This is a genomic window from Candidatus Villigracilis proximus (assembly GCF_016717045.1).
In the GTDB taxonomy this organism is placed as follows: domain Bacteria; phylum Chloroflexota; class Anaerolineae; order Anaerolineales; family Villigracilaceae; genus Villigracilis; species Villigracilis proximus.
On sequence record NZ_JADJUO010000018.1, the window covers coordinates 1 to 56,831 of the forward strand.

Below are 56,831 nucleotides of genomic sequence, written 5' to 3' on the forward strand. Positions count from 1 at the left end.
TACTATTATTCCACTTATTCACTGCATCTTGAAAAGCCCGCTTTAATCCTTCATCAGGCAGTTCGTCAACGCTTGCATATTTCTTTCCATTTACCCAAATATCCAGTGAACCATCCTTCGCAGTTCCCAGATCAATATTAAACTTATTGAACGGATCGCTTTCCAGTTTCGCGCGCAGAATATCTTCGATCTGCTCAGCGAATGGCGCGGCAAGTTTCTCGCCCGCGTCGTGATCGAAAGAAGTGATCCCTTCATTGTCAGCGAGCGTGGCGTCGATCGTTTCCTGCGGCGGAAGAGAGTGCATCCATACCGGTTTTTCGTTCGTCTTGCCGGTTAGGTTCACTTCATTTGCTCGCATGAACATAAAAGCCAGCAATCCCACCAAAACCAAAATCACGACCCCGCCTAAAATCATTATTGTCATCGCCATATCAGCCTCCGTTTTTTATCCTGTAAAACATTATAATCGCACAATGTTTGTCCGTGTCGCTGTTAACGTTTCTGCAATTTCAAACCTCTACGATTATTCCGTCCCCGCTGAACTCGCTCCTCAGATCCAAGCCGGCTGTCTGGTAACAGTGCCATTTGGGAATCAAATGGTGCAGGGATTATCGTAAGCCTGCCTGATTCTCCTGCCGTAGAGAATCCCAAACCGATCATTGACCTGCTCGACCCTGCACCGGTTCTGACTCAACCCCAGCTTGCTCTGGCGATCCTATTGGCTGACTCTACCCTCAGCCCGCTCGCATCCATCGTCAGCCTTATGCTGCCCGTGGGACTGAGTCAACAGGCGGATGTACTCTACCAGACCGTAGACGGTAGACCGCAGACCACGCAAGATGGCCAACCGTCAATTGTCCATCGTCGTTTGCTTGATTTACTGCAACAGCGCGGCGCATTGCGCGGACGTCAAATTGACTCACACTTCTCAAAAGTGGACTGGCGCAAGACGGCCTCTGTTCTTGTTAAAAAAGGAATTCTTTTATCGAAGCATGTTTTGCCTGCTCCACGGGTCAGACCAAAATTCCTACGTGTTGCCCAGCTATCAGTTCCGCCAGAAGAAGCGGAAGCAGAAATGCCAAGCCTCGGCACAAAGCAAACACTGGCACGTCGTCAGGCCGCGCTTCGATTCTTAATCCAACAGCCTGAAGCCATTAATCTTTCATGGGTCTATGCTGAAACCGGCTGCAATCTCGCCGATCTACAGGAACTCGAAGAACGCGGACTGATCCGCTTGTTTGAAAGCGAAATTTTCCGCGACCCGCTCGAAAACATAGGAAGACAGGTAAATAGGGAAACAGGTACACAAGGCCTAGAACTCACATCAGAACAATCTTTTGCACTAAATCAAATTTTAGAATCTTTTTCATCCTTCATCCTTCATCCTTCATCCTTCCTCCTCCATGGCGTCACCGGCTCTGGCAAAACCGAAATATACCTGTGCGCTGCAGAAGAGGCCATCAAACGTGGCAAGCAAGCCATTATCCTCGTGCCCGAGATCGCGTTGACCCCGCAAGCGGTGCGCCGTTTCCTTTCACGCTTCCCCGGCCAGGTGGGACTCGTCCACTCGAAGCTGTCAGAAGGAGAGCGCTACGATACATGGCGGCGCGCGCGTTCTGGAAAATTAAAAGTCATTATTGGCGCACGTTCGGCGCTGTTTAGTCCATTGCCGAATGTTGGCTTGATCGTTGTGGATGAGTGTCACGATGGCTCTTATTATCAATCTGAGCCGCCGTACTATAACGCTGTCACTGCTGCTCAGGAATATGCACGTTTGTGCGGAGCGGTGTGCGTCCTGGGTTCGGCCACGCCCACTGTTGAACAAAGATTCAAAGCCGAAAATAAACAACTTATAAAATTAGATCTGCCGCGCCGTATTGTTGAAACCGGTTTACCGCCCGTTCAAATTATAGACATGCGTGAAGAACTCAAAACCGGTAACCGTGGAATTTTCTCTCGCGCACTGGCTGAATCTTTAGCCGAGACAATTTCACGCGGCGAACAGGCCATCCTCTTTCTTAATCGGCGCGGCACAGCTTCGTATGTCTTTTGCCGTGACTGTGGCTACGTGGTGAAATGTCCCAACTGCGAAACCCCGCTGACGTTGCACGTTGAACGTTTAACGTTGAACGTGCAACCTTCGACGTTATTCTGCCATCACTGCAATTACACGCGCCAAATGCCGAAGACCTGTCCGAGTTGTAACGGGAAGAATATCCGCGCTTTCGGATTGGGCAGTGAAAAAGTGGAAGAAGAAGTGCAGGCCATGTTTCCCAATGTCCGCACCTTACGTTGGGACTGGGACACTACGCGCCAAAAAGACGCGCACGAAATGATCCTGACGCACTTCGCCAATCATCAGGCCGATGTGTTGGTCGGTACGCAAATGCTCGCCAAGGGACTTGACCTTCCGCTGGTTACGTTGGTGGGCATTGTACTTGCAGATGTGGGGCTTGGTCTGCCTGATCCCTTTGCCAGTGAAAAAGTATTTCAAACCCTCACACAGGTTGCAGGCCGCGCGGGGCGCTCGTCTTTGGGCGGCAAAGTGATTATGCAAACTTTCATGCCTGAGCATTACGCAATTCAAGCGGCGTCACAACATGATGTCAATGGATTTTATGCACAGGAATTAAATTATCGCAAGCAGTTGAATTATCCGCCTTACACGAGACTCGCGCGGCTGGAGTATCGCCACGCTGACATGCTCAAAGCGGAGGAAGAGTCACAGAAAACAGCGAACAGGCTCAAGGTTAAGATCGAAGCGGAGGCTCGTCATCAAACGGAGATCATTGGCCCCGTCCCATCTTTTTTCGCAAAAGTGGATGGCCTGTATCGCTGGCAAATTATCGTCCGCAGTCCCGATCCGGCTGCGTTGTTGCGCGATATAAAACTAACCGATTGGCGAATTGAAATAGACCCGATCAGTTTGTTGTAAATGTAAGTGGATTGTTATGCGGGCAAAATACATTCGGGGCGGTCATTGCTCGGACTGTTGACGAATGTTGAAACGGGGTGCGCGGACATTCTGTCGGCTGGAAAAGGTTGAATGAGCGGCATCAGGCGTTCGGGCGTTTGAGGCGCGGCGTCTAACCAGGCCCCGTAATCTTGTTTGTCCAGAATGACAGGCATGCGATTGTGCAGAGTCGACATTAATTCATTTGGTTCGGTAGTGATGATGGTGCAGGTGCGGAGCGTATTGCCGTCGGGCGAATGCCATTCATCCCACAGCCCTGCGAAGGCAAATGGCTGATGGTCTTTCATGTGGATGAAGTATGGCGTTTTTGTTTTTATTCCTTCGCCGGCTTTCCATTCGTAAAAACCGTCGGTTAGGATCAGACAGCGTTTGTATTTGAAACTGCCGCGAAAGGACGGTTTTTCGGCGACGGTTTCACCGCGCGCGTTGATGAGTTTATTGGCAATGCCGGGGTCTTTTGCCCAGGAGGGAATCAGTCCCCATAGAAAAAAATCCGCCTTGTTTTTTCCGTCATTGGGGATGGCGAGGACAGGCTGCGATGGGGCGATATTAAAGCGCGGTGCGAATTGAGTTGGGAATATAAAATCGCCAAATGCGTCTTTTAATTCTGCGGGGTCAACAGTAAGGGTAAATCTTCCGCACATGAGTATTCTCCTTTTAAATGAGCGAGCTAAATTTACTGCAATATGAAATAAAAAATTGTGCCTTTATTAATTTGTGATTCTATCCAGATGTGCCCGCCGTGGATTTCGATGATTCTTTTTACCAGTGCGAGACCAATGCCTGTGCCGCTGCTGTTGGTATCAAGCTTGTTAAACAGGCCAAATATATTTTCGTGAAATTGAGGCGCAACGCCAATGCCGTTGTCTTTTACATAAAATATGGTCTGGTTCTGTTCGTTTCTGCTCGTTCCAATTTCTATGCGTGGACGGGGCTGGTCGCCCATAAATTTTATGGCGTTATCGATCAGGTTTTGAAATACCTCCACCATGCGAACCCGGTCACATTTTAGGGTGAGGGTATTACTTTCATATTCGATCTGTACATTTTTCGCCTGGATCTGTCCATATACGGCCTCAAGCGCATCTTTAACGATCTCATTGAACGAGACTTCAACCGGCGGGTTTATCAATCGTCCGATGCGTGAAAGGTCGAGCAGGTCTTGCAGTAAATTCTGCATTTTTTCGACCGCGGTTTCAATGCGGGAAACATCCCGTCTGAATTTTTGAAAATCTCCCTCCTGTGCGTCCCGTTCAAGGTAGCCGAGAAAACCTCTGATGGTGACCAGTGGTGATTTGAGATCGTGCGAGACGGTATATGTGAAACGCTCGAGTTCGGCATTCTTTGCTTCGAGTTCCACGATGAAATTTTTGCGTTGGGATAGCTCGCCTTGCAGCGCGGAATTAAGGCGCGCGTTTTCGATGGCAAGACCTGCGTAGCCGCCGAATAAGCGCAGGGCTTCCAACTGGTCTGCTGTGATAAGGCGTTTTGTGATGTTGTTATCGGCACAAATGACGGCTACAGGTTTATCTCCTGCCCAGGCGGCGACGGCCACAAAATCTTTAACGCCATACATTTCATCTCCGGTTGCGACATTGTTTTCCACGTCATAGTTATTTGTGAAATATACGCCATCGGGGTTTTGTAGTAAGGTGGCGAATGTGGCTCCGATCGGGAATGAAATATCCCAATGCTCCACGATCTGTCCTTTGTTGTTTGTGCCGATCGTATCATCCATCGTGTTTCGTTCAGCGTTATACAGGAAGATCGCCAGCCGGTCAAATTCCAGATCGTCATGCACGCCATGCCAGATTTTTTTGATCGTTGAGCGCAGATCGTTGGACTCGGTCACGCGTTTGCCGAGTTGGACTACCTTTTCAAGCATGATGCGCCGGCGTTGTTCAATTTCCTGGGCATTTTTGCGTTCGGTAATTTCACGCGCAATACCTGTTGTGCCGATCACTTCTCCATTCTCATTGAGGATGGGAGTCTTTGTAGTTTCCACCCAGTATGTTCTGCCGTTGCTGTCAACCTGGAATTCTTCATCAGTTTTGCGTTGACGGGTTTGCATGACGAGCAGATCATCTCCGCGATACTTTTTGGCAAAACTTTCCTGCCAGATATCGAAATCAGTTTTACCGGGAATTTCATCCATTTGCATTCCAACGGTTTTAACAAATTGTTCGTTGACCGCAATATAGCGGCTGTCTTTATCTTTTAACCACGCCATATCCGGAATATTGTTCAGAATTGCCGCTTGTTGCAGAAAAATTTTCTGTAATTTTTCCTGTGATTCTTTCTGCTCGGTAACATCGCGTGAAATGCCAATGGTTCCGATGACAAGCCCCGAGGAATCTTTCACGGGTACTTTGGTGGCGGAGAGCCAGCGCGGTTTTCCATCATCGGTCGGATTAAATTCAATCCGATTCAAAATCGCCTGACCGGTTTCTATGATCTGTTTTTCCTCCGCCATGAATTCCTGCGCCAGTTTGGAGTTTTGAAAATCGAGATCGGTTTTGCCGATGACATCCCGTGGATTGTCGACTTTTAAGAATCTGGCTTGTGCCTGATTAATGCGTACAAAGCGCGACTCGACATCTTTGAAATATACAGTATCGGGAATATTATCCAGAAAGATTTGCAGGAGATCGCGTTCGTGCGCCAGCGTTGCTTCCATTTTTTTTTGCTCGGTAATATCCCGCACCGCGCCGTAGATCCCGATCAACCTGTTTTCTTTTTCATCCCAAATTGGATGAGCAAAGATTTGCTCCCAGCGTATCTCTCCATTCTTTGTAAACGTGCGGATTTCTGATTTGATATCCTGATTCTTATGAAGGCTTTCCATATCCTGCGCATCTTTTTCGCGATCATCAGGATGAACATGCGCCAGCCAACTGCCGCTGGCGAGATACTCCTCATAGGTGTAGCCGGTCATCTTTTCAAACGCACCTGCCACCCAGCTTAATCCCGCCTCACCGTTTTTTTGTACTTCAGTGGTAAAGGTGTAATCCGAACTGACCTGCGATATTAAACGATATTTTTCCTCGCTTGCGTGCGCGCGACGCAATATTTTTTCCACCGTGTTCCTGGATAAATATTGCAGGATCATCCCCATCGGAAAAATGGCAAGGCTTATCACCCAAATCGACATGGAACTTCCCGGAGCGGCAAATACTAATTTTTCCTGTGCTTCCGCGTAGACCATTGCCCCGCCCGCGATCAGTGACAGGGCGGTGATCGCAAAATGTGACTCTTCCGCTGGCTAATATGCCGGCGATCACAATCACAAGCGGATACCCTAATAAATAAGCCTCCCCATGCACGCCTCCACCTGTCACAGCAGAAATCGTAAAGAAGAACCAAAATGAACTGATCTGAATCATCGAAGCCGCGTAGACATATCCGCGGTGTAAAAGGAATAAAAGAAAAAAATTGATCGCTTCACCAATAATACCTTGCGTCAAAGCGCGCAGTAAACTCAGGCGTTTTGAGCAGGGTATAAGAAACATAAGGAATGGGCACAAAGATCAGTCCCCACAGGATCGTGTGAAGCAAATATGCGTGGTGTGTTTTTTCATCATCGTTGAAAACAGGCGGTGCCAGCATTTTCTTTAAAAAAATAAACATAAATAATTTACCCTCTTAATTTTCTGGCATCCCCTTCGCGCTGGGTGACACCGATCGAATCCAAATGTTCCAATAATGCCTGAACATATTTTCTTGTGGTGTTGAGCATATCACGCGTTTCGCCCAGCGTGATCAGTCCATTTTTCTTTAACTCAGCGCGGATCCTTCCCGTCATTTCATCGTAATCTTTTGCGGAAGATGACATCCTGTGAAACGGTGATCAATTCGCCCAGCTCGATCAAGGCATTCAGGACTTCCTCCCCCGCCTCAGATTGACATTCCTTGACGCTCCGCGTGGCATACGGATTCTTTTCAAACTTTCGCATCAATTCTTTAACTTTGAGCTGGTCTGCCCCATTGAACTTTATCTCATGGTTGGTTTTTGCCAGCCAGATCGAATACTCAGTGATCGCGTGATCGACCGCCAGTTTGTGAATGACACTATTGAACACACGCGCCGCGAGTTTTAATTTGCTCTTCAACTCTTCACGCGGAATGCCGCGCCTCAATGGAAACTGCCTGTGGTAAGCCTCAAGGGTCGCCGAAATTTTTTCACTTAATGTATTCCAGTGGGGCAGTGCAACGATCAACATGTCACTGGTTGTTTTTGCCTCGCCCGCTTCGAGCGCAACCAATTGACCATTTTGCAGTAACGCATTAAGCGCATCTTGCGCGTTGGATGCTTCCAGACGGGATTTCGCCGTCACATCTTTTATGCCCGCGATATTAAGCGCAAGCGCGGCTTCGAATAAAACTTCTTCGGGAGTGCCTTGCATGAGTGATTCAAGTGACTTGAGCACACTTTCATCGAATCGTTTGTGTCTGCCTTTGGGTTGGTGGTCAATGATGCTCCCGCCGCCAAGTGTTTCACTGGGGGAGGGGCGGCGCAATATATAGCGGTCTCCGCGCACTGTGACCACGGGATCGCGCAGTTCAAGTTGGATCCAGGCTTCTTCGCCCGCGTTGAGTTCTTCCACGCCCAGCAGGCGCAATGTGGCGATGGTTTCACTCGCGCCCACAAAAAACTTTACTTCGTCGCCATGTTTGATGGCAGCGGATGCATCTTTGAGCAAACGAAAACTTGCATCGACTCTGCGGGTGGCTTGATATTGATTCGGATGGACGATCACTTCGCCACGTTTGATCGATTCTGTGTCTACACCTGAAATATTTACAGCGGTGCGTGAACCAAGCACAGCGGTTTCTTCTTTCTTCGTGTGAGTTTGCAGCCCTCTGATTCTGCCTTTTAAACCGGCGGGCAAAATTTCCACTTCATCGCCGACAGAGAGATGACCGTCGCTGAGAGTGCCGGTTACCACGGTGCCGAATCCGCTCATGCTGAAGACGCGGTCAATCGGCAGTCGCGGACGGTTCAGGTCGAGTCGTGCCGGTTTCTCTTCAAGGATTTTGCTGAGGGTGGTGATGAGGGTTTCGAGTCCTGTTTTGGTTTTGGCAGAGACTCTCACGATGGGTGCGTCGCGCAGGACGGTGTCACTCACAGCACCACGAATGTCTGCTTCCAAAAGATCAAGCCAGGTTGAATCTGATGCGATGTCTGTTTTTGTCAGAACGATTAATCCAGCGGGAATCTGTAATAAGTCTAATATCGCAAGATGTTCTTTGGTTTGGGGCATGACGCCTTCGTCGGCGGCGATGACCAATAATGCGGCGTCGATGCCCCCAATGCCTGATAGCATATTTTCAATAAAATCACGATGGCCGGGGACATCGACGATGCCCACTTCTTCGCCGTTGGGCAGGGTGAGCCAGCCGAAGCCAAGTTCAATGGTCATCTCACGCGCTTGTTCTTCTTTGAGGCGGTCAGGGTGTGTGCCCGTGAGCGCTGCAATTAATGTGGATTTCCCGTGATCTACGTGACCTGCTGTGCCGATAACTCTCATGTCCCTATTTAACCACAAAGTTATTGTAAACAGGCATTAAGAAAAAAAATCCGCAGAAAATTTTCTGCGGATTTTTTTCTCTACTTTTTGGCCGTCTTTTTGCCATGCCCCATGATGCGCTGATAGGAGGTCATCCATTCATGTACAACGTTCATCAGTTCCTGTAATTCTTTTTCGGTTGCATCTGTGGTCTGGTGCATTTGATCTTGCAGGACTTGCAGTGCGTCGTCGAGCGGGGTGATGCGGCCTTCAGTTTTTTGCACATCCTTGCGGATCTCGCGGAATGATTCTTCAGAGGAAAGGCTGTAACCTGTCCAGCGTTTTTGGTCGTCGGCTTTGAAACTGACCCATTCCTGTCTGAGCCGGTCTTCTGTCAGGCGCTGCATTTCGGTCACTTCGTTGATGCGGCGTTCAAGTTTTGTGTTGAGTTCGAGGTAGGTTTCCTGGGCTTTCTTGGCGCCGCGCAGGGCTTCATCCAGGCTTTGTACGTGTCCATCCAAATTTGCGGCTTCTTTTTGAAAGGCTTCGTATTTTTCCTTCCATTGTTTCCAGGCGTGGTCGCGGTCTATTTGCGCGATGGCTTGCTGTTCAAGGAAGGCGGTCTGTGCTTGTTTGCGCTCCAATTCAGATGCGATCAGGTCTGTAAAACGATTTTCGATATTTCGCAAACTGTCAGCATGGACAATATATTTGTCGCGGTTTTCGTCCACGCGTTTGCGGATGGAGGTCATTTCGCCTTGAATATCGGTAACACGTTTGAGGTCATTCTTGCGTGTTTCTTCTGTGGCTTTTAATGCATGAAGTACATCTTCGTTTGAGCGGGTGGCTTCGTCGACGTGTGTTTTAAAATCGCTCACATTATCTTTCATGCGTTGTATTTCGTCGCCGCGTTCTTTTAGTTGTTTTTTAAATTCTGTCAGGCTGGTGGTGGTGGTGGTTTTTAATTGCGACAGGGTTTTGTTGATCTCAAGCAGTTCAGGTTGATGCTGTTTGGCGATTTCGCGTTCGCTGCGTGTGTGTGCCTTGTCGTTATCTTCAATGATCTTGATGATGTCGTTGCGTTGACGGGTGATCATCGCTTCAAATTGTTCCACACGTTTTGTGGCGGGCGTGATATCTGTGATTTGCTTGCTGATGGTTTTGATCTGTTTTGAAACCACGTTGACCGAGGTCTCGAAGGAATTCAAACGCTCACTTAACGCGGCAAGAGAATCCTTGTTTTCGCGTTGCTGTTTATCCAGCCATTCGAGTCGCTTGATGATTTGTTCAAATTCCATGTTGTTCTCCGATATTTGTGGGGAAATAGATGCGTTAAATTATAGCACGCCGGCTTACTGTCCCAGATGATCGAACAGGGTGGGCAGGTTGGAAATGAAAAGTTGTAAGATCTGCGGAAACGTACCGAGGATGAATAACCCGATCACACCCAGCCCGAGCATGGCGCTTTGTACCCAGGATTCGTTTAACTCCCAGGGTTTGTTTTCCTCTGCCATCACAAAAACTGCGAGTGTGCGAATTGCTGCGATCAGCAGACCGAATAAACCTGCAAAGGCCCAGAAGGAAATTGTAAGCGATTGACCTGCCAGTTCCTGCCATAAGGCGATACGCGCCGGAAAGCCAGCCAGTAATGGAAACCCTGCCACTGAAAGATGCGCGAAGATGAGGGCGGCAACTGCGATGGGGTAACTGCGTGCCAGCCCTTGTACTTCGCTGAAGCGTAATGAATAGGCTTTGCGTTTAATGATCGAGAGCGCCAGAGCCCACACGGCTAATTCCAATCCGCGCGGAACGAGCAGCAGAAACGTGACGTTGACCACTTCAGTGGATTTCAGACTCATGGCGAGTATCAGCAGGCCTGTTTCTGCGATGGCGGCATAGCCCATGATGCGCCCAAGATGCCGCTGTAAAGATGCGAAAATTCCGCCGCTTGCCACCATAAATACCCCGGCAAATATAATGGCATTTGAGAGCTGGGGTGAAGTACGCAGCCATGTGTAGCGGTCTAAAAAGCCAAGTGCAAATATGACCGTGAAAGTAGGTAATGCCCAAAGCAGGAAGCCGGTTACATAAGGCGAGGCTTCTTCCATCAACATCGGAATCCAGTTGTAGAGCGGAAAGACTCCGAGCAAAAAGGCAAATCCCAGTCCGAGCATGGTTCCGGCTTGTGTCGTTGTGCCCAGGTCACCGGGGCTGGCTTCAACACCTGCAAGCATCCACCCTGAAAATAAAATGAACGGCATGGCAAGGGTTTGGTAGATCAGAAAACGCACCACGCCCCGCCCGGGTTTTTGATACGGAAGAACAAGCAGCGGGATGACCAGCATGGCTGCCATTTCGAGCAGAAGCGCGGCGAAGAGGAAAGGTTCCACAGCGATCGAGGCGGTTAATAATGCCACGATCATTAATCCGATTGAAACGAATCTGTTTTTTGTTCCAGAAGCCTGTGTACCAAAGAACCATAACGCGGCCAATCCGTAGATGATCGCCAGCAAAGGCCCGTCTGCGGTATGCAAGGCAAAACTACGCCCAAAGAATTGAATGGTTGATGAAATCTTAAAGGAGACCGGCCCCAATAATTGTGCAATGTCAATCGGGATGATCAGAGCGGTGAGTGAAAGAATTGCAGCAACCACTCCGCCTGTCACCGGTGCGCGCTCTTCACGTAAAAACAATAAGATCAAAACGCCTGTCGCAAAGGGGACAAGGATCCATAGGATGGGCGCGCTCATGCGGTTTCCTCATCTTCTGAATCAGGTGGGTAGACCCCGGCGATCAATAAATAGGAGCCGACAATGCCCAATCCTAAATTGGTTACGGCCAGTAAGCCCGCAACCAGAATGGAACTTTCGATGGCAGCGTATAAGATTTCAAAACCGGTCAGCATGGTGAGTAGACCGAGGATCACACGTAACAAGTTGGATGTCACCCCCAGGTGGACGACTCCCGCGCCGATCAGAATCAAACTGCCTGCGATCACCTGCAAACCGAGGCCGGGAATTGCCGCTTCGATGCGTGGTGTCGACCCTGCGGCAACCAGTGTAACAATGGCGATTAAGATCATTCGGAACCATCTTCCACGCGGCCAGAAGGTTTCTTCGTTTTCCTCTTCAATATGCGACAAGCCTAAGCGCGTCATACCGAGCGCGGCGACGACCATCCAGCCGGTAACCAGTTTTGCGGAGCCCATCACAAAAGGCAGGTGACGTGTCACCAGCCAGAATGCAGCGATATATTGCACCGCAAGCGCGCCCAGGCTTACACGCCAGTCACGATTGATCAGCATGGCTGTGGATGTTGCTACGATCAGTGCTACGGCGATCCAGGAGACGATTTCAATGAACATCCTATCGTACTCCCTGAGTTATTAGTGAAACAAATAAAATGATAAAGAGTAACGTCCACATGATTCCGCTTTCGCCTTCAAGAGTTGTAATAATGGCTGTGCTGATTCTGGCAAGTAGACGATAGATGGCCCACAAACCTTGATAGGCATTGTCCATGCGTGAGATCGTGGAACTGACCCAGTGAGCGCGGATCGGGTTGAGGATGCGAAAACGCGGTGTCGCCCAAACCAGGCCAAAGGTCAGGAGCGAAGCGATGATGGCTTGCAGCCAGGCGCCGACTTGCAGCGCTCCGTCCCAGCCGATCCATCCCAATACAAGTTGAAGTGCTACCAGCAAAATAATTCCGGCTGGATATACTGAGCGCGTCCAACTTTCCTGTGTATCCAGCGAGTCACGTCCGCCGGGACGCAGCGCATGACGGACAAATCCCGCGATCAATAGTGCTTGCGCCACGATCACAAATGGAATAAAGAAACCTAAATTGCCAAGCCATGCGCTGGCTGTTAGTGAGAAAGGCAAGGATGAAAGACTCCACACGCCAACCAGCAGGGCGCGGTTTAGCCAGATATTTTGCACTGAAGATAAAAAGAGCGCGCCGCCAACGAGTACAAGCGCACATCCCCAGGCTACCACGCCTAATGGATTTCCACTAAGGGCCGAGATGATGGAGAGTGCCGCCAAACTAATGATCCAATATGGGCGGCCTGTTAATTCGTCGGGTGCGCGCAGCCACATCCAGCCGCCATAAATCGCGGCCATGATGCCAAGTGTGGTTAGGAACGGGGTGAACGCTGAGCTTAGACTTCCAGCCGGAACGTGCGAAAGTAACACCAGACTCGATGCCGCCGAAATTAATCGCAGTGCCGTGCCAAAGCCGCGCCGTACTGTGGATTCAGATGAGTAAGGCAGATGCAAGGGCAGCACGCCCAACCGTAACCCTGCCGCAATCACCAGATATAGACCCGAACCCGAAGCAATGGATTGAAAATTAAATGTGCTTCCCGCCGCAATGCTGACAATGTTGGCCCATAGTAATAAAAAGCTTCCAAAGGCGCGGGTTGAAAAAGAAGTTACAACTTTTTCGTTATTTGCCGCCCCATTCACAGATCGTAATTGGGTGATGAGTTCGGTAATATCCAGCGCGCTCCAGATCAATAACAATGTCAGCGGATTATTGGCAGTTACTGCCAGAATACCAAGCCCGCCCAGTGCGAGTGTGCTAGCCCAGGTATAGGAATTTGTAAACGCAGGTTGAGAAACAACCGTGAGTAATATTGTCAGGGTCAGCGCGGAAATACTCACCGCAAAAGGCCATGAAAGCCCGTCTGCGCGAAATGAAATTGGATTTAAAAATAATGTGAGCGGCTTCCAGGCAGGCAGCGCAAGGTCAAACGGCATTTGCGCCAGCCAAATGAAAACACTAACCAGCGCCAGCGTTCCGCCGCCCACCGCCACCAGCCACGCATAGCGTGCATTCGGCTGGGTTATGAGCAGCACCATCAATGCCAGCGCGGTCACAAAAAAGAGCAAACAAGAGACTATGATTAACATGGGAGATAACAATTGTATCAGTTTTATTGCCGCGTCACTTTGGGCCTTTTGCTTTTGGTACAATCAAATTTATGACTTTTAGACATGGCCGGTTAACGCGGCTAAAAAACATCTTTTGGATTTTAACGGTTTTACTGACAGTCGCCTGCGCTTCTCCCGCAACCTCCACGCCTGTCTCAGCGATTCTTTCAGCGTTCCCTACGCCCACGCCTTTTCAACCTCAATCTGAAGCATCTGCCAATCCCTATGATCTGCTCACCACCCCGCAGCCCGAGCCGACATTCACGCCTTACCCAACCCATTATGTGATCGCGGATGAATTGCCCACACCCATTGAAGTTGCGCCTTCATCAGGCCTCGCAGGAGACGGGTTCAACTCGCTCAACATCAACAATCCTTTAACCGGTTTGCCTGTCAGCGACCCGACCTTACTTGACCGAAGGCCAATGGTGATCAAGATCGCCAATTCACCTGATTACGTCCGCCCACAATCTGGGTTGTCATTGGCCGATGTTGTATATGAATATTATATTGAATGGGGCGACACCCGTTTTATCGCCGTATTCTATGGGAATGAATCCACGCTGGTGGGTCCTGTCCGTTCGGGGCGATATTTTGATGAGCACGTGGCGCGCATGTATGATGCCTTCCTTGTCTTTAAATTTGCCGACCCGCGTGAATATTCCTACCTGAAAGAAAGTACATTGAATGAATTTCTGGTTGTGCCGGGCGCGGGAACCTGTCCGCCGTTTGTGACCGGCCCTTATGACCGTGAGATCTATAATAATATTTTTTTCAACACAACGAAATGGGCGGCCTGTGCAATAAAAAAAAGTTTGGATAATTCACCACAATCCCTGCGCGGCGGTTTTTTTACAGAGAAAGTTCCTGAAAGCGTTCTGGAAGCAAAACAGATATTCTCTTTATACTCAATATATAACTACAGTTATTGGGATTATGACCCCGCCACTCATAAATACTTCCGCTATCAGGAAGCGAATGACATGGTCAATAAAAAGCCCGAAGCGTATGCCGCACTGACCGATGCGCAAACCGGTCTGCCCGTCACAGCCGATAATGTGGTTATGTTATTTGTGCCGCACACATTTGCCAATCAATTCAATGCCGAAGATCAGGTCTATAACATTGATCTGCTTGATTTTGGAAACGCTTATGTCTTTCGGGATGGGAAAGCGATCCCTGCCTACTGGAATCGTACAGATGTGAATGAACCCCTTTTATTAACTTCTCTCACAGGCAATCCGATTTACCTGCGCCCCGGGCGGACCTTCTATCAGGTGATGGGCACCACGTCCACATATACCCAGGATGGCGAAGACTGGCATTTTGTTTTCAAAACTCCATAACCTGTCAGGCCTTAACCTGGATAATGGATTAAAATAACTTCATCCCAATACGCGCGGAGTCCTTATGACCTTTGACCCTGTTTTTCTAAGCAGTTTAACTCTTGTGCTGACCGCATTCGGCGGCGCATTTCTTGCCGCGTTGTGGATCAGCCTTGTGGTGTGGACGTATCGTGATATTCGCGCCCGCGCCCGCGATCCATTGGTGCAGACACTCGCAGCTCTGCTCGTGGCTGTTTTGAATTTGCCCGGTGTATTGGTTTATCTTATTTTGCGTCCGCCGCGCACGTTGGAGGAGGAATACCAACGCACATTGGAAGAGGAAGCCCTGCTTCAGGCGTTGGAAGACCTTCCGCTTTGCCCCGGTTGTGAACGGCGCGTAAAAGAGGATTGGCAGGTCTGCCCGAACTGTCATACCAAATTAAAAAAGTCCTGTCATAACTGCGCCAAATTTATGGATCTATCCTGGAATATCTGTCCATTTTGCGGAACGCCCGCGCTGGGGATGAGACTCGAATCCACAGGAATGGATGATGCTCTACGCGGTCTCAAGATGGGTGACGATCAATCTGATGTAAAGGTCGATTCTGCATCCTGAGAAGGTGTTTCTTAAAGGCTTTTTACCACAGCGATCACAGACGAAACATCTTTTTTTATCTCTGTTCATCTCTGGTTAAATTTTTTTGTACTCTAATATTCAATCACATGAAGGAGATCAAATAAAAATGATTTCCTTTGTGTTTAAAGAGGAATATAAAAAATGAAACTTGAATCGATCACACTGCACCATATCTCCATGCCGCTCGTTGCCCCGTTTGAGACTTCCTTCGGGCGCGAGACAGACCGCGAATGTATTTTGGTAATCATTAAATCCGAGGGACTCATTGGCTATGGCGAATGTGTACCGTCACGCGACCCCGGTTATAACTACGAGACCACCGGCACTGCCATGCATATTCTTAAGGATTTCATTGTGCCTCTGATTCTCGGGACAGATGTAAAAGACGCGGCAGATTTTCAGGAACGCGTTTCCAGAATCCGTGGACACCACCTTGCAAAGGCCGGCGTGGAAATGGCTTTGTGGGATTTGCTTGGCAAGCGTGCAGGTAAATCATTGCACGAGTTGTTTGGCGGCGTGCGTGAAAAAGTTGAAGTGGGAGTCTCGCTCGGGATTCAAGAATCAGCTCAAAGTTTGGTACGAACCGCGGCGCATTTTGTTAAGCAGGGATATGCGCGGGTGAAGATCAAGATCAAACCGGGCAGAGATGTTGAAGATGCGTCTGCCGTTCGTCAGGCTTTCCCGAATCTGCGTCTGCAAGTGGATGCGAACTCTGCGTATTCATTGAATGATATGCAAACCCTCAAGCCGCTCGATAAACTTAATCTGCTTTTGATCGAACAGCCTTTGTTTGAAGATGATATTTGGGATCATCATAAAATGCAGGAACAATTTGAAACTCCCATTTGTCTGGATGAAAGTATTGTCTCGCCGCGTCATGCGCGTTATGCGATCGAAATGAAAGCCTGCCGCGTGATCAATATCAAAGCGGCCAGAGTTGGCGGGTTGAGCCAGGCGGTGATGGTGCATGATCTTTGCCTTGAAAATAAATTACCGGTCTGGTGCGGCGGCATGTTGGAAACGGGTGTGGGACGTGCATCGAATCTTGCACTGGCTTCACTGCCGAATTTTGTGCTGCCGGGGGATGTCTCGGCTTCTGATCGTTATTATGCGCGCGATATCACCAATGAGCGTTTTGTGTTGAATGCAGATTCCACGATTGATGTGCCGGGCGGCGCAGGGCTGGGTGTGACGATCAATGAAAAAGCGTTGAAGGATTTTACGCTTCTTGAACTTTCATTCGTTGCAAAATCATAATAAATAAAATTGTATTGAAGTTATACTGAATCAAAAGACACTTGCTCCATATAATACGAGGCATGAAGACGCCTCGTATTTTTTATTTTTTACCCGATCCCAAAAATATTTTTCATTCCATTCTTTCCCAAATGGAATCGTTTTTTTCGCGCACGTTGAAAAAGAACAGTCGTAAAGCAAAACGGTTGAGTGTTATTTCGATCAGCATTCTTTCACTGGTTGCCTGTCAGCCTTCGTTATGGGGCGCGCCTCCGCCACCGCCGACAGTGGTGGTCGCCACCGCCTCCGCTACATTTCAAGCGCCCATCATTCCCACACTTGCACCCACCATCACGCCAATGCCGCCCACCACAGTGCCAACGCCGGTGGTATTGAACGCCGCACAGATTTGGGCCAGCCCCGCCACGCCCGCGCTTTTGCGTGAAATGATCCAACGTTGGGGGTTTCAAGTTCTGGCTGCTGATCAGTCTTCTGCAAATTTATATATTGACATCGCCCAGCCCGCCCAGGGTGCGATGCATGTTTCCACGTGGACGTATGCGCTCGTGGCGCCTTTCCCTACTTTGACCGATAATATTTCAACTCAGGAATTGCTCTCCTCATGGGGCGGTTCAAACTTCGGACCGTTTGCCGGTGTGCCGCTTATGATGGAAGAATCCACACTGATGACTTTTACTGCTTTATGGGGCCTCCCGCATCAGGCGCGGTGCAGGTTGTTCCCGCCGATCAATTGCTGGATACTGCATGGAGTCAAATGCCGGCCTGGGCCATCATCCCATTTGACCAGATCCAGCCAAAATGGAAAGTATTGATGGTAGACGGCCAATCGCCAATTCAAAAGAAATTCGATCCGTTGATCTACCCGTTGATGGCGACTTATCGTTTGATGTGCGTTAATCCATGTCAGGTGCCCGGTGATATTGAACTCTCTTTCCAAAATCGTGACTCAGCCAAACTGACCACCGTCATTTTGACCGGCGTCACTGCTCTGGTTCGCGCCACAGCACGCACGATGGATGTAAAAGGCATCCTGTATCCCGGCGAAGTATTACGCGATATTTTGCTCGAAGCAGATATTACCCATGTTAATAATGAAGTACCTTTTTATCAGGGCTGCCCCAACCCTGACCCAAACCAGGTCAAGCAGGTTTTTTGCAGTGCGCCGCGTTACATGCAGCTTCTGACCGATATCGGCACCGATGTGGTGGAGTTATCAGGCGATCACTTTGCCGACTACGGCGTGGAAGCCATGTATCAAACTCTTGATATTTATAAAGAATACAACATGCCTTATTATGGCGGCGGCTACAATGTGGAAGATGGACGCAAGCCATTGTTGATGGAAGTGAACGGCAACAAGATCATGTTCATTGGCTGTAACTACAAGGATATTTACGCCAGCGCCAGAGAGAATATTCCCGGCTCTGTAAAATGTGACTTTGACTACATGACCGAACAAATCGCCTATTACCGCACACAGGGATATTTGCCCATCTCCACCTTCCAATATCATGAGTTTGATACCCCTGAAGCACGTCCGCAGCAGGAGATCGATTTCCGTGTCATGGCAGATGCAGGCGCAGTGGTCGTGAGCGGCAGTCAGGCGCATGTGCCGCAGACGATGGAATTCCGCGCGGATGCGTTTATTCATTATGGCTTGGGAAATTTATTTTTTGACCAGATGGCAAAAAAAGGTCCCGACTTTACGCAAAAGGAATTTCTTGACCGCCATGTTTTTTATGACGGCAAATACCTTGGCGTGGAATTGGTGACAGCTTATCTTGAAGATTACGCGCGTCCACGGTTTATGACCGACGCCGAGCGAGCAAAATTCCTGAGTTTGTATTTCGCTGAAAGCGGCTGGGACTTTCTGCAAGCCGGACAATAGCAGACCGCTCAAACTACATTGGCCGCGCAGATTAATGCGAGACATTCCGCTGCGTTATAATTAGTTTTACTTCGTGCAAAATGGACGCTCTTGAGCGTCCATTTTATTTTTGGTAGAATGCACAGTCTGCCCATTCAACTCATTGAGACTTGTCTATGAAAAAAATTACACTTACTTTAATTTGCATTGTCATTCTTGCCGCCTGCGCCCCCGCAACGGTGCAGCCGGTCAGCACCGCTGCTCCGTCGCCATCGCCGCTGCCGAGTGCAACGGTCACCAGCACACCCATGCCTGACGCGCTGTGGGTCAGCCCTGCCGTCCCTGCACATCTGGTTGAACTTGCAAACGCATCAAATATTCCGCTGACGAATGATCCCGCGCTCGCCACACAAAAACTGGATATTTCTGACTCCGGCACTATCTGGATTTATGCCCTCGTCGCGCCATTCGCTACCGTAACAGATGACGTGACCCTTCAAGATTTATCCGCCGCCTGGAAAAGCGGTTCAAGCGGACCGTTTAGCGGGCACAGCGTTCTATTGGCAGAATCCACGCTGAGGGCGTTCACTGCCCTGTGGGGCGAGCCAGCTTCCGGCGTGGTGCGAGTCGTTTCGTCTGAGCAGATGCTGGATACAGCGTGGGCAGAGTCTGCGTGGGCGATCATCCCCTTTGAAGACATCCAGCCCAAATGGAAAGTATTAAGCGTAGATGGTCAATCTCCGATGCGCAAGGATTTCAACGCAGATACATATCCATTGAAAATAAATTTTGCTTTATCGAATTCTGAATCATTTGTGTTGCCTGAATCAAATCGTGATGCATCAAAACTTGCGACGGTGGTGTTAACCGGTGTGACCGCCATTGTGCGCGCCACTGCGGTGACCATGGAATTAAAGGGAATTACCTATCCCGGTTCTTTGGTGGGGGATTGGCTGCGTGAAGCGGACGTGGCGCATATCAGCAATGAGGTGACATTCGATAAGACCTGCCCGTATCCGCGCTCGGGATATACCAGCCTGATCTTGTGCAGTGACCCAAAGTACATGGAACTGCTGTTGGACGTAGGCACGGATGTGGTGGAGATGTCTGGTGATCATCTTTTGGATCGCGGCGGTACGGCCTTGCTCGATACGCTTGCGATGTATGATGAAAATAATTTACCTTATTATGGCGGCGGAGTAAATGCCGAAGATGCGCGCAAGCCGGTATTGATGGAAGTGAACGGCAACAAGATCGCTTTCATGGGTTGTAATGGAAAGCCCGTTATTTTTCAAAAAGCAACTGACACCACACCCGGGCCTGCCGAATGTGATTATCAATTTTTTGGAGATCAGATTCGTGAATTGAGCGCGCAGGGTTATATGGTTATTTTTACGTTTCAACATAATGAATGTTATTCGCCCATGCCGTGTTATCTGCATGAAGATGGATTTCATAGCGTGGCTGATGCGGGGGCGGTAGTGGTCAGCGGCAGTCAGGCGCATTTTCCGCATATCATGGAATTTCGCGGCGATGCATTTATTCATTACGGGCTGGAAATTTTTTCTTCGACCAGATGACTTATATTCTCCCCGATGGAAAAGTAATTGATGGCACACGCCGTGAATTCATTGACCGCCATGTTTTTTATGACGGCCATTATCTTGGCGTGGAATTGCTGACCGCTATGATGGAGGATTATTCCACGCCGCGCCCGATGACCGAGGCTGAACGCGTACCCTTCCTGACTGAATATTTCAACCTGAGCGGATGGATGCCTGTGCCGCCGACTGTCATTCCACAGCCAACGGTGACTTTAACTCCGATTGTGCTGCCGTAGGTTTTGGCGGTATGCTCGGAATTTAAATTTTTAAAGATTTCTTCACGCCATTTATTTTGTGGCTTTTAGAAAACCGATAAATTTTGGAGTTGCCAGAATTATTTTTTCATGTATAATGTGTATGTCGTCGTTAGGATGCCCCCCTCATCCTAGCGGCGGCACTTTTTTAATTCATAATTATTTTGAGATCGGCAGCGTGTATCCACCATCTACAATAATTGTCTGCCCCTACGATCATGGCCGCCGCAGGAGAACATAAAAAGGCGACCACTTCCGCCACTTCTTCAGGAGTGATTAATCTTCCAGCGGGGACTTGTGCAATAAAATTTTGCAGGATGTTATCCTGATTTCCCATCGAAGCGAAATGATTCAGCGCATCGGTCTCCACCACGCCAGGCGACACCGCGTTGACATTGATGCCCTTTGAGATCAGTTCCACGCCCAGATAGCGGGTGAGTGATTCCAGTGCCGCTTTGCTTGCACCGACCACCACATAATCAGGCAGTACACGCGTGGAGCCTGCGCTCGAAATGCTGACGATCTTTCCATTGCCGTGTTTTTCCATGAGCGCCGCCGCGCGTTGTGCAGAAAATAATAAAGCGCGCGCATTGATATTCATGGTCCAATCCCAGCCTTTGGGTTTCTGTTCCATCGCCGGACGGTTATAGCCCGAAGCCGCATTGTGGATGAAAATATCCAGCTTATGAAATTCCCTGTCCACTTCATCGAACATGCGGTTTAGATCATCGAGATCGCCCACGTCTGCTTTGATTAGCAAGGCGCGGCGGCCGAGTTTCTCCACCTCACGTGCAGTCTCTTCGGCTGGAGCGCGATTGCGGAAGAAGTTAATCACCACATCCGCGCCATGCTGTGCGAAATGCAGGGCAATGGCGCGTCCAATCCCACGGCCGGAGCCGGTTACAAGTGCGATTTTGTTTTCAAATAACATTGTTAATTCCTTTTCTAAACACAAAAAACTTTGTGGCTTCGTGTCTCACCTACCCTGCACCAGCAGCGCGGTGCAAGTGTAGAGACTTCGTGGTTAATTTTATACAGACTCATTGTACTCAATCAAAATAAATATTCAAATCAGAGCAATCAAACCTGTTTCCACAATTCGGACAACTTACCTTGCAGCTTTTTTCGTGCATTTCACTGCCGCATTTATCACAGATCCAAATTTTCTTTTCATTCCATTGAACGGGCTGGAACAACATGGGATTAAATCTGCCGATATTTTCCGCGCCTAATCGTTTCACTTCCACTATTACCTTGTTTGCATCTTTTTTCAATTGTCCCACATCCACGCCCCGGCAAAGATCAGGCCACGGCGTTAGCCATTTCATGCCCCGCTCATACACCTTGAGTGCGCCTGGATAATTTCCACGGGTGATGTGCAGATAGGCCACCGCAATTTGCAAAATTCCCTGATACAACTTACGAATCTCCCCCGTCTCATCACGCCACGCATCTTCCAATTCTTCATGTGTCTCAAAAAACTTTTTCTGATTAAATAACTTCAACCCCTCAATCGCCTTCGGATGTAACACACCATCACAATCTAAAATATTCATCCTTCATCCTTCTGCCTTCATCCTTTGCTCTACTTCCCTAGTTCTTCCCGCAGATCAATGACTTCCCGTACCCGTGCGCGCAAATTTCCTGTCAACATTTGGATCGTGCCCATCGCCACTTCCACCCGATCAGACATCAACTCGTAGAACGGCTCCTGATCGAGTCTAAACACCAGCGTATCTTCCAGCGCGCGGATCGTCGCAGTGCGCGGCTCGGTATCGAGCAATGCCAGTTCGCCAAAGACAGCGCGTTCGCCAAGCGTATTCAACACACGTTCACCATCCATCACCGCCACTTTTCCGCTGACGATAATAAACATACTATTGCCCTGCTCGCCTTTTTCAACGATATTTTTACCCGCCGGCATTTCCATCTCCGTCAGCAATTCGCTTAACTCGGCCAATGCATCATCCGGTGTAGACTTGAATAAATTAACCGATCTCAGGATCAAAACTTTTTCAACAGTTGAATGCATTTTTATATCTCCATTCTTTATCAGCGCATGCACGCAAATTGCAAGCCAGCCCTGTGACTGCTCCGCCAATTCCTGCATCGAAACTTTTCAGAAATTCCCAAACGCTTGCATGCTTCCACTGCCGAAAGTTCTTCAGCCAGCGGAAGCATAATTAACTTATATCACGCGGCAAAATTGTATCCAACGTCTCAATTGCATACGGAACCTTAGCCGCGTCTTTGCGCAGAATTACACGCCGTGCATTGGTCACCGCTTTGCGGTCATACATAAAACTCAGCAAATGAAAAAGTCTTTCACGCGCATGATAAATCTCAATGCGGATTGCCTGCGCCAGTAGATTCATCTCGTCTTTTGATTCGATCTCCCGCAGCGCAGAATACAACATCCGTACATGTTCCGTTTCATACTTAACCTGAGCCTGACTCTGCCCGTTGACAGGATCAGCCCTGTAGCCGCATTCCGCCAAAGCCGCGAGCACAGCTTCGCGCAAGTCCGAATCTGTGTGACCGATATGCGGCTCAAGCATCGCGATCACAGACGCGCCGCGAATATTTCCGCAGACATGGATCAGTTTTCTTAACGCTGCTTTGGAAAAATCGGTTTGCGTGAGTATTATCGCAATAAACGGCAGCGACGCTTCGCCGCCCATCTCCAACGCCTGCCCCGCCTGCGCCCGTGTAGACGGATTTTTCATCGCGTTGATCACTTTAAACCAGTTCGTATTTTGTTTGCCTGTTCCCGCCGCCAACAAAGCCTCACGCCGAACTTTGATTTCAGGATCATCCAGTAGTTTTTCAAGCAGGCTTTCAAATCCCTGCGAGCCAAATCTTCTCAGCGTTTGCGCCGCAAGCAGACGTTTGGCAGGCAAGGGGTGACCAGCCAGTTTCTCCAGTTTTTCTTTTGAGATGGAAAGACCGTCTTCACCGCCGTATTTCAACAATCCCACCAACGCGCCGAAGGTATTCGCTTCATTGTTTGAATTCAAATACGGCAGAATGAGATTAATGTCATCGGCAGATAAGGCCGAGAAAGCCTGCACAGCCGCGCGGCGGTTATTGGGGATATTTTCCTGCGGAATATGCTCCACAAGGCTTTTACGCGCCTGCTGTGGTTTGATGCGTTCGATCTTTTCCAACACTGAAACACGCACACTGGAAGAGGCATGTCCCAATAAATTGATCAACTCACTCTTTAAATTTGGGTGATTAAGTTCTTCAAGCAGGTCAAGCGAATAGATCACAGTCCCATCGTGCTGGCTCGATAGCCCTTTGAATAAGATCTCGCTGTTGATCTCTTCGATATTGATCAGTTCTTCACGTTTGAAACGCCGCTTGTTGATGGCTTCTACAAGTTGTTTGGGATATGCGTTCGCCAGAATAATACTTAATACAAGCCATGCAATCGCAAGCACGATATAAACAAATGAAAGTTGAATGGTGTCGAGTTTTAATCCATTTGAGAGCAAGGCCAGTAATAGCCCCGCGATGCCGATTGCCGCAGGCTGGATGATTCCTTCGCCAATGGCGCGCGCCTTCGGGCGCAGTGCATCTGTTATCGGTTGATAAAGGATGGAGGACGCTGACTGGTCTAAGGTGAAGCCGAGTCCCTCATTGTTAAATTTTCCTGCTATTGCAAACCAGAACAGGCCCAAAGTCCAGGAAGATGCGAAGATGCCCACGCTGGCAAATCCGCTCATGGATGCGATCAAGACGATGGGCGTGGTTAAGAGTCCAGCCCATAATCCAAATTTGCTGATGATGCGGCCTGTCAGAAAAGTGTCTGTTAGAAATCCGAGCAACCCCACCATGCTGAAAAAATTACCGATGAAGCCCGCGTTATCTGCCGCGTTGGGAAATTGAATGGAGGTCATGCCATAAAAGATGGCGTCCATGACGAAGTAGGCCACGCGCCATAATGCTGCCAGAGCGAAGACCAATAGAATATAGCGATTGCGAAACAGTGCGCTTGTGGGAGGTTGTTCCGGTGTGCGCGCATCAGTATTTTGTATTGATGGTTTTTTCATGCCGCGCAGAATCGCGCTTTGAAATAAAAGCGCAATAAAAAGACAGGCAGCGATGATGATGTAAAGATTCTCTGTGCCAAGTGATTTTGCAATGGTTCCCGAGAAAGGTCCTGCTACCACATACGAAAACCATGAACCCGCATTGAGCAAGCCAAATAATCTTTTGCCCTGCCGCACATCAAAAATATCTGATGCGAGAGTCCAGAAGGCGAGCACGGCTAAATTAATGAGAGTTTGAGTCCAGATGGGGAGGAAGAGTGCGAGCGCTTTTGAGGGGGCGGCGGCAAGACCGAAACGAAAACCGAGGGTAACGAGTACCAGAAAAACCATCGTCAGCCACAACCAGCGCGCGAGTGAAACACGTTCTGAAATTTTTAGAAAAATTGCGGTGATGGTCGAAACGATCACGGCAATGCCGATGTAGGTAAATGGGATTGCAGATACATCCCAATAGGTTAGAAACAATGGCATGGATGCAGTTTGCGCGAAGAGCATGGCTGCGCCCATGAAAAAATATTGCGCCAGCATGAGATAGACCGTGCGGCGTTCTTCAGGGCGGATGTTGAGTATGGCGTCTATTCGTGTCTGCATATTCGGAGAGGTTCGGTAGTATAACATGCAGCTTTCATTCAAATGGTAAAATTCCTGCACGCATGAAACATTTTTTAAAAGATAAACGAGTAGTCTTATTTTGGGCTTTGCTGGCGCTGGTCTCTTTGGTGGCGCTTGGCAGCGCATTGAAAGATGTTTCCTTTCTCCCCTCACAGCCCATCGGCTTTTCAAATCAAAATTCCAGATTGACAGATTTGTCGCATATTGCCGTGTTATTGGTCAGCGCAGCGGAAGTCCCATTCTGGCGGCAGATCACATTTTGGGCGGGGGTCTTTATAATTGTTTTGCTGATCTCTTCCCTGCTCTCCCCTGAACTGCGCAAACAATTGATACAGACTTTTTTAAAAGTTGCCACCTTTTCCATTCTCCTGCTTTATGTCATCAAAAATAATTCTGATGTGCTGGCAGGGTTTGTCCTCCAGATTCCATATATGGGAGACACGCAGAACACATTGCCGTCACCGCAGATCGCGCCGCCCGTATTCCAACCACCTCACATCCCAACCTTTCTATCCTTTCTCATTGCTTTTGGTCTGATCTTGCTGGGAAGCGTGTTCCTGTGGACTTTAAACCGCTGGTGGGAAAAACAAAAAGAATTGCGTTCGGCGCGCCAGCCATTAAAAGAAATTGCTGATATTGCCCGTTTGTCTTTAAAGGATATTGAGGCGGGTCAGGATTCACGCGATGCGATTATTCAATGCTACGAACGGATGAGCAACGCTGTGGGCACAAAGCGCGGATTACAGCGCGAATATTTTGTGACACCCGCCGAGTTTGCTTCACGTCTTGAGCGCGCTGGGCTGCCGCGCGAACCCGTAACACGACTCACACGTCTGTTTGAATCTGTCCGTTATGGGGGGCGGGTTTCAGGTGCGACCGAAATAAACGAAGCAGTGTCCTGCCTGACCTCCATCTTAAAGTATTGCGGAGAAACAAAATGACCTTGCGCCGTTGGTGGATCATCCCGGGTGTGGTTGCAGTTTTTGTCATTTCATTTTTACTGCGAGATACGATTCAGCGCACGATCATCCTGCCACTGGCATATTTTTGGTGGCTTATCCAATTATCCTATCGGGCTGTGCCGCAGGTGATCTTATGGATGCTATTGCTCCTGACCGTATTTGTTTCAATGTTTAGGCTGATCCCGATCAATAAACCCGTCCTAAGTATGCGGAAAAATCAACAGGAGCCGCTATCTGGCCCGATTGGAAGTTTTTCCCAGTGGATCGAAAAGTCGCCGCGCGGGATATATTACAAGTGGCTGGTTGCCAATCGGTTGGGCAAGGCCGCGCGTGAGTTGCTCGACCAGCGTGAAGGCCGTATCCGAAAAGGATATATGCGCCTTAGCGGTAAAGGTTGGAATCCGCCGCACGAAGTGGATGCGTATCTTGAAGTTGGTTTGAATGGATCGTTCGCAGAGTTCCCGCGTTCGCGGTGGATGGGCTGGAAATCAAAGCCAACACCATTGGATGTGAATCCGCAGCAGGTGATCGAATATCTTGAAAGTGAGATGGAGACGAGTCATGACAGAAATCGCAAAGGTATCTGAGTTAAGCAGGCAGGTTATTAATGAAGTGGAGCGCGCTGTCGTTGGCAAGCGTGATGTACTTGAAACGATCATGGCTGCCGTATTGGCCGGCGGACATGTGTTGCTGGAAGATTATCCCGGCCTCGGCAAAACCTTGATCGCGCGCAGTTTTGCATCTGCACTCGGGTTGGATTTCAAACGCATCCAATTCACTCCCGATCTTTTGCCCGGCGATATCACAGGCGGATATATTTTCAATCGCACAAAGAACAAGTTTGAGTTGCGTCAGGGACCCGTATTTACAAATATCCTGCTGGCAGATGAGATCAACCGCGCTTCGCCCAAAACACAATCCGCCTTATTGGAAGCCATGCAGGAAGGACAGGTCACGATGGAAGGGGAGAGTCTTAAATTGCCCGATCCTTTTCTGGTGCTTGCCACGCAGAACCCGATTGAATATGAAGGTACCTTCCCATTGCCAGAAGCGCAGCTTGATCGTTTCATGTTGAAACTTACTGTGGGTTATCCCAGCCTTGAAGAGGAAAAAGAAATCTTGAAGCGCCGCCGCGAGCGCAAGCAGGATGAACTTACGCTCAGGCAGATCACCAAACCAGCTCAACTACTTGATATGCGTGCCGCGCTTGAAACTGTGCATGTAGACTCTGATCTCGAAGGATATATTTCCGCGCTCGTTCATGCCACACGTGTTGATCGTCGAGTTGCTGTGGGAGCAAGTCCGCGCGGATCATTGGCTTTTCTTAAAATGGCACGCGCTCATGCTGTGCTTGCCGGCCGTGATTATATTTTGCCTGATGATGTCAAACACTTCGCCGTGCCCGTTTTGACTCACCGGCTTTTGCTTCAGCCCGAGTATTGGATGTCACAGCAGATCAATGGCGATGTTATTCGCGATGTGTTGCGCACCACTCCCGTGCCCGTTATAAAATAAAGTGTATCGTTCCATTCTGCTCGCCGCGTTTGTCTATGGATTATTACTCACAGGGCTGATTGCCTTGCGCGGTGAATTTATTGCGCTGGCAATTCCCTTTATGCTTTATCTTTTATATGGATTCTGGAGCGCGCCCGAAGAAATGGATCTGCGCATCGAACGCAGTCTTTCCAATGACCGCACAACTCCTGATTCGGAAGTTGTGGTGACAATTACCGTAATCAATCAGGGATCAGATATCGAGGAACTTTTTCTTGAGGATAATATCCCGCCCAATTTGACAGTCCGCATCGGTTCGCCCCGCCACCTGCTTTGGCTTCCGAAGGGCAGTTCCCACACGTTTACATATACCGTCATAGGCCCGCGCGGCTCATATCCTTTTGAAACCATCTCCGTCGCAGCCGTGGATTTATTCGGTGTGAATCGGCATGAGCAATTCATACGAGCCAAAGACCGGTTATTTATCTTCCCTGAATTTAGAAGACTCAAACATGTGTCCATTCGTCCGCGCAGGACACGGGTGTATGCAGGTTCGATCCCTGCACGCGTTGGCGGCTCTGGGACGGAGTTCTTCGGCGTGCGTGAATATCAATTCGGTGATTCTCCGCGCACCATCAACTGGCGCGTGAGCGCACGACATGATGAGAATCTATACTCAAATGAATATCAACAGGAACGCGTGGCAGATGTCGGTTTGGTTTTGGATGCGCGCACTCGTGCGAATCTTCTTCATCATAACCAATCCATTTTTGAATCTTCAGTGACAGCAATTGCCGCGCTTTCTGATGCTTTTTTGAATCAAGGAAATCGCGTAGGTCTGCTGGTTTATGGAAATTATCTCGGCTGGACCCTGCCCGGCTATGGAAAGATTCAACGTGAACGCATTATGCAAGCGTTGGCACATGCGGAGATCGGCGTCAGTTCGGTCTTTGCTGGTCTTGAACATTTATCGCCGCGCATGTTTCCGCCGGAATCACAGATCGTATTGGTTAGTTCATTGGTCAATGACGATTTGAATGTGCTGGTTCAGTTACGTGGGCGCGGTTATCAGGTGCTGGTGATCAGCCCTGACCCTGTCAAATTTGAGCTTGGATTTTTACCGCCATCATCGCAGGTGAATTTGGCCGCGCGTGTCATCCGCATGGAACGTGACTTATTAATTCATCGGCTTGAGCGCGCGGGGATTCATGTCATCGAGTGGGATGTGTCCATTCCGCTCGATCAGGCTGTTGGTCCGGTTTTGATGCGCCAAAGGAGAGTATTGTGACGTTGACCGCACTTATATCCAGCATTGTGATCTGTTCCATATCGCTTGCATATGGTTTTGCCTTGCGCGGATTTACATCCTTTGCGATTTGGATATTAATATTCGGCGTGGGCTGGTTGATTGCTGTGTGGCAGGAATGGAAATGGTATACACCGGTTGCTTTATTTCTGGCAACGGTGGCCGCCGCATTTGGTTTATGGTTTGGCTTTATCCCCGGATGGATGTTTGCCGGTGGTATCTTTGCCCTCTTCGCCTGGGACATGTCTGATTTTCGTCAGCGTTTGCGCCTGATGGCAAAAGATGATGACACACGCGGCATCGAGCGCCGTCATCTTTTGCGCATTAGTTTACTCGCCATGCTTGGATTATTTCTTGCATCCATCACCATGCTGGTGAATGTGCAATTTACTTTTGAATGGAAAGCCCTGCTTGTGATCGTGATTTTGCTTGGGCTTGGTCAATTGGTGGGTTGGTTAAAACGCTAGGAAATTTAACCGCCAAGACACTAAGTTTTTTCTTTGTCACTTCGAGACTTTGTGGCTTCGTGGTTATTAATGGCGTTCATCATTTTCTATATTATTTAACCAAGCTTCTGTTTCTTTTGGATGTTTAAAGTGAATCACCTGTAAATGTGAATTTTCAGGCAGGGCAAAGAGCATCGGGTATTCACGTTTGCGCCGCCAGTAGGTTTTGAACAACCAGTGAAAGAGGGAATTTTCGGACCAAAGTTTTAAATGGGTTAAAAAACTTTCTCGGTTGCCATGCCATAATTCCTCACGCATGATCGATCTGCGCAAGGTGCGCGTGAGCAAACGCCAGAACACAATATGGAATGGATAATCAAGCCAGATCAACACCTGTGCACGGGGCCAGATCAAGTCACGGGCGACACTGTAATTTCCTGCCACCACCCAGTTTGATGCGCTGGTGGCTTTCTCCACGCGTTCGCGGAAGATCTCATCGGGTGCTTCGACCCAATTTGCCTCCCAGTGCAATCCGTCCAATTCAATAAAGTCCGCGTTGAGTTTTTCAGCGAGTTGACTCGCCAGCGTTGTCTTGCCTGAGGATGTGGTGCCGATCACAACAGTGCGTTTACTGGTGAAATTTGTTTTCATGGAAATTTTCGCTGCAGCCAACCTCTATGCAGATCGGGCAACCCCATTCATGTAAATACTGACGATCTCGCGTATGGTTTCAGGGTGCAGGGGAGTGGATCCGGTGTGGGCTGGATAAAATAAGGATACATCATTCCCAACAAAGCCCAGGTGGCTACGGATGGATTAATTGCGCGAAACTCTCCGTTCTTAACACCCGCCTGAAAGATGGCCTGCAGTTTTCCAGTGAATTGATCGTGATAGGTCTTGTCGAATTTTTTGCGTGATGTGGCGCTGAGTTGTGACATTTCCTGGCTGGCAAGGCGAATGATCGCACGATGTTCAGTGGGCTGCTTTAAAACATATTCCACGAACAGAGCGATTTGTTCACTGCACGATACCTGTTTTGATTGAATAATATCTATTGCTTTTCAATGTCGTTTCAAATTACCTGCCATTGCCAGGAATAATTCTTCTTTATCCTTAAAGTGATAATACAAAGCGGCTTTTGAAACCCCGACCGCTTCTGAAATTTGACGCATGGCCAGTCCATGATAGCCTTGCTGCATGAACAGACTTTTTGCTGTATCAAGAATTTGTTCGCGTAAACCAACCTCTGGAATAGTCATAAACTAATTGTAACCTCTCTGACCTTATCTTTCCAAAGGGTCAGAGAGGTCACTTAAAATAAACTAGTGTGTTGTTGAAACAGGCTGGGCATTCTCTATCATGCTCAATTCCTGCTGGCGATTCTTTAACCCCAGGGTCAGAATAACCATAATACCGGCGACGATGCCGATCACCATATAAGCTGTTCCATAGCCTTTTACGCCGCCGCCCATGGATGCCGCGACTGCGCCGATCAATGCGCTGCTGGTCAATTGACCGACACTGGTGAAGAGTGTGATCAGGCCTTGGGCAGATGTGCGATCTGCAGCTGAAGCTTCATTGAGCATGATGTACCGCATCGCGCGCCCAACAGGGATGAAAGTCCCAGCCCGATGACGGCTCCAGAGGCGATGAATCCCCACAGCATGGAGATCAAGCTGCTATTACTCAACATAATCATACCAGCGGCAAGTAAAAGGGTGCCGCCAAATACCATTACTTTGGAACCAAATTTATCCAATAATCGGCCGACAAGAGGTGAACCAACTGCCATGGCAAGCACAACAGGCATTAGTAAATAACTGGCGTTATGCTCATTGATTATTGAAGGCATGGCAGCTACCGCGAGTGCCGGGATGAAAACCATACCTGATTCTCCCAAACCAGCTCCAGCGGATAACATGCTGGCGATCACAGTTTGGCGGCTCTTGAACAGGTTCAAATTCAAAATGGGATCTTCCGCTTTTCTTTCTATGGCAGGGAAGACAAACAACAGCACAATGCCGATCAACAGGAAAGGCCAAACACTAAGTGAAGCCAGACTGCTGAAGAAATTCTGTGTGTCTATTTGATTAAGACCAAATGCCAGGGAGGCCAGCATAATGCCCAGAACCATCATCCCAGCCAGATCAAATGGACGACCGGAGGCGGGACGTGAGACTGGGAGCACGCGCCAGCCCATGATAATTACGGTCAACGCGATTGGCAGGTTGATGATAAAAAGCCATTGCCAGCCGGTGACTGTCAAAATGATTCCGCCAAGGATGGGTCCCACTAAAAAGGCCAGGCCAAATACCGCGCCGATCAACCCCAATGCGCCGCCGCGTTTTTCGGTGGGAACGTGTCACCGATGACTGCACTGGCTACCGGGAAAATTCCGCCCGCACCAAATCCCTGCAGAGCGCGCCCGATCAATAACATCGCAAAGAGGTTTTGAGGTGACAGAGCAACGACAAGCGATCCCAGCGCAAAAAGGGATACGTCCAATACGTAAATTGAACGCCTTCCAAACGTGTCTGACAGTTTTCCATTAATGGTGTGCCGATCAAATTGAAGAGCACATAAATTGTAAAAGTCCACGTAAGGATACGGTCGCCAATCCCGAAGAATTTTTGAATAGAGGGCAGGGCAGGGGCAACGATTGCAATATCCAATGCGCCCATTAGGACGCCTAGAAAAAGAACCAAAAGTACTTTGTTGCGGGTTTTATCATCCATGTTTTATTCTCCTATTCAAACTTACTTACCGCTGGTAAGTTGATAATATCAAGGCCTATTGTTGCTGTCAAGTTTGAGCGTAAGAGATGTGTATGAAGAAGAGAAGTAAAGAGGCTTGTTGAGCGGACGAATTCATCAAAATGGGCCGGGGGTATAATTTGCCAATCACAAATCCAAAATCGCAAATCCAAAGAGGTTTCCATGTTTGATCTTCCTGATGATGAAATTCTTCCCCTTTCCAAAGAGCATGTCTTCTGGACGTGGTCTGCGCAAGCCAAAGTAAATCCGATTGCCATCAAGCGTGCTAAAGGCGTATATTTCTGGGATGTGGACGACAAGCGCTATCTCGATTTCAACTCAATGACGATGTGCGTTAATATCGGTCACGGGAATGAACGGGTTATCAAAGCCATGCAAGATCAAGCTGCAGAGTTACCATATGCCGCGCCGGGTATGGCCACCAAAATCCGCGCTTTGGCGAGCAAAGCCGTAGCGGATATTACTCCGCAAGGCGCATTGACCAAAGTCCTCTTCACTCTTGGCGGCGCAGATGCGAACGAGAACGCCATCAAGTTAGCGCGTGGATATACAAAGCGTCACAAAATTCTTTCGCGTTATCGTTCGTATCATGGCGCGAGTGCAGGAGCCATGGCTGCCACAGGCGATCCGCGGCGGGTGGGTTGGGAGCCAAACTTAATGACAGGTGTGGTGCATTTCCTCGACCCGTATCGTTATCGCTCCACCTTTCATCGTACCAACCCTGATATTTCAGAAGCCGAGTTCACACAGGATTATTTGAATCATCTGGAAGAAATTATTTTATATGAAGGACCCGAGTCGATTGCGGGCATTCTTATGGAATCAGTAACCGGTACGAACGGCATCATCATCCCGCCGCAGGGATACATGCAGGGCGTGCGTGCCTTATGCGATAAATACGGCATCGTCATGATCTGTGATGAAGTCATGAGCGGATTTGGTCGCACGGGAAAAATGTTTGCCATCGAACATTGGAATGTCGTGCCCGATATGATTACCATGGCCAAAGGACTCACGTCCGCGTATGCGCCTTTGGGTGCGGTGGCGATGAAGCCTGAGATTGCAGCGGCTTTCGATGAACATGCTTTTGAAAGCGGTCTGACTTACACTTCGCATCCGATTTCATTGGCGGCGGCTGTGGCGAATATCAGCGTGATGAAAGAAGATAAACTCGTTGAACATTCCGCGGGCATGGGCGCGGTGTTGCGCAAGATGCTGGTTGATCTTGGCGAGGCACATCCATCCATCGGTGAAGTGCGTAATATTGGTTTGTTTGGGATTATTGAGCTGGTCAAAGACCGCAAGACCAAGGAACCGATGGCGCCGTGGAACGGGTCATCGCCTGAAATGGCTGCGCTGAAAAAATATTGCACCGATCACGGGCTGTTTCTTTACACCCACTGGCATACCGTGTTAATTATTCCGCCCTTGATTATTACTGAAGAAGAATTAAAAGAAGGTATGGATATTTTGGATAAGGCGTTGGAGATCACTGATAAAGCTGTGAAATAAGCAGTAGACCAGACTTCCGAAGTCTTTTTTGAGTCGTCCATGCGTGGAGGCTTTAAGAGAGACTTCAGAAGTCTTTACGCAAGAACCAGCAGACTTTGGAAGTCTTTTTTGAGTCGCCCATGCGTGGAGGCCTTAAGAAAGACTTCCGAAGTCTTTTTAAAGTTAATATAAAAATGGAATGATCCGCTTTGAAGCATGTTTGCGCAAAGGCCAGACTTTTTTGTATTGCTCAGCATAAATTTTTTCAAGATTGTTCATGCGGTTGATGATGCCCCCACAAGCGGAAACATTAATGCCAGCCCGGCCATGATCGGCACGCAATTGCAAATCCCAGACAATAAAAAAATAGAGCAAGAAGGATGGGGTAACGGATCCACCTAAAGGGACCTTCATACAATAAAACAGGATCATCATATGCCAGCTCGCCTTTGTCTCGCAGATGGTTGGCCCATGCAAGGTTTGCCCACACAGAAAGCATTGCACCGATCAAATAAATTCCAAGCCCCAGCCAGCGCAATGCCGGATTCTCATTCCACACCAAAATATTTCGTCTATCGCCAAAAGCCGATAAGATAAAAATGATCTCGAATATGTGAACATGCCAGCGTGCCATGTCAAAACGATGTTCGTGGTGAGGCTCTGGTGGCGTGATATAGGTCACCCATGCATGAAAGATTGCCTGCAATGCGACAATGATCACAAACCCAGTGCGGGCTGGGTTGGAGAAGAATCCTTCCAGATCGTCAATTCCCCATGCAAGCAGGGGCAACCCCATCAGGACAAAGGCGCGGGAGAACAACTGCCATAACGCAGACCAGATTTTGCTTTTGGAAATTTGATTGAGAGTCATTAATCTATCCAACTTGCGAAATATAAAATTACTCAGGCAGTTCAATAATAAACGTCGTGCCTTTGCCAACTTCACTTTGCGCTTCGATCGTGCCGTGATGCGCGAGTATTAATTGTTTTGCAATCGCGAGTCCGAGTCCGCTGTTGGTTCTTTCGGTGCGGGATTTATCGCCGCGCCAGAATCTATCAAAGATAAAGGGGATATCTTCCGCGGGGATGCCTGATCCTGTATCCCGAACAGCGATTCGGACTCCGTCGACAGTTGATTCTGTTTCGAGAGAAATTGTCCCGGCTTGTGGTGTGTGACGGATGGCATTGGATATTAAGTTGGATAATACCTGATTCAGGCGGTCATAGTCTGCGGTGAGTTCTTTATCAGAGTTGGTAATGTTTGATTGTAGAGAAATGCCGAGGGATGCGGCGTGAGTGGAAAAACTTGAAGTGAGATCCTCCATCAGATCGGCAAGCAGGAAGCGGGTAGGGTGAAGCGGTAACTGCCCTGCTTCCGCCAAAGAAAGAGTCTGTAAGTCATTCACGAGGCGGGCCAGCAGTTTGGTCTCATCCAATGTGTTGTTGATATTTTCAGGGTTCGGTTCATAGACACCATCGAGGATGCCTTCGAGATTGCCCTGGATGATATGCAGCGGCGTGCGCAGTTCGTGAGCGATATCGGCGGTGAGATTGCGGCGCTGCTGCTCGGCGCGTTCGAGCTCGCTGACCATTTTATTAAAGCGTTTGATCAACTCTTGAAACTGCGGTGAATTATGATCGGGGACGCGCACAGAGAGATCACCTTCGGCAACAGAGTCGATGGCGTTGAATATTTGTCCCAGTGGTTTGCCAAGGCGGGCGTATAAAGTGAAGATAGAAATGATTGCTAGCAAAATAATTGCGAACGGCGCGCCGCATACGAGCAGCCAAATATTTCTAACTCCCGAATATTCTGAAAAGATCAGATAAAGAACAGCGGCAGTGCCTCCAATAAAAAGCGAGATGACGCTGAAGAAGAAAAATGCAAATGGGAAGAATCGACGACCACCGCGCCAGCGGCGGGATGGGGGAGAGTTATCGGAATGTTCGTGTGTGTGATTAGCCATGATTAAGTGTTGTAGATCAAAAGTTGTTAGTTTTCAATGAAACGATAGCCGATGCCATAGACAGTTTCAATGGCGAGGCTGTTTGATTCGGCTTCAAGTTTTTTGCGGAGATTCTTGATGTGTGAATCTACGCTGCGATCTATGCTGGATGCAGCTCCGTGCAGGTCTTCGAGCAGTTGCTCACGGGTAAGGGTTTGCCCGGGACGGTTTGCAAGGATGACAAGCAATTTGAATTCGTGCGGCGTAAGTTTGATGGGATTGCCATTGAATGTGACTGAATATTTTTCTGTGTCTATTTCGAGTGCGCCAATGCGAATGATGGTTGGTAATTTAATATCTCCGCGTGTTCTGCGAAGAAGCGCACGCACACGGGCGACGAGCGCGCGCGGAGAGAACGGTTTGGTGATGTAATCATCCGCGCCGATCTCAAGGCCTGTGATCTGATCCACTTCTTCGGCGAGGGCGGTCAGCATGATGATCGGCACGTCGCTTTCACGGCGCAGGATCTTGCAGACTTCACGTCCGTCGATGTTGGGGAGCATAAGGTCGAGGATAATCAGATCAGGCTTTTCGCGGCGGGCCGTTGTCAGCGCGGATTGACCGTCTGCGGCGGTGAGGACGCGATAGCCGTTCTTTTCAAGGTAATCACGCGCGAGGCGGGCGATCTTGGGTTCGTCATCTACGACGAGGATCAGTTCGGTCATGAGGGAAGAAGTATGAAGGATGAAAGATGAATTATGAAGGATAAATACTTTGCGTGAGAAATGAAACGTGAAATATGAAACGTGATGAGAAACGAGTAATGAGTCGGCTTTTATTACTTATTACTTATTACTTATTACTTATTACTTATTACTTATTACTTATTACTTATTACCCATTTCTCTTTTCTCTATTAACCTTTAATCACTTCGATCACAACTTTGCCTTTGGTGTGTCCGTTTTCGACATGGCGATGCGCTGCGACAATCTGGCTGAGGGGATAGGCTTTTTCGATCACAGGTTTTAATTTCCCTTCTTCAAAAAGCTGACGGAAAAGATCCATGTCTTTGTCATTGGGGTTTGCAAGATGCATTTTTATGCGTTCATCGCGGGTTAACATGCTGAGAAGAAGTTGCGTTAATTGAAATCTGGCTTTCAATGGGTTTTCTGTAATGTAGATGCCTGTTTCAGTTAAAGAAGGCTTGCAACTGTAATATGTCCTCCAGCCGACGGCATCTAAAATAACATCATACTTTTTGCCGTTTTTGGTGAAATCCTCTTTGGTGTAATCGATCATATGGTCTGCCCCAAGTTTTTTCACCCAGACAAGATTGGGCGTGCTGCATACAGCAGTGACTTCTGTTTCATAATACTTGGCAAGTTGAACAGCGAAATGCCCAATACCGCCCGATGCGCCATAGATCAAAACTTTTTGTCCCTTTTTGATTTGGGCGATATCTCTTAATGCCTGAAGCGCTGTCAATGCGGCGCATGGTATGGCGGCTGCTTCCTGAAAGGTGGCGTTCTTCGGCATCAGAGTTATTCGGTCTTCACGCACGCGTACATATTCCGCATGTGACCCAACACAACTTCCGAAGACACGGTCACCAGCCTTGAATCTGGTCACGTTTTTGCCAACGGATTCAACTGTCCCTGCAACATCTATGCCCAGGATTTGCTGTTTGGGCTTTAGAAAGCCATTACTTGATCGGGTAGGCAGAAATCCTTTTCTCAATAGATAATCATACGGGTTGACTGATGCACTGTGTACTTTTATTAATACTCTGTCTTCATCACCATCTTGAATCGATGGCTGGTCAACATCTTCTATTTTCAAGACTTCGGGGCGACCATACGATCTGTAAACTGCGGCTTTCATAAGGGCATTCTCCTGTAAGGTGATTTTATGTTTGCCAGCCCAATCCTGTATGCAGGGTTGGGCTGACGTTTACAAATTATTCTTTTTTATCGCCTTCGTTGCCTTCTTCGGCGGGCGTTTCACCGTGAGCGCGTTTGTGCCACTCATTGAACTTTGGGGGAAGTCCGCCTTCCCAGTCTTTGCCCCAGTGACCGTGATGTCCGTGGCGGCCCCAGCCGTGTCTCATGCCGCGGAAGAAGATCATCTTCATGAAGCCGAAGAACAGGAAGAGGAAGAAGATCGAGCCGCAGATGCCGAAGGGCACAAAGCCAAAGTGATGGCGACCGTACATCATGGGGTTGCCGTAGCCATAGCCGTGACCGTACATCATGGGCGGCACGGGTGCGGACTGTCCGCTTTCGGCGGCTTGCGCGATGGCGGTTGCTACTGCTGGAGCTTCTGAGATTCCTTGTGCCACACCGGCTTTGTAAGCCATGAATCCGCCGCCGATGAATAGAGCAGTAAGGAGCAGAAAACCGATAACTCTAAAAACAATGAAAGGACCTTTACGAGACATTTTTACCTCCATTTGGTAATTGATTTTGTTTGTTCTTTCGCCCTAAATTTATCAATCCATTGTGGAGGAATTGTGGATGAGCACGGGAGGGTTTGTGGAGGTCGTATAAGAGGAATGTCAGAGGATTGTAACTTTTCACTCCTTTGTGCATCTGATACAATGCGGGGCGGTAATAATCAGAGACAAAACATCGTCCTGTTTATGGTTGGAAAAATAACATAGAGTCGGGTGATCTTCACCCTATAGGAAAATACAATGTCTGCTAATGGTACTGAAAAACATGTGAAAGTTTTGGTCTTAGGGGCTGGCCCCGCCGGATTGTCTGCTGCTTTGTATGCGGCACGCGCTGAATTGGAGCCGGTGGTTTTAACCGGAATGCAGTTGGGCGGTCAGGCCGCGTTGACGCATGTCATTGAGAATTATCCCGGCTTCCCAACCGGCGTGGGTGGGGCGGAGTTGGGCGAGCTGTTTCAGAAACAGGCTGAGCACTTCGGTGCAAAAGTCGAGTTTGATATGGCGCATGAAGTGGACTTGTCACAGCGCCCGTATAAGGTCACAACGGACAGCGGCCAATATAAAGCTGACACATTGATCCTCACCACAGGTGCCAACCCGACTCATCTTAATATCCCAGGTGAAGTTGAATTAACAGGCCGTGGTGTTTCATACTGTGCCACTTGCGATGGTTGGTTCTTCAAGGATAAGAAAGTAGTGATCGTGGGCGGCGGTGATAGTGCCATCGAAGAAGGTCTCTTTATCACACGCTATGCTTCCTCTGTGACGATTATCCATCGCCGTGATGAATTGCGCGCCAGTCCTGTTTTGCAGAAGCGTGCGAAGGAACATCCCAAGATGAATTTCATTTGGGATACCATCGTGACTGAAGTTGTCGGTTCTGACAAACTTGAAACCTTGAAGTTAAAGAATGTAAAGACAGGCGCTGAATCCACTTTTGATACGGATGGTTTGTTCATCTTTATTGGTCATGTGCCAAACACACAGATGTTTAAAGGTCAGTTGGAAATGACCGACCTTGGATATGTGGTTGTGAATGACAAAATGGAAACCAGTGTGGAAGGTGTGTATGCGGCTGGTGAGATCGCTGATCCGCATTTCCGACAGGTGATCACATCCGCAGGGATGGGCGCAGCAGCAGCCATACAGGCGACTCGCTTCCTCGAAGCCGAAACAGCCTAACGTTAAAAAAAGAAACGAGAGAAGGACTCCTGTGCCGAATCGGCGAAATGGAGTCCTTCTTTTTGTCCGACCTGGCTGTCTTGTGTGTCTAAAGATGTGACATTTTGTACTTTTGGTCTAAGATACTTTCGGATAGAATTAACCAAAACTTACGGCGTTGAAACGCCGATCACTATTTGGAGGAACGATGAAGAAAATTTCCATTGTCGGCGCTGGGAATACCGGCGCAACCGCTGCTCACTGGCTCGCTGAACGCGAACTCGCGAACGTTGTCTTGTTGGATGTGGTGGAGGGAATGCCGCAAGGCAAGAGTCTCGACCTGTTGGAAGCCATGCCCATTATCGGTAAGGATGCAAAAGTGATCGGTACAAATGATTACGCCGATACCAAAGGCTCCGATATCATCATTATTACAGCCGGAATTGCGCGCAAGCCTGGCATGAGCCGTGATGATTTGTTGAAGACTAACGCGGAAATTGTTGGTAAAGCCGCTGTGGAAACATTGAAGCATTCACCGGATGCCATTTTTATTGTGTTGACCAATCCGCTGGATACGATGGCTTATCTCACAATGAAGATGACCAAACTGCCGCGTGCGCGTGTCATCGGTCAGGCTGGTATTTTAGACCTCGGCTCGCATGCGCGCTTTCGTTGCGATGGAAGCCGGCGTGAGTGTTGAAAAATGTAAATTGTTATGTGCTCGGCGGGCACGGCGATGAGATGGTGCCATTGACCCGTCACTCCAATATTGCCGGTATTCCTCTGCACGAGTATTTCCCTGCCGACAAACTTGAAGCGATCGTCAACCGTACACGCAAGGGCGGCGGTGAGATCGTGAATTTGCTCAAGACCGGTTCGGCTTATTACGCGCCTTCAATGGCCTGTGTACAAATGGCTGAAGCGATCTTGAAGGACAAGAAGTTAATCGTGCCTTGCGCCACTCACATGGAAGGCGAGTATGGCTTGAAAGATATGTACTTCGGTGTGCCTGTCATGTTGGGCGCCGGCGGCATGGAGAAGATCATTGAATATAAATTCGATGATGCAGGAGAAAGCCATGTTTGAGAAGTCTGCTGCGTCAGTGAAAGAGACGCATGAGGCTCTCAAGAGTGTAGTGACGTTATAAACGCCTGTCAAAAGTCGAAGGTCAAAGGTCGTAAGACAGGCCTTCGACTTTTGGCTTTAGACGATCAAATGTGCAAATTAATTCTCAAACAAAAAAGGAATAAGCCATGATCCTGCATGAACAAATTTCAGCTCAATTGCCCGCCTGGCGCGAGCGCATTAAGTCTCTTGCAAAAGAACACGCTGATGTAAAAGTGGATGATGTGACCATTGGTCAGATCGTTGGCGGTATGCGTGATATTAAATCCCTGCTCTCAGATGTTTCATTTGTTGATCCTGCAGAAGGGATTCGTTTTCGTGGTTTGTCGATCCCTGAATTGTTGAAGGCTTTGCCCAAAGCTCGCGGCGGTAAGATGCCGTTGGTGGGTGGTTTGTACTATTTGTTAATGATCGGCACAGTGCCGACCAAGGATCAGGCGCAGGAAGTGGAAGCCGAATGGGCCAAGCGCGCGATTGTTCCCGATTATGTTTACAAAATGCTCAAGACCATGCCCAAAGAGACTCACCCGATGACTCTTTTTTCTCAGGCTGTTCTTGCCTTGCAGAATGGCTCAGTCTTTGCGAGTAAATATCACAGCATGAAAAAGGATGTTTACTGGGAAGCCGCGTTGGAAGATAGTCTTGATCTGACCGCGAAACTGCCCGTGATTGCTGCGTATATTTATCGCATGAAATATTTTGGCGAATCATCCAAGCCGAAATACAATCCTAAATTGGATTACGGTGCAAACTTTTCCAAGATGATGAAAGTTTCAGACAAGAAGGGCTATTCTGAACTTGCCCGCTTGTATTTCATTTTGCATAGCGATCATGAAGCTGGAAATGTCTCGGCTCATACCATGCACCTCGTTGGATCAGCCTTCCGACCCATACCTTTCCTTCTCCGCCTCGCTTAACGGTCTCGCTGGACCTTTACATGGTCTGGCAAATCAAGAGTGTCTTGGCTGGTTGCTGGAAGTCCACAAGAAATTTGGCGGTGTCCCTTCACGCGACGATCTATATAAATTTGCATGGGACACCCTGAATGGCGGGCATGTCATCCCCGGTTATGGTCATGCTGTTTTGCGTGTGCCAGATCCACGCTATATGGCGCAAATGGAATTTGCAAAGAAGCGTTTCCCTGATGATGAGTTGTTACGCCTCGCAGACATGGTCTTTGATGTAGTGCCTGCCGTGCTTAAAGAACAGGGCAAAGCCAAGAATCCTGCCCCCAATGTGGATGCGATCTCAGGTACTTTGCAGTATTACTATGGCGTACGTGATTTTGATTTCTATACCGTATTATTCGGTGTAGGCCGCGCCCTTGGCGTGACAGCCAATTACGTTTGGGCCCGCGCCCTGGGACAGCCCATTGAGCGCCCCAAATCATTGACCACCAAGATGCTGGAAGATGTGGTGGCGAAGGCAAGTCAGCCTGCGTAAGTAATAAGTAGTTAAGTAGTAAATAGTAATTAGTTTTCAGTAAAAGAGGCTCCGAGAAATTTTCTCTGGAGCCTCTTTTATTATGCCTGAAATCTATCGATCAAAATGCGAAGTCGAAAACATTTTCTTTGAGGTAGTCATACCGTCCGCTGGCGCCGGCGTGACCTGCGCTGAAATTCGTTTGCAACAATACCAGATTGTCGCCTTTTTTGATGTCTCGTAAACGCGCCATGAACTTGGCTGGCTCCCAATACGCCACCCGTGGATCATTGAAGCCTGTGGTTAAGAGCAGGTCTGGGTATTCAACAGGACGGATATTATCGTACGGAGAGTACGAGAGCATATATTCAAAGTCTTCTTTATTTTCGGGATTGCCCCATTGATCGTATTCGAGAGTGGTGAGCGGAATGGTCGGATCGCTCATGCTGGTGATCACATCCAAAAATGGGACTTTGCAAATGACTGCCCCGAATAATTCAGGACGCATGATCATGCACGCCCCGACTAAAAGTCCGCCTGCAGAGCCGCCGATGATGCCGATCTTTTTTGAAGATGAAAAGCCTTCGTTTATCAGATGTTCGGTGCAGGCAATAAAATCTGTAAATGAATTTTTCTTGTAATATAGTTTGCCTTCATCGTACCATTCGCGCCCCATTTCAGAACCACCGCGGACATGCCCGATGGCGAAGATAAATCCGCGATCAAGCAAGCTTAGAATATTGGTGTTGAAGGAAGCCTCACTGCTTGCGCCGTAGGCTCCGTAGCCATAAAGCAGAACGGGATTTTTGCCATCTTTTTTCAGTCCCTTTTTATAGGCCATGGACATGGGAATCTTTTTGCCGTCGGATGCGGTGACGAAAACATACTCGGTGACATATTGCGTCTTTTCGTACCTGCCGGGGACCTCGTCTCCTCTTTGAGTACAGTCCATTCGCCTGTATCCATGTTGAAACTGACAACTGACATGGGAGTGGTCAACGAAGAATATCGAAAGCGCATCTGGTTGGTGCGGAATTCAAAATTGGCGTCAACGAATACTTCGTAGGTTGGATCGGGGAAGGCTACATAGCGGAGATTGCTGACGCCGTCCGTATGACTAACGCGGAGCTGGCGCAGTCCGTTTTTGCGTTCGTGCAGGACGATGTGATTTTCAAAGACATCCACGTGCTCGATCAAAACGTCTGCGCGGTTGCCGAGGATCTCTTGCCAGTTTTCCATGCCGGGCGCGGAGACTGGTGTTTTCATCAGTCTGAAATTACGGGCGTTGTCATTCGTAATGATAAGGAAGGAATCGCCCAGGTGGGTTGCATAATATTCAAGGCCGGGTTTACGCGGTTGCAGCACTTTTAACTCCGCGTCGGGTTTGTCTGCGGCGAGGAAGCGCATCTCCTGCGAGAGTGTGTTGTAGTGATAGATCATGATGTATTGCTGGCTGCGCGTTTTGAACAGGGTCAGGGAGAAAGTCTCATCTGTTTCGTGGAAGAGTAGTTCATCTTCTGAAGAGTTGGTGCCAAGCGTATGCCGAAAGAGTTGATAAGCCCGATGATAGGCATCCAGCGATAGATAATATAAAGTTTCGCTGTCTTCGGCCCATTCCGCGCCGACTGTAAAATAGACGCTGCCGTGTGTTCTGTTGATTGTTTCGGGATAGAGTGAGCCGTCATTTAAGTTCTTGATGTAGATCGTATAAACTTCCGCACCTTCAAGGTCCATGGAGTAGGCGAGCTTTGTTTCATCAGGACTGATGCTGAAGGCGCTGACACTGCAAAATTCATGGCCTTGTGCCAGTTGATTTTGGTCAAGCAAAATTTCCTCGGGCGCTTCGAGTGTATCTTTTTTACGGCAATAGACGGGATATTGTTTGTCGGCTTCCGTGCGTGTGTAATAAAAATAATTTCTGATCTTTTCCGGTGCGCTGCTATCGACTTCTTTTATCCGCCCTTTCATTTCCTGAAACAATGTGTCCTCCAAAGGCTGAATGTGCTTCAGCGCTTCCTCGAGGTATTGATTTTCAGCCTGTAAATATTCGACCACTTGCGGGTCTTCACGTTCCCTCATCCAGTAGTATTCGTCGATGCGTGTGATGCCGTGCTGAATGATCTTGTGGTCCCTTTTTGGAGCGGATTGAGTTTTTTGCATTTTATTCCTAAGGCCTTGCTGAATACTAATAAAAACGGATTTGGAAGCGGATAAACGAATGTGGCTAACGGTAATCTTTTGACGACATATCTGTAACGTTGATCAACTGACTATCAAGGCGGATGTAGATGTCACTGTTGAGGAGTTCGTATTCGGCGTTGTTGCGCATGAAGGCGGCGAGCGGAGCAAAATTATCAGCGATGACATCGGGGCGGAGTTGGCTGATGCTGTATTCGTAGATCCATTTGTTGTGACCGGGGTAGAACTCGCCGTGACCTGCGCTTTTGGCGACGATGGGGTCATTCAAGCCGAGCAGGTCAATGGTGGTGCGTTCGGAGTAGTATGGAATTTGCCCCGCGGCGTGGACGGCGATGACTGCTTCAGGGGCGGTGTTCTTTGCGATGTGCAGCGCGAGTTTCACGCGGCGGATGTCCGCTTTGAGCAGGGGTGCGTTGTCTATCGAATAGCCGAACCACGGTTCGCCGCTAATGAGCAGGAGAATCATCAACGCGAGGGGGATGGCAGGATTCGCTTTGGAAGTGGCGAATGCCGTTTGGGGCCGGGCAGTTTTCAGGTCGGTCAAGATGCGGCTCGTCATCCAACTAAATAAGATGATGAGGGCGGGCATCCCCTGGGTAATGAAACGATTCGCGGCGTTCGTTTCGGGTTCGGCGTAGTCGCCGCCGACGTAAATCGAGTAAGCGCATTGGGCGAGGAAGATGCCGAGTAGTAAAAGTGCTTCGCGGCTGCGTTGTGATCTATAGAAAAAAATGCCTGCGAGTGAGAAAAGTAAAAGGGCGAGAAAATCGCGTGCAGCGAATTCGATAAGGACGAGGAGTCCGCGGCGGAGGCGATCGAAGATGCTGAAGCCGGTTACTTTTTGATAATAGGTGATCGGGAGGAGTTCGCCGAAGTATGTTTTTTGAAAATAGAAGATGATAAAGATCGTGCCAAAGATCGCGATGACCGGAAGCGCTGCGCTGCGTTTGTCTTTTGCGAAAAGATAAGCCGCGATCAATACGGCGGCGATGGCTGCGTCAATGCGGACGATGATCGCGAGTGCGAGAAGAACGCTGATGAAAAAATTTTTATGGTCTGAGATGGCGAGTAAAATTGCGAGGTCAATTAATAAAGTGAGCAGACCCACTTCCATGCCGCGCAGTGACCAGAAGACGAGCGGAAAATAAAATGCGGTGATGAATGCGGCGAGCATAGGCGCGTGATTTGAATCGGGAAATAATTTTTGCGCGATCTGATGCACAACATAAATATTCGCAAGCAGGATCACAAGCGAGGTGAGCATAACGGCCAGTGAAATTTTTGATGCGGCGAAGGGAAAGAGATGCAGGAACGCCATGTAGAGCGTCCAGCCGAGATTGGTGAAACCCTCCACGGGCGGCTGGCCGATATTCCAGACCAGTCCGTGGCCTTGCGCGAGGTTGCGTGCATAGCGCATGGAGATCATGGCGTCATCTACGAGGGTGAAGTAGCGCTCTCCTTTAATATCAAAAAAGAGGTGCCGATGATGAAGCCCAGGTAGGCAAGCGCGGAGAGGATGAGGATGATCTGAAGCGGGGAACGTTTAGTCATAAGTGTTGGGATTATATCTTACGCTTTGGGCGGCTTGCGGGGGTAAATTTGAGGGGCGACGGAATGGACTTTCATTTACCACGAAGGCACAAAGACACAGAGACTCAAAGGTTTCTTGCCTTCGCGCCTTGCCTTTCGGTTAGCTCTTCATTTGCGGCGAAATTTCTTTAGCTTTTCATTGCAGATAAATAATTTTCATGAAGACTGGTCATGTGATGCTCCACGTGCCCAACTAAAATATAGATCAAGGCGCGCGCGCTGAACGTGTATCCGCTGGCGGTGCCGCGCTGATCGATGGCGGTTTCGCTCATGTTTTTGATGGCGAGAATATTTGCGCGGCGCAGGTGTTCAAACTCTGCGAGCAATTCACCGAGCGGGCGATCATCGAAGCTGGCTTCACGCACATAATCATCCTGCTCAAAACCGGGCAGCGGAGTTTTGTCATTGCGCGAGATGCACAGTAAACGATAAGAGAAAATGCGTTCCACATCGTTAAGATGCCCTACTAATTCCTTGATCGACCATTCGGCCGGGCCAAATTTAAAACGGGCCTGTTCGTCGGTGAATTTTCCGAGCGCGGCGTTCAGTTCATCAATTTGTTTTGGCAGGGCGGCGAGCACATCTCTGCGGGCGGTGGCTGGCCCAACATAGGCGCCATAATAGGGAGCATATTCTTCAGGGGCTGGAGGAGTGAGTTTCATTTTTCTTTTAGGGGCTTTCCTAGTTTTCCGAAGAATTATAACGTAAGGAAAACTTCTCAATCGCTGTATAATATGTCTGACATTAGGAGTTTTACATGACTATGACACTCGACACAAAACCTGCGACTATTCACAGCGACCGGAATCCGATTCTTCCTCTGGACCTCGGACCTGTGGAAGACACCAAAGTGAATCGCTCTGCCATTGAGCGGCGTGCCGCCACACTTCCAACCCGGCGCTCAGTCAAAAAAGAATGGCAGGCTGCGTGGCTGTTACAGGCCGTACAAAATATAGATCTGACCACACTCTCAGGCGACGACACCGAAGGGACAGTCCGCCGGCTGTGTGTGAAAGCACGTCAACCGATCCGCGCGGATTTGCTGAAAGACCTCGGCCTGGCGGATAAACACTTCACGACCGGCGCGGTTTGCGTTTATCACGGATTTGTATCTACAGCGGTTGAATGCTTTGCAGGGCACAGGCATTCCCGTGGCGGCGGTTTCGACCGGCTTTCCGGCGGGATTAAATCCGTTCAAACAAAAAATCGAAGAGATCGAAGCCTCGGTCAAAGCGGGTGCTTCTGAAATTGATATTGTCATCTCGCGTCAACTCGTGCTGACTCAAAACTGGCAGGCGCTGTACGATGAAGTGAAAGCCTTCCGTGAAGCCTGCGGACCTGCGCACATGAAGACCATTTTAGCAACAGGTGAACTCGGTACATTGAAGAACGTAATGCGTGCCAGTTTTATCTGTATGCAAGCCGGTGCAGACTTTATCAAAACATCCACCGGCAAAGAGCCGACTAACGCCACGCTGCCTGTCAGCCTGGTGATGACGCGCGCCATCCGCGCTTATTATGAATCCACGGGTTATAAAGTGGGATTCAAACCCGCCGGTGGAATTCGCACCGCGAAACAATCGCTTGATTGGCTGATCCTGATGAAGGAAGAACTCGGCGAAGAATGGATGCGCCCGAATTTATTCCGTATTGGCGCTTCGGCTTTGCTGAACGATATCGAACGTCAACTTGAACACTTTGCCTATGGGCGGTACGCGTCCATGCAATATCAAACACTGGGTTAAGAAAGAATATCCTATGCCTATTTCATCAGACCACAAAGAACTATTCCGCAACACCACGACAGACGATAAGCTAAATCTTTTCCAGTTATTGGTGGGAACCAGCGAATTGAATGTCAGCCTGACATTGGCTTTAATGAAGATCATTCATCGCGACTTAAAGAATAACGAAAATGATGACCGCTCTGTTTATAAGCGCTATGCTGAGACGATTGAGTCTCTGCGTTATCACATGCTCGATACGCTCCAACTCGCTGTGGCAACCTGGAAGAATCATCAGTCCACGGCTACGACACCGGCGGAGTGGTTTCATGATGATGGAAGTTCCAAGGAAACAAAATGACAATCCCTGAAATTCTCGAAACCCTTGATTACGGCGTTGCGCCTGAAACTTCAAAGCCTGCTTTGGATTGGATCGCTGCGCATGATGGGAAATTTCAACTCTTTATCAACAACGAATGGCGTGACCCTTCTTCGAAGGAATGGTTCGATTCAATAAATCCGGCGACGGCCAAAAAATTAGGTGACATTGCTCAGGCCAGTGATGCCGATGTGCAGGACGCGGTCAAGGCGGCGAGAAAAGCCTTTCGAAGCTGGTGCCAGTTATCAGGTCACGCGCGAGCGCGGTATTTGTATGCGATTGCGCGTCAGCTTCAAAAACATTCGCGTCTGTTTGCTGTCCTCGAAACACTTGATAACGGCAAGCCGATCCGCGAGACGCGCGATATTGACATTCCGCTTGTGGCCCGCCATTTTTATCATCACGCGGGTTGGGCGCAGATCATGTCCACTGAGCTGCGCGGATACGAACCGCTCGGCGTGGTGGGGCAGATCATCCCGTGGAATTTTCCGCTGTTGATGCTGGCGTGGAAGATCGCGCCCGCGCTGGCGATGGGCAACACGGTGGTCTTGAAGCCCGCTGAATTTACGTCGTTGACTGCGCTGTTGTTTGCGGAAATTTGTGAAAAGATTTTGCCGCCCGGTGTTGTGAATATTATTACCGGTGACGGAAGAACCGGCGCGGCGCTGGTCAACGCGGATGTGGATAAGATCGCGTTCACCGGCTCGACCGATGTGGGACGCATCATTCGTAAGGCGACGGCTGGTACGGCGAAAAAATTATCGCTTGAGCTGGGAGGAAAATCTCCATTCATCGTCTTCGACGATGCTGATCTGGATTCGGCAGTTGAAGGTGTAGTGGATGCGATCTGGTTCAATCAAGGACAGGTCTGCTGTGCGGGGTCGCGTTTGCTGGTGCAGGAAGGCGTGGCTGAAAAGATGTATCGCAAGTTGAAGGCTCGCATGGAAAAATTGCGGGTGGGGGATCCGCTTGATAAATCGGTGGACATTGGCGCGATCGTTGCGCCTGTGCAATTGCAAAGAATCGAATCGCTTGTGCAGCAGGGAATTGCTGAAGGCGCGCACATGTGGCAGCCTTCATGGTCTTGTCCGATGGAAGGCTATTATTACCCGCCGACTTTGTTTACAAATGTTGCGCCAGCTTCGACGATTGCGCAAGTGGAAATCTTCGGGCCGGTATTGGCCGCGATGACATTTAGAACGCCAGAAGAAGCTGTGAAACTGGCGAATAACATCCGCTTTGGTTTGGCTGCGTCCATTTGGAGCGAGGACATTAATCTCGCGTTGGATATTGCAACACAAGTCAAAGCCGGGACGATCTGGATCAACTCGACGAATTTATTCGATGCCGCTTCTGGTTTTGGCGGCTATCGTGAATCAGGTTTTGGAAGAGAAGGCGGGAAGGAAGGCTTGTTTGAATACGTTAAAAAGTCAAACGTCGAAAGTCAAAAGTCTGAGGTTTCAAAAGTCAAAAAGACGAAGGCAAAATTAAAAGACACCCGACCTTTGACCTTTGACCTTCGACCCGCTATTGATCGTACAGCAAAATTATTCATCAACGGAAAACAAGCCCGCCCCGATAGCGGATATTCCATCGAAGTGAAAGATGCAAATGGGACTGTGATCGGTGAGGTGGGACAAGGCTCTCGCAAGGATATTCGTAATGCGGTCGAGGCTGCCCGTGGCGCCGTGGACAAGTGGTCAAAGTCCACTGGGCATGGCAAGGCGCAGATTTTGTATTATCTCGGTGAGAATCTTGCCGCGCGCGCAGATGAGTTTGCGAAGCGCATCAGCCAGCAAACAGGCGCGGATGCAGAATCAGCCATGGGTGAAGTGGAAGCGAGTATTGAATCCCTGTTTACGGCCGCTGCCTGGGCGGACAAATATGATGGGGCGGTGCATAATACTCCGATCCGCAATGTGACGTTGGCTGTGCCCGAGGCAATTGGTGTGATGGGAATTCTGCTGCCCGATGATCATTCATTGCTGGCCTTGTGCAGGTTGGCCGCGTCTGCGTTGGCGATGGGCAACGCGCTGGTGATCGTCCCTTCGCCGATTGCGCCGCTGACCGCCACCGACTTTTATCAGGTGCTCGAAACTTCTGATGTGCCGGCCGGGACGTTTAACATCGTGACCGGTGATCGTGATGAACTGGCGAAGACTCTCGCTGAACACGATGATGTGGATGTGGTCTGGTACGCCGGCTCAGCCGATGGACAGAAGTCTGTGCAAACGGCTTCGGCCAATAACATGAAGCAGACCTGGGTGATGCCTGTCAGTGGTGACTTGCCTGAGATGGATGAGATCTTGCGTCACGCGACTCAGGTGAAGAATATTTGGGTTCCGTATGGGGGATGAGGCGTGATGAGTGAAAAGTGAGAAGTGAGAAGGGCTTTGAGGATGGTGGTCTCAAGGCTCTTTTTTTATTATTTTTGGATTGTACGCAATGCGAATATGGCTTAATACCTTGTCGCACTGCTTTGTGTAAAATGGAGGGGATTTCTCCCAGTTCTTTGAAAATTCGGCAATTGCAATCAATTGCTCATCTTGCCATGTATAAGATATAAGTCTTCGCACCCTTTTTTCTGAAGCGTAAACTCGTAGAACAATACTCAATGGAAAACCTGGTAGTCCAAATTCTCCATTAATATCTTTTCGCCTAATTAGCTTTCGCTTTAGTCGGTTTATAGCGCTTTTTATAACTCCGGTTAAATTTATCTCTGTAATTTCTTTTGAAACATCTAAAACTATATGCGCCTCTAGCCTTCTAAAGGCTTTTAGACTTGTGTTTTAAATAAGATAACTTTGTAATGTAATCGAGGAATAAAATTGTTTCTTTGTATCATTTCCTGACGAAAATTTCTTTTCCGAATTTCCCAATTAGTTTTGAATGAACTTCTTAATGTGTATATTCTGAAATTTAATTTCGACGCGTTATACCATAACAGCGAAGATTCAAATAGTTTGGGCGCTATCTCAGTAAATATTTTTTCGTTTTCAATGGCTTCTCTTAATAGTTTTCCGTTTATTACTGCTAGTGGCTGCACAGGTTTGTTGCAATCTATATTTACTAGAAATCTGTCAAAGTTTTTGCCGCCAAAATAGTAAGCTGCCCACGCTACTTGTAGTGATTCGAGTTGATGAACACCTCTGTGTGAAGTATCTATCTTTATGTTTATATTCAATTGTTGTTTGTTTTGTCCGCTTTCAATAAAGGAAATAATTTTTGAACCGTTATGACTTGCAAAACCGCTGGTGAGTAAGAATTTAATTCCAAGTGGCAGATTTTCAACACCTGACTTTTCTATGTAGGTTTGGTTATTAATAATAAAAATTAATAGTGCGGCAATTATTGAGCTGCAAGTGTCGAATAAGCTATCGAGAAGTTGTACTAAATCTGGTGCGTAAATCTCCTTTTCTTCTTTTATGTCAATATAGCGTATATCGTTTACACCATACTCAATTCCTCCATGGGAAATTGAGTTTCGAACGACGGAGTCAAATCCGTTTGTAAGGCTTAGATATCCTAGCTCAATCAATTTTTTAGTTCTTTGCGATAGAGCAAGTGATAGATAATTGCGGTTTGGCTTTCTAAGATGCCTAGTGGAATTTTGACTAGGTGGTTATATACTTGCTCGCAATATTTGATGTATTCAGGATGCCAAATATTTTCAAATGCCTGAATGCCACTGGTGAATCCATAGTAATTTTTTCCCTTCTTTAATCTGTCTGCTGGAACTAGGTCGAAGAAACGCAAAAATTGCTCTGCTGATATATTCCTCTTGATTTTTTAGTACGTCCAGAGTTCCCTGAGTATCTAGGCTTAAGATTGTTAAAATTTCATCAATAGCATGTGGATTTGTGTAACTAAAAGGAGCTTCAGTGGCGAAAATATATAAAGAGTTATGCCAACTATTGCTTGAAGGTTTTGATGTTAGCCAGTTTGAAAATTTCTCGCAAACAATATCAGCTTTGTGTTGACGTAATTGTTTAGCCAAAGAATGTTTCTTTATAAATTCATTCAGTGTTTCTTTTTCCATTACTTGTTTGTCCCAGAAATAAGCATGTTTTTCCCCCTTGTGTTTCGATGAGGCATTATACCGCCACAATCTCAGCTCCATCTTCCATATATTCCCTAATCTCAACTCAATGCTAAAATACTGTTCATGACAGAACCGACCGACCTTCCCGTTTTACCGTTTGAATCGAAAAAGAAATTTGCAGACTGGCTGGCGAAACAGCATGACAAGTCTGCGGGGGTGTGGATGAAGCTTGCCAAGAAAGGAGCGGGGATTCCTTCAGTCACATATCACGAGGCTTTGGACGTGGCTTTGTGTTATGGCTGGATCGACGGTCAGAAGCTGAGTTTTGACGAAAAATATTTTCTACAGAGATTCACTCCGCGCAGAGCGAAGAGTATCTGGTCAAAGATCAATACTGAGAAAGTGGCGAATCTGATCGCGAGTGGCGAGATGAAACCGTCAGGGTTGAAAGCGGTTGAAGCGGCGAAACAGGATGGACGTTGGGATGCCGCGTATGCATCGTCAAAGAATATTTCCGTGCCCGCAGATTTTCAGTCCGCGTTGGAGGGGAACAGGAAGGCGAAATCCTTTTTTGAATCCCTGACGAGCGGGAGACGCTATTCGTTTTTATTTAGAATTGAAACGGCGAAGAAAGCCGAGACGCGCGAGAAACGCATCCGCCAGTTTGTGGAAATGTTGGAAAGAGGGGAGACGTTTTAATGCAATGGGACTAGATCGGTATTTTTAGCGCGAGGCCGATGTTCCAAAGAATGATCGCGGCCAGTAATTCCGCGCCGCACATCCAAAGATCGCGCACCGCGTTATCCCATTCTCTTTTTGCATAGGCGAACGACGGCGCGTTTTTATCGTAAACAACATCAATTGATTCGCCTGATTTATATCGATACATTTTGAAGTTGCTGCTATCGACGATCTCAAAAATATACTCTTTATCATCCGGAGTCCGAAAAAAGATTTGTGGGTAGTTGACCTTGCCCAGGAATGATGTCATCAACCCGCCGGTTGGACCACCGTCCAGATGGACCAGACCTGTCGTGGGCACCCCGTTTTGTTTAATGTTTCGCATCCGCAAAAGCTGGGGGATGGCAGGAATCCCGGTCGCCAAACTGAGCAGGAATAATAAGGTGGCAAAAGCATAAGGCATGGGAAATTTCCTCCGTGAGAATAAATTGTATCCATAATATAACAGGTCTTTCATCGCATCTTCCCGTTTGGATTATACTGAAATGAAGATTTTACCCAACTCAAAAAGGAAACCGCCATGAGCACCCGTTATAAAATACGTCAAAACCTGATCTCCATCGGAGATGATTTCTGGATCGAAAATGAAGAAGGCAAAAAGGTCTACAAAGTAGATGGCAAAGTGCTGCGCATCCGCAAGACGCTTGTGCTGGAAGATGCCAAGGGGAAAAAACTTGCTCAAATTCAAGAACGCCTGTTGACCATCAAAGATACGATGGTCATTGAAGATGCAGATGGCAAGGACTTGGCCGTTATTAAAAAGGCGCTCATCGCTCCGCTGCGTGACAAATGGGATGTGAAAGTTAAGAACGGTTCTGATCTCGTTGTGCAGGGCAATATCCTCGACCATGAATACACGGTCAAGCAGGGACGCGATAAAGTTGCCGAAATTTCAAAGAAATGGTTCAGCATCACAGATACCTACGGCGTGGAAGTCAGATCCGGCCAGAATGACATTTTGATTCTGGCTGTGGCAGTTGCCGTTGATATGATGGCACACGGTGATGATAAGAAAAAGAAGAAGAAGGACGGAAAAGAAAAAGAGGACAGATAGAAATAAAAAACTCCTCCGAAGCATTTGGCTTCGGAGTTTTTTTATTAATTCTAGTTCTTACTGATCGGGTGGATCAACATGACCGGAATGTGCGCGTGATTCACAACTCTATCGGCCACACTGCCCATCAACCAGCGTTGAATGCCCGAGCGTCCATGCGTAGACATGGTGATCACATCAATATGCATCTCGTCCGCGACCGCCAGAATGATCTCGGGGATCGGCCCCTCACGCATAACACTTGTCACCTTGGTGCCATCCTGCGAGAGTTTGGCTACCTCGGCCTCCAGATAGGCTTCCGTTTCCTTTTCAGTTTCTTCAATGATCCTGCTTGCCAATCCCGGATTTCGCGAGAGCATTTCCAAATTCGGTGTAACTGGCACGCTCAAAAGCACGATCTCCGCGCCTTCAGATTTTGCCAGCGCCTGCGCATGGGGCAGAACTGCCTCCGCCAGCGGCGAACCATCCAGTGGAACTAAAATTTTCTTATACATGTTGCATCTCCTTGTTTGGAAGAACCTTCGAACAAGCTTAACTTCACAGTAGCACGAAAAAAATCCATTTACAAGTGATAATCAGCACATCGTATAATATCCGCATGAGCATCTATCTTGGCTGTCCTGTTTGGTCTTTCAAAGGCTGGGTCGGAAACTTCTACCCCAAAGGCACAAAGTCCACTGACTTTTTGCGCGAATATTCCAGCCGCCTGACCACCATCGAAGGCAACACCACTTTCTATGCCGTGCCCGCATCCAAAACCATCGAAGCGTGGATCGAACAAACGCCCGAGACCTTCCGCTTCTGTCCGAAGATTCCCAAGGCCATCAGTCACAATGGGAAGTTGACGGAGTATGTGGATCGCGCCCTGCATTTTGTTGAGGTCATGCGCCCTCTCGCATCGCGTCTTGGACCGATGTTCCTGCAACTGCCCCCCAGTTATTCGCCGCGCCTGTTGGATGATCTTGCCACTTTTCTTGCAGCCTGGCCAAAGGAAATTCGACTCGGTGTGGAAGTCCGCCATTTGGATTGGTTCGACGCCCCGCATCGCGACTCGTTGAATCAACTGCTTACGAGTCACAACATGGCACGCGTCGTGATCGATACCCGCCCGATCCGTAATTTACAAGGTGACGCATCCACTGCGGGCCGCTCCTATGAAAGTCTGCTTGAAGCGCGTGAACGTAAACCGGATGTCCCTGTCTTCTTGGAACGCACCACCGAATTTATTTTTCTGCGTTTCATCGGTCACCCGGATCTTGACCATAACCTTGGAGCTGGTCGCCGAGTGGGTGGATTATCTCGTCCCGCAGATGCAGCAAAATGTAGATGTCTTCATCTTCTGTCACTCGCCTGACAACATGATCGCCCCCGATATCTGCCGTGAATTTCAGCGCCGCATCGCTTTAAAAATAAACATCCCGCCGTTACCGTGGGATGAAATCAAACCTGACCTTCCAGAACAACCAACTTTGTTTTAATCAAAATCGGAGTGCGGACTTCAGTCTATATATATCAAAGACGAATACTGTTTCCTAAGTGAATAACTCACATTATGCAAATACAACTCCGAAGGAGTGGAATGATTCTAGCTCCAATATGAAAAAATTTCAAAACCCTGAAGGAGTGTCATGGTCGTTCAGAGGTATGATGTCATCCCTTCGGGATTTGTGGATTCTGCGCCCCAATCTATAATCTTGCCATCCCTTCGGGATTGTTACCGCGTAAGCTGACAGTTAATAGATCTGTTTTTTTTGACCACCACCTACAGGATAATAAATAGCCTCTAAATTTTTTCCACCCACTGCGCGCGCCAGGTGGGCGCCTCAAAAGAGCCAGGCCAGAATTCGATCTGCTTCCATATTTTTCCATCACGAACAGTGGAAAAAGTAATACAGCGATCTTTAAGCTTCCCATCTGAAACACTGACATCCGTCACAACCAGCTCGCCATCTTCAGCGATGTGATTAAGGTTGAATGTCCACTGGCCGGCGGCGGGATAGGCTGTGTTGAGCGCCGAGAAATTTTCGCGCCCGTGAATCCGCTCACAGGATTGCGGCCATTCCAGAATATAGTCATCGTGCAGAAGTTGGCCCACGGCGTAAAAATCGTTGGTTGCCATGGTCTTCCAAAATTGCTCAAGGATTTGTTTATTGGTCATGTTTTGTTAATTCCAGTAAAACTCTCATGGCACGGTCCGCATCTTTCACGGGGATAAAAATATGATCGTGATAAAACGCCGCCACTATATTGCAGCTAATGCCCGCATCTGTCAGAGACCGGGAAACTGCCGCAGTCAGGCCAACAGCTTCGAGCGAAGAATGAACCGTGAGTGTGATCCAGGCGCATGTCATCGGGTAGGGAATGCCCATTGAGTCCGCTTTTTCCTTTTGTAGAATTACAGTCACGCCTTCTTTTTCAAGAAAATAAAATAATGGATCAAGAGACAGTGCATGTTCTTTTGACTCAGCAAGACAATAAACATACTCACCCGGATTGAGCTCGGGTTTCATGCCTTGAATCAATTTGCGCAGATCGGTTTCGCCGGACATTTATTTGCGTTTTACATCCAGAATGGCGATCTTGGTCGAATGGTTGAACGGAGCGGGATCAGTGATCGGTGTGCCAACGATGTTATAGCCTGTGAAATCTTCGGGCACGGGGATGATCTCCTGATTTGCAGGTAGCCGTCTTTGCATAAGGCTTCGAGCGTTTGCATGTATTCCTGCCCGCTGACGAAGAGCGCGTTGTTGATCGCAACCAAATAACCGCCATCATTGATCAATGGACGGACTTTGTTAATGAGCCGCGCGCTTTCATGTTCCTGATCCACTTTGCCTTTGGTGGTGGTCGAGAAGAACGGCGGGTCAATGATGACACAGTCAAAGAATTTCTTTTCGCGTTTCATGTTGCCAACCTGCTCAAAGAAATCGCGTGGAATGAAACTTCCCTTTTGAATGGGCAGGCCGTTAAGGGTGTAGGAATCTTTTGCGAGATTAAGGAAATCACGGCTTAGATCAATTTGCACGACCTGACTTGCTCCGCCTTTGCGCGCAGCGACGCCGAAGCTGCCGGTGTAGGCGAAGGTGTTCATCACTGATTTGTCTTTTAGATTTTCGAGCAGCCACTTGCGCAGGTTGCGGGTATCGAGATACAGGCTTGAGTCTCTATTCAATGTTAAGTTGATGGCATACCAGATGTCGTGTTCTTTTATTTTGCGATCTACTTCTGTGCCGAATAAAATTTTTCCGCATTTGTCTTCGTGTGTTGCGCCGTTGCGTGTTTTGATAATTCCTGCACGCAGCCAGGGCAGGGAAGTGGTCAGGAATTGTTGCGCTTCCTGAACGAGCAGTGGGCCCTGTTCGGGATCATTGGCGTAGTTGTGAACGACAGCCGTGGATGCATAAATATCGATCACAAGATCGGGACAGCCTTCACTGAATCCGTTGAAGAGACGGAAGGCGGTTTCATGTTTGGGGTCGATTAATGAGGCACG

54 protein-coding genes and 6 pseudogenes (1 of these 60 running past the window's edge) are annotated in these 56,831 nt (G+C 48.5%); 24 read left to right on the forward strand and 36 right to left on the reverse strand.

The features are described from left to right. A partial coding sequence (locus IPL71_RS17735; RefSeq protein WP_345323920.1) for a hypothetical protein occupies positions 1–430 on the reverse strand: 430 nt, incomplete at its 3' end. Positions 431–473: 43 nt separating this feature from the next. On the opposite strand from IPL71_RS17735, the pseudogene IPL71_RS26125 reads away from it, so the two are divergent. Together IPL71_RS26125 and priA are read left to right on the forward strand one after the other, a co-directional pair. Continuing rightward, a pseudogene (locus IPL71_RS26125) lies at positions 474–712 on the forward strand (primosomal protein N' family DNA-binding protein); the annotation flags it as partial. A gap of 6 nt (positions 713–718) precedes the next feature. Continuing rightward, positions 719–2,935 carry a replication restart helicase PriA gene (gene priA, locus IPL71_RS17740; protein ID WP_345323922.1) on the forward strand — a complete coding sequence of 739 codons (2,217 nt, stop codon included), beginning with the start codon at positions 719–721 and terminating at the stop codon, positions 2,933–2,935. A 14-nt stretch (positions 2,936–2,949) separates the two neighbouring features. Here the strand turns inward: priA and IPL71_RS17745 are convergent, their stop codons facing one another. The 9 genes from IPL71_RS17745 to IPL71_RS17785 all read right to left on the reverse strand — a co-directional run bounded on the left by IPL71_RS17745 (position 2,950) and on the right by IPL71_RS17785 (position 13,397). Continuing rightward, positions 2,950–3,618, reverse strand: coding sequence for an SOS response-associated peptidase (locus IPL71_RS17745; RefSeq protein WP_345323924.1), 669 nt, complete (start codon positions 3,616–3,618; stop codon positions 2,950–2,952). Between the two features lie 32 nt (positions 3,619–3,650). Beyond that, the gene (locus IPL71_RS17750) at positions 3,651–6,179 is read right to left on the reverse strand and encodes a PAS domain-containing protein (RefSeq protein WP_345323926.1); all 2,529 of its coding nucleotides are present in this window, start codon (positions 6,177–6,179) and stop codon (positions 3,651–3,653) included. Between the two features lie 236 nt (positions 6,180–6,415). Next, positions 6,416–6,601: a hypothetical protein gene (locus IPL71_RS17755; protein ID WP_345323928.1), complete on the reverse strand. Its 186-nt coding sequence runs from the start codon at positions 6,599–6,601 to the stop codon at positions 6,416–6,418. A 7-nt stretch (positions 6,602–6,608) separates the two neighbouring features. Then, positions 6,609–6,776: a SelB domain-containing protein gene (locus tag IPL71_RS17760; protein WP_345323930.1), complete on the reverse strand. Its 168-nt coding sequence runs from the start codon at positions 6,774–6,776 to the stop codon at positions 6,609–6,611. A gap of 1 nt (position 6,777) precedes the next feature. Continuing rightward, complete coding sequence (gene selB, locus IPL71_RS17765) at positions 6,778–8,502, reverse strand: selenocysteine-specific translation elongation factor (RefSeq protein WP_345323932.1); 1,725 nt, start codon at positions 8,500–8,502, stop codon at positions 6,778–6,780. An 80-nt stretch (positions 8,503–8,582) separates the two neighbouring features. Then, complete coding sequence (locus tag IPL71_RS17770) at positions 8,583–9,779, reverse strand: hypothetical protein (protein ID WP_345323934.1); 1,197 nt, start codon at positions 9,777–9,779, stop codon at positions 8,583–8,585. 54 nt (positions 9,780–9,833) lie between these two features. Continuing rightward, positions 9,834–11,231 (reverse strand): proton-conducting transporter transmembrane domain-containing protein, encoded by a 1,398-nt coding sequence (locus IPL71_RS17775; RefSeq protein WP_345323936.1) that lies wholly within the window; start codon positions 11,229–11,231, stop codon positions 9,834–9,836. Then, positions 11,228–11,845, reverse strand: a complete 618-nt coding sequence (locus IPL71_RS17780) for a hypothetical protein (RefSeq protein ID WP_345323938.1) — start codon at positions 11,843–11,845, stop codon at positions 11,228–11,230. The genes IPL71_RS17775 and IPL71_RS17780 overlap by 4 nt, the downstream gene beginning before the upstream one ends. Before the next feature lies 1 nt (position 11,846). After that, positions 11,847–13,397 carry a hypothetical protein gene (locus tag IPL71_RS17785; protein ID WP_345323940.1) on the reverse strand — a complete coding sequence of 517 codons (1,551 nt, stop codon included), beginning with the start codon at positions 13,395–13,397 and terminating at the stop codon, positions 11,847–11,849. 71 nt (positions 13,398–13,468) lie between these two features. Between IPL71_RS17785 and IPL71_RS17790 the strand changes: the two genes are divergently transcribed. The 7 genes from IPL71_RS17790 to IPL71_RS17820 all read left to right on the forward strand — a co-directional run bounded on the left by IPL71_RS17790 (position 13,469) and on the right by IPL71_RS17820 (position 20,344). Beyond that, the gene (locus IPL71_RS17790) at positions 13,469–14,764 is read left to right on the forward strand and encodes a DUF3048 domain-containing protein (protein ID WP_345323942.1); all 1,296 of its coding nucleotides are present in this window, start codon (positions 13,469–13,471) and stop codon (positions 14,762–14,764) included. Positions 14,765–14,828: 64 nt separating this feature from the next. Further along, complete coding sequence (locus tag IPL71_RS17795) at positions 14,829–15,359, forward strand: zinc ribbon domain-containing protein (RefSeq protein WP_345323944.1); 531 nt, start codon at positions 14,829–14,831, stop codon at positions 15,357–15,359. A 162-nt stretch (positions 15,360–15,521) separates the two neighbouring features. Next, entirely contained in the window at positions 15,522–16,637 is a 1,116-nt protein-coding gene (menC, locus tag IPL71_RS17800) for an o-succinylbenzoate synthase (protein ID WP_345323946.1), read from the forward strand. Positions 16,638–16,699: 62 nt separating this feature from the next. Then, complete coding sequence (locus IPL71_RS17805; protein ID WP_345323948.1) at positions 16,700–17,449, forward strand: hypothetical protein; 750 nt, start codon at positions 16,700–16,702, stop codon at positions 17,447–17,449. A gap of 200 nt (positions 17,450–17,649) precedes the next feature. Continuing rightward, positions 17,650–18,525 (forward strand): CapA family protein, encoded by an 876-nt coding sequence (locus IPL71_RS17810; RefSeq protein ID WP_345324212.1) that lies wholly within the window; start codon positions 17,650–17,652, stop codon positions 18,523–18,525. Positions 18,526–18,680: 155 nt separating this feature from the next. Next, positions 18,681–20,084 carry a CapA family protein gene (locus tag IPL71_RS17815; RefSeq protein ID WP_345323950.1) on the forward strand — a complete coding sequence of 468 codons (1,404 nt, stop codon included), beginning with the start codon at positions 18,681–18,683 and terminating at the stop codon, positions 20,082–20,084. Beyond that, entirely contained in the window at positions 20,081–20,344 is a 264-nt protein-coding gene (locus tag IPL71_RS17820) for a hypothetical protein (protein WP_345323952.1), read from the forward strand. Before IPL71_RS17815 ends, IPL71_RS17820 begins: the two co-directional genes overlap by 4 nt. A 177-nt stretch (positions 20,345–20,521) precedes the next feature. Here the strand turns inward: IPL71_RS17820 and fabL are convergent. The 4 genes and pseudogenes from fabL to IPL71_RS17840 form a co-directional block, all read right to left on the reverse strand. After that, a pseudogene (fabL, locus tag IPL71_RS17825) lies at positions 20,522–21,293 on the reverse strand (enoyl-[acyl-carrier-protein] reductase FabL). Between the two features lie 118 nt (positions 21,294–21,411). Next, entirely contained in the window at positions 21,412–21,918 is a 507-nt protein-coding gene (locus tag IPL71_RS17830; RefSeq protein WP_345323954.1) for a DUF309 domain-containing protein, read from the reverse strand. A gap of 29 nt (positions 21,919–21,947) precedes the next feature. Further along, the gene (locus IPL71_RS17835) at positions 21,948–22,394 is read right to left on the reverse strand and encodes a cyclic nucleotide-binding domain-containing protein (RefSeq protein WP_345323956.1); all 447 of its coding nucleotides are present in this window, start codon (positions 22,392–22,394) and stop codon (positions 21,948–21,950) included. A gap of 151 nt (positions 22,395–22,545) precedes the next feature. Then, the gene (locus tag IPL71_RS17840; RefSeq protein WP_345323958.1) at positions 22,546–25,035 is read right to left on the reverse strand and encodes an Npt1/Npt2 family nucleotide transporter; all 2,490 of its coding nucleotides are present in this window, start codon (positions 25,033–25,035) and stop codon (positions 22,546–22,548) included. A 35-nt stretch (positions 25,036–25,070) separates the two neighbouring features. Here IPL71_RS17840 and IPL71_RS17845 point away from each other — a divergent pair, with 35 nt between their 5' ends. From IPL71_RS17845 to IPL71_RS17865, 5 genes are read left to right on the forward strand one after another with little or no spacing between them, the layout of a single operon-like run. Beyond that, positions 25,071–25,970 carry a DUF4129 domain-containing protein gene (locus IPL71_RS17845; RefSeq protein WP_345323960.1) on the forward strand — a complete coding sequence of 300 codons (900 nt, stop codon included), beginning with the start codon at positions 25,071–25,073 and terminating at the stop codon, positions 25,968–25,970. Then, a complete protein-coding gene (locus tag IPL71_RS17850) occupies positions 25,967–26,578 on the forward strand; it encodes a hypothetical protein (protein WP_345323962.1) in 612 nt (203 codons plus the stop codon). The genes IPL71_RS17845 and IPL71_RS17850 overlap by 4 nt, the downstream gene beginning before the upstream one ends. Continuing rightward, on the forward strand, positions 26,553–27,506 hold the full coding sequence (locus IPL71_RS17855; RefSeq protein ID WP_345323964.1) for an AAA family ATPase: 954 nt from the start codon (positions 26,553–26,555) through the stop codon (positions 27,504–27,506). Before IPL71_RS17850 ends, IPL71_RS17855 begins: the two co-directional genes overlap by 26 nt. A gap of 1 nt (position 27,507) precedes the next feature. Further along, entirely contained in the window at positions 27,508–28,773 is a 1,266-nt protein-coding gene (locus IPL71_RS17860) for a DUF58 domain-containing protein (protein WP_345323966.1), read from the forward strand. After that, complete coding sequence (locus tag IPL71_RS17865) at positions 28,770–29,258, forward strand: hypothetical protein (protein WP_345323968.1); 489 nt, start codon at positions 28,770–28,772, stop codon at positions 29,256–29,258. Before IPL71_RS17860 ends, IPL71_RS17865 begins: the two co-directional genes overlap by 4 nt. Before the next feature lie 66 nt (positions 29,259–29,324). Here IPL71_RS17865 and IPL71_RS17870 read toward each other — a convergent pair whose 3' ends face one another. The 6 genes and pseudogenes from IPL71_RS17870 to IPL71_RS17900 all read right to left on the reverse strand — a co-directional run bounded on the left by IPL71_RS17870 (position 29,325) and on the right by IPL71_RS17900 (position 31,972). Then, a complete protein-coding gene (locus IPL71_RS17870; RefSeq protein WP_345323970.1) occupies positions 29,325–29,888 on the reverse strand; it encodes a shikimate kinase in 564 nt (187 codons plus the stop codon). Positions 29,889–29,935: 47 nt separating this feature from the next. Beyond that, positions 29,936–30,292 (reverse strand): TetR-type transcription factor C-terminal domain-containing protein, encoded by a 357-nt coding sequence (locus IPL71_RS17875; RefSeq protein ID WP_345324214.1) that lies wholly within the window; start codon positions 30,290–30,292, stop codon positions 29,936–29,938. Positions 30,293–30,298: 6 nt separating this feature from the next. Continuing rightward, on the reverse strand, positions 30,299–30,496 hold the full coding sequence (locus IPL71_RS17880) for a TetR/AcrR family transcriptional regulator (RefSeq protein WP_345323971.1): 198 nt from the start codon (positions 30,494–30,496) through the stop codon (positions 30,299–30,301). Between the two features lie 63 nt (positions 30,497–30,559). Continuing rightward, positions 30,560–30,823 (reverse strand): hypothetical protein, encoded by a 264-nt coding sequence (locus tag IPL71_RS17885; RefSeq protein ID WP_345323973.1) that lies wholly within the window; start codon positions 30,821–30,823, stop codon positions 30,560–30,562. After that, a pseudogene (locus IPL71_RS17890) lies at positions 30,775–31,742 on the reverse strand (MFS transporter). Before IPL71_RS17890 ends, IPL71_RS17885 begins: the two are co-directional and overlap by 49 nt. Then, the gene (locus tag IPL71_RS17900; RefSeq protein ID WP_345324224.1) at positions 31,667–31,972 is read right to left on the reverse strand and encodes a hypothetical protein; all 306 of its coding nucleotides are present in this window, start codon (positions 31,970–31,972) and stop codon (positions 31,667–31,669) included. The pseudogene IPL71_RS17890 and the gene IPL71_RS17900 overlap by 76 nt, the downstream one beginning before the upstream one ends. Positions 31,973–32,173: 201 nt before the next feature. Between IPL71_RS17900 and IPL71_RS17905 the strand changes: the two genes are divergently transcribed. Beyond that, a complete protein-coding gene (locus IPL71_RS17905) occupies positions 32,174–33,523 on the forward strand; it encodes an aminotransferase class III-fold pyridoxal phosphate-dependent enzyme (RefSeq protein WP_345323979.1) in 1,350 nt (449 codons plus the stop codon). A 289-nt stretch (positions 33,524–33,812) separates the two neighbouring features. Here IPL71_RS17905 and IPL71_RS17910 read toward each other — a convergent pair whose 3' ends face one another. The 5 genes from IPL71_RS17910 to IPL71_RS17930 form a co-directional block, all read right to left on the reverse strand. Continuing rightward, positions 33,813–34,373 carry a hypothetical protein gene (locus tag IPL71_RS17910; protein WP_345323980.1) on the reverse strand — a complete coding sequence of 187 codons (561 nt, stop codon included), beginning with the start codon at positions 34,371–34,373 and terminating at the stop codon, positions 33,813–33,815. A 28-nt stretch (positions 34,374–34,401) separates the two neighbouring features. Continuing rightward, a complete protein-coding gene (locus IPL71_RS17915) occupies positions 34,402–35,469 on the reverse strand; it encodes a sensor histidine kinase (protein WP_345323982.1) in 1,068 nt (355 codons plus the stop codon). A gap of 26 nt (positions 35,470–35,495) precedes the next feature. Then, entirely contained in the window at positions 35,496–36,173 is a 678-nt protein-coding gene (locus IPL71_RS17920; RefSeq protein ID WP_345323984.1) for a response regulator transcription factor, read from the reverse strand. Between the two features lie 191 nt (positions 36,174–36,364). After that, the gene (locus tag IPL71_RS17925) at positions 36,365–37,330 is read right to left on the reverse strand and encodes an NAD(P)-dependent alcohol dehydrogenase (protein WP_345323985.1); all 966 of its coding nucleotides are present in this window, start codon (positions 37,328–37,330) and stop codon (positions 36,365–36,367) included. A 76-nt stretch (positions 37,331–37,406) separates the two neighbouring features. After that, a complete protein-coding gene (locus tag IPL71_RS17930) occupies positions 37,407–37,886 on the reverse strand; it encodes a hypothetical protein (protein WP_345323987.1) in 480 nt (159 codons plus the stop codon). Between the two features lie 255 nt (positions 37,887–38,141). On the opposite strand from IPL71_RS17930, the gene trxB reads away from it, so the two are divergent. From trxB to IPL71_RS17945, 3 genes and pseudogenes are all read left to right on the forward strand, one after another. Further along, entirely contained in the window at positions 38,142–39,083 is a 942-nt protein-coding gene (trxB, locus tag IPL71_RS17935; RefSeq protein ID WP_345323989.1) for a thioredoxin-disulfide reductase, read from the forward strand. A 187-nt stretch (positions 39,084–39,270) separates the two neighbouring features. Then, a pseudogene (gene mdh / locus IPL71_RS17940) lies at positions 39,271–40,209 on the forward strand (malate dehydrogenase). A gap of 106 nt (positions 40,210–40,315) precedes the next feature. Continuing rightward, positions 40,316–41,630: pseudogene (locus tag IPL71_RS17945) on the forward strand (citrate (Si)-synthase). Positions 41,631–41,730: 100 nt separating this feature from the next. Here the strand turns inward: IPL71_RS17945 and IPL71_RS17950 are convergent. From IPL71_RS17950 to IPL71_RS17965, 4 genes are all read right to left on the reverse strand, one after another. Further along, positions 41,731–42,456: a prolyl oligopeptidase family serine peptidase gene (locus IPL71_RS17950; protein WP_345323991.1), complete on the reverse strand. Its 726-nt coding sequence runs from the start codon at positions 42,454–42,456 to the stop codon at positions 41,731–41,733. Then, positions 42,429–43,769, reverse strand: coding sequence for a S9 family peptidase (locus IPL71_RS17955; RefSeq protein ID WP_345323992.1), 1,341 nt, complete (start codon positions 43,767–43,769; stop codon positions 42,429–42,431). Before IPL71_RS17955 ends, IPL71_RS17950 begins: the two co-directional genes overlap by 28 nt. Positions 43,770–43,833: 64 nt before the next feature. Beyond that, the gene (locus IPL71_RS17960) at positions 43,834–45,234 is read right to left on the reverse strand and encodes a DUF8728 domain-containing protein (protein WP_345323994.1); all 1,401 of its coding nucleotides are present in this window, start codon (positions 45,232–45,234) and stop codon (positions 43,834–43,836) included. A 292-nt stretch (positions 45,235–45,526) separates the two neighbouring features. Further along, positions 45,527–46,060: a DinB family protein gene (locus IPL71_RS17965; protein ID WP_345323996.1), complete on the reverse strand. Its 534-nt coding sequence runs from the start codon at positions 46,058–46,060 to the stop codon at positions 45,527–45,529. Between the two features lie 101 nt (positions 46,061–46,161). Here IPL71_RS17965 and deoC point away from each other — a divergent pair. The 3 genes and pseudogenes from deoC (at position 46,162) to IPL71_RS17980 (ending at position 49,858) form a co-directional block, all read left to right on the forward strand. Beyond that, positions 46,162–47,143, forward strand: a pseudogene (gene deoC, locus IPL71_RS17970) (deoxyribose-phosphate aldolase). A gap of 13 nt (positions 47,144–47,156) precedes the next feature. Continuing rightward, complete coding sequence (locus tag IPL71_RS17975; RefSeq protein ID WP_345323998.1) at positions 47,157–47,483, forward strand: hypothetical protein; 327 nt, start codon at positions 47,157–47,159, stop codon at positions 47,481–47,483. Further along, on the forward strand, positions 47,480–49,858 hold the full coding sequence (locus tag IPL71_RS17980; RefSeq protein WP_345324000.1) for an aldehyde dehydrogenase family protein: 2,379 nt from the start codon (positions 47,480–47,482) through the stop codon (positions 49,856–49,858). The genes IPL71_RS17975 and IPL71_RS17980 overlap by 4 nt, the downstream gene beginning before the upstream one ends. Before the next feature lie 419 nt (positions 49,859–50,277). On the opposite strand, the gene IPL71_RS17985 is transcribed toward IPL71_RS17980, so the two are convergent. Both IPL71_RS17985 and IPL71_RS17990 read right to left on the reverse strand, forming a co-directional pair. Continuing rightward, positions 50,278–51,039 carry a hypothetical protein gene (locus IPL71_RS17985; RefSeq protein WP_345324001.1) on the reverse strand — a complete coding sequence of 254 codons (762 nt, stop codon included), beginning with the start codon at positions 51,037–51,039 and terminating at the stop codon, positions 50,278–50,280. Between the two features lie 132 nt (positions 51,040–51,171). Further along, positions 51,172–51,540, reverse strand: a complete 369-nt coding sequence (locus IPL71_RS17990; RefSeq protein ID WP_345324002.1) for a hypothetical protein — start codon at positions 51,538–51,540, stop codon at positions 51,172–51,174. Positions 51,541–51,666: 126 nt separating this feature from the next. On the opposite strand from IPL71_RS17990, the gene IPL71_RS17995 reads away from it, so the two are divergent. Further along, positions 51,667–52,242, forward strand: a complete 576-nt coding sequence (locus IPL71_RS17995; protein ID WP_345324003.1) for a YdeI/OmpD-associated family protein — start codon at positions 51,667–51,669, stop codon at positions 52,240–52,242. A 10-nt stretch (positions 52,243–52,252) separates the two neighbouring features. Here IPL71_RS17995 and IPL71_RS18000 read toward each other — a convergent pair whose 3' ends face one another. After that, the gene (locus IPL71_RS18000) at positions 52,253–52,687 is read right to left on the reverse strand and encodes a DUF3592 domain-containing protein (protein WP_345324005.1); all 435 of its coding nucleotides are present in this window, start codon (positions 52,685–52,687) and stop codon (positions 52,253–52,255) included. A gap of 117 nt (positions 52,688–52,804) precedes the next feature. Here IPL71_RS18000 and IPL71_RS18005 point away from each other — a divergent pair, with 117 nt between their 5' ends. Then, on the forward strand, positions 52,805–53,338 hold the full coding sequence (locus IPL71_RS18005; RefSeq protein WP_345324007.1) for an LURP-one-related/scramblase family protein: 534 nt from the start codon (positions 52,805–52,807) through the stop codon (positions 53,336–53,338). A 50-nt stretch (positions 53,339–53,388) separates the two neighbouring features. Here the strand turns inward: IPL71_RS18005 and IPL71_RS18010 are convergent, their stop codons facing one another. Continuing rightward, positions 53,389–53,832 (reverse strand): universal stress protein, encoded by a 444-nt coding sequence (locus IPL71_RS18010; protein WP_345324009.1) that lies wholly within the window; start codon positions 53,830–53,832, stop codon positions 53,389–53,391. Positions 53,833–53,936: 104 nt separating this feature from the next. Here IPL71_RS18010 and IPL71_RS18015 point away from each other — a divergent pair, with 104 nt between their 5' ends. Then, positions 53,937–54,692 (forward strand): DUF72 domain-containing protein, encoded by a 756-nt coding sequence (locus IPL71_RS18015; RefSeq protein WP_345324011.1) that lies wholly within the window; start codon positions 53,937–53,939, stop codon positions 54,690–54,692. 429 nt (positions 54,693–55,121) lie between these two features. Here the strand turns inward: IPL71_RS18015 and IPL71_RS18020 are convergent, their stop codons facing one another. The 3 genes in view from IPL71_RS18020 to IPL71_RS18030 are tightly spaced (at most 11 nt apart) and all read right to left on the reverse strand, a layout consistent with a single transcriptional unit that may run on beyond the window. Then, positions 55,122–55,496, reverse strand: coding sequence for a nuclear transport factor 2 family protein (locus IPL71_RS18020; protein WP_345324013.1), 375 nt, complete (start codon positions 55,494–55,496; stop codon positions 55,122–55,124). Continuing rightward, entirely contained in the window at positions 55,486–55,887 is a 402-nt protein-coding gene (locus IPL71_RS18025) for an ACT domain-containing protein (RefSeq protein WP_345324015.1), read from the reverse strand. The genes IPL71_RS18020 and IPL71_RS18025 overlap by 11 nt, the downstream gene beginning before the upstream one ends. An 11-nt stretch (positions 55,888–55,898) precedes the next feature. Next, a protein-coding gene (locus IPL71_RS18030; RefSeq protein ID WP_345324017.1) for a class I SAM-dependent methyltransferase crosses the window boundary here: on the reverse strand, positions 55,899–56,831 show its 3' portion. 45 nt of this gene lie beyond the right edge of the window; the window shows 933 of its 978 coding nt (coding positions 46–978); the start codon falls outside the window, past its right edge; its stop codon occupies positions 55,899–55,901.

Excerpts from the sequence above, each read along its gene's own strand:
- IPL71_RS17990 (WP_345324002.1), bottom strand. The coding sequence starts at position 51,540 with ATGGAAAAAGAAACACTGAATGAATTTATAAAGAAACATTCTTTGGCT.
- IPL71_RS17980 (WP_345324000.1), top strand. The coding sequence starts at position 47,480 with ATGACAATCCCTGAAATTCTCGAAACCCTTGATTACGGCGTTGCGCCT.
- IPL71_RS18005 (WP_345324007.1), top strand. The coding sequence starts at position 52,805 with ATGAGCACCCGTTATAAAATACGTCAAAACCTGATCTCCATCGGAGAT.
- IPL71_RS18010 (WP_345324009.1), bottom strand. The coding sequence starts at position 53,832 with ATGTATAAGAAAATTTTAGTTCCACTGGATGGTTCGCCGCTGGCGGAG.
- IPL71_RS17850 (WP_345323962.1), top strand. The coding sequence starts at position 25,967 with ATGACCTTGCGCCGTTGGTGGATCATCCCGGGTGTGGTTGCAGTTTTT.
- IPL71_RS17755 (WP_345323928.1), bottom strand. The coding sequence starts at position 6,601 with ATGTTTATTTTTTTAAAGAAAATGCTGGCACCGCCTGTTTTCAACGAT.
- IPL71_RS18015 (WP_345324011.1), top strand. The coding sequence starts at position 53,937 with ATGAGCATCTATCTTGGCTGTCCTGTTTGGTCTTTCAAAGGCTGGGTC.
- IPL71_RS18025 (WP_345324015.1), bottom strand. The coding sequence starts at position 55,887 with ATGTCCGGCGAAACCGATCTGCGCAAATTGATTCAAGGCATGAAACCC.
- IPL71_RS17915 (WP_345323982.1), bottom strand. The coding sequence starts at position 35,469 with ATGGCTAATCACACACACGAACATTCCGATAACTCTCCCCCATCCCGC.
- IPL71_RS17750 (WP_345323926.1), bottom strand. The coding sequence starts at position 6,179 with ATGGTCTACGCGGAAGCACAGGAAAAATTAGTATTTGCCGCTCCGGGA.
- IPL71_RS17995 (WP_345324003.1), top strand. The coding sequence starts at position 51,667 with ATGACAGAACCGACCGACCTTCCCGTTTTACCGTTTGAATCGAAAAAG.
- IPL71_RS17810 (WP_345324212.1), top strand. The coding sequence starts at position 17,650 with ATGGATGTAAAAGGCATCCTGTATCCCGGCGAAGTATTACGCGATATT.
- IPL71_RS17855 (WP_345323964.1), top strand. The coding sequence starts at position 26,553 with ATGACAGAAATCGCAAAGGTATCTGAGTTAAGCAGGCAGGTTATTAAT.
- IPL71_RS17785 (WP_345323940.1), bottom strand. The coding sequence starts at position 13,397 with ATGTTAATCATAGTCTCTTGTTTGCTCTTTTTTGTGACCGCGCTGGCA.
- IPL71_RS17910 (WP_345323980.1), bottom strand. The coding sequence starts at position 34,373 with ATGACTCTCAATCAAATTTCCAAAAGCAAAATCTGGTCTGCGTTATGG.
- IPL71_RS17780 (WP_345323938.1), bottom strand. The coding sequence starts at position 11,845 with ATGTTCATTGAAATCGTCTCCTGGATCGCCGTAGCACTGATCGTAGCA.
- menC (WP_345323946.1), top strand. The coding sequence starts at position 15,522 with ATGAAACTTGAATCGATCACACTGCACCATATCTCCATGCCGCTCGTT.
- IPL71_RS17950 (WP_345323991.1), bottom strand. The coding sequence starts at position 42,456 with ATGTCCATGGCCTATAAAAAGGGACTGAAAAAAGATGGCAAAAATCCC.
- IPL71_RS17760 (WP_345323930.1), bottom strand. The coding sequence starts at position 6,776 with ATGACGGGAAGGATCCGCGCTGAGTTAAAGAAAAATGGACTGATCACG.
- IPL71_RS17845 (WP_345323960.1), top strand. The coding sequence starts at position 25,071 with ATGAAACATTTTTTAAAAGATAAACGAGTAGTCTTATTTTGGGCTTTG.
- IPL71_RS17770 (WP_345323934.1), bottom strand. The coding sequence starts at position 9,779 with ATGGAATTTGAACAAATCATCAAGCGACTCGAATGGCTGGATAAACAG.
- IPL71_RS17960 (WP_345323994.1), bottom strand. The coding sequence starts at position 45,234 with ATGATCTCCATGCGCTATGCACGCAACCTCGCGCAAGGCCACGGACTG.
- IPL71_RS17975 (WP_345323998.1), top strand. The coding sequence starts at position 47,157 with ATGCCTATTTCATCAGACCACAAAGAACTATTCCGCAACACCACGACA.
- IPL71_RS17815 (WP_345323950.1), top strand. The coding sequence starts at position 18,681 with ATGAAAAAAATTACACTTACTTTAATTTGCATTGTCATTCTTGCCGCC.
- IPL71_RS17840 (WP_345323958.1), bottom strand. The coding sequence starts at position 25,035 with ATGTTATACTACCGAACCTCTCCGAATATGCAGACACGAATAGACGCC.
- IPL71_RS17920 (WP_345323984.1), bottom strand. The coding sequence starts at position 36,173 with ATGACCGAACTGATCCTCGTCGTAGATGACGAACCCAAGATCGCCCGC.
- selB (WP_345323932.1), bottom strand. The coding sequence starts at position 8,502 with ATGAGAGTTATCGGCACAGCAGGTCACGTAGATCACGGGAAATCCACA.
- IPL71_RS17745 (WP_345323924.1), bottom strand. The coding sequence starts at position 3,618 with ATGTGCGGAAGATTTACCCTTACTGTTGACCCCGCAGAATTAAAAGAC.
- IPL71_RS17790 (WP_345323942.1), top strand. The coding sequence starts at position 13,469 with ATGACTTTTAGACATGGCCGGTTAACGCGGCTAAAAAACATCTTTTGG.
- IPL71_RS17795 (WP_345323944.1), top strand. The coding sequence starts at position 14,829 with ATGACCTTTGACCCTGTTTTTCTAAGCAGTTTAACTCTTGTGCTGACC.
- IPL71_RS17880 (WP_345323971.1), bottom strand. The coding sequence starts at position 30,496 with ATGACTATTCCAGAGGTTGGTTTACGCGAACAAATTCTTGATACAGCA.
- IPL71_RS17775 (WP_345323936.1), bottom strand. The coding sequence starts at position 11,231 with ATGAGCGCGCCCATCCTATGGATCCTTGTCCCCTTTGCGACAGGCGTT.
- IPL71_RS17905 (WP_345323979.1), top strand. The coding sequence starts at position 32,174 with ATGTTTGATCTTCCTGATGATGAAATTCTTCCCCTTTCCAAAGAGCAT.
- IPL71_RS17900 (WP_345324224.1), bottom strand. The coding sequence starts at position 31,972 with ATGGATGATAAAACCCGCAACAAAGTACTTTTGGTTCTTTTTCTAGGC.
- IPL71_RS17965 (WP_345323996.1), bottom strand. The coding sequence starts at position 46,060 with ATGAAACTCACTCCTCCAGCCCCTGAAGAATATGCTCCCTATTATGGC.
- IPL71_RS17930 (WP_345323987.1), bottom strand. The coding sequence starts at position 37,886 with ATGTCTCGTAAAGGTCCTTTCATTGTTTTTAGAGTTATCGGTTTTCTG.
- IPL71_RS17955 (WP_345323992.1), bottom strand. The coding sequence starts at position 43,769 with ATGCAAAAAACTCAATCCGCTCCAAAAAGGGACCACAAGATCATTCAG.
- IPL71_RS17830 (WP_345323954.1), bottom strand. The coding sequence starts at position 21,918 with ATGAATATTTTAGATTGTGATGGTGTGTTACATCCGAAGGCGATTGAG.
- IPL71_RS17805 (WP_345323948.1), top strand. The coding sequence starts at position 16,700 with ATGAAGACGCCTCGTATTTTTTATTTTTTACCCGATCCCAAAAATATT.
- IPL71_RS17925 (WP_345323985.1), bottom strand. The coding sequence starts at position 37,330 with ATGAAAGCCGCAGTTTACAGATCGTATGGTCGCCCCGAAGTCTTGAAA.
- IPL71_RS18020 (WP_345324013.1), bottom strand. The coding sequence starts at position 55,496 with ATGACCAATAAACAAATCCTTGAGCAATTTTGGAAGACCATGGCAACC.
- IPL71_RS17885 (WP_345323973.1), bottom strand. The coding sequence starts at position 30,823 with ATGCTCAATGAAGCTTCAGCTGCAGATCGCACATCTGCCCAAGGCCTG.
- IPL71_RS18000 (WP_345324005.1), bottom strand. The coding sequence starts at position 52,687 with ATGCCTTATGCTTTTGCCACCTTATTATTCCTGCTCAGTTTGGCGACC.
- IPL71_RS17835 (WP_345323956.1), bottom strand. The coding sequence starts at position 22,394 with ATGCATTCAACTGTTGAAAAAGTTTTGATCCTGAGATCGGTTAATTTA.
- IPL71_RS17820 (WP_345323952.1), top strand. The coding sequence starts at position 20,081 with ATGACTTATATTCTCCCCGATGGAAAAGTAATTGATGGCACACGCCGT.
- trxB (WP_345323989.1), top strand. The coding sequence starts at position 38,142 with ATGTCTGCTAATGGTACTGAAAAACATGTGAAAGTTTTGGTCTTAGGG.
- IPL71_RS17870 (WP_345323970.1), bottom strand. The coding sequence starts at position 29,888 with ATGAAAACAAATTTCACCAGTAAACGCACTGTTGTGATCGGCACCACA.